The following is a 57,671-nucleotide window of genomic DNA, read 5'->3' as shown; positions in this document are numbered from 1 at the left end:
GATCTTCATGGTATCGCTTTTATGCATACTGAAAAGGATTTTCAGGAAATGCTTGGTGTTGTAGGCTCTCATAAATACGATTAGTCTTACAAAGATAATTTTTTCATTTTATCTCTGCTTTATGAGTAGCCTTAAAATAATATAAACCCAAACAATGCTCCTGATGTCCCAATACTATTTTTTAATTTTCCCAGATTTCAAAAAAACACTATTTTTATTTCGCATTAAATAAAAAACAAGATGATCCTCGAAAACGTAGATGTAGTTAGCGATATCAGTAAAGAAGATTTTCAGAAGAATTATTTCAAAAAACATAAGCCGCTTTTGATCAAAAATTTTGCGAGCAGGTGGGAGGCTTTTGACAAATGGAATCTTGCCTATATTCGTGAGAAAGCAGGTGATCAGATCGTGCCGTTGTATGATAATAAACCGGCTGATGCTTCCAAAAGTTCAGATGCCCCTGTCACCAATATGAAGATGAAGGATTATATTGACCGGATCAAAAGTGGACCTTCGGACCTTCGTATCTTTTTCTATATCATCACGGACAGGCTTCCGGAATTACTGAAAAACTTTACGTATCCCGATCTTGGAATTAAGTTTTTTAAACGGCTTCCGACTCTTTTCTTTGGGGGAAGTGAGGCCCACGTGCTGATGCATTATGATGTAGATCTTGGAGATTTTCTTCACATTCATTTTGAGGGGAAGAAAAGAATCCTGTTATTTGACCAAAAACAGTCTGCTTTCTTATATAAAGTACCGCTTTCCGTGCACACCGTTTATGATATAGATTACGAAAATCCTGATTATGAGAAATTTCCTGCCTTACAGTATGCCAAAGGATATGAAATTTTCATGGAACATGGTGATGCGCTTTTTATTCCCGGTGCATTCTGGCATTTCAACAGGTACCTGAAACCGGGATTTTCTATGTCCCTCAGGGCTCTTCCCAATAAGCCGAATGTTTTCGCCAATATGATGTACCATGTTTTTATCATGAGATATACGGATAAGCTTCTTCGCAAGCTGTTTAAGGCTAAGTGGGTGAATTACAAGCAGAATTGGGCTTGTAAAAAGGGAACTGAGGTATTTGAAAAATACAGTCGTTCAGGAAGATAGTTGTATTATTCATTGATAAGTCCGAAAATTCTAGCGTCCACAAACCTTCCTTTTTCAAAAAAATAATCGCGGAGGGTTCCTTCATCTTTAAAATTTAAAGAAAGCAAAAGCTTCTCTGAAGAAATATTGGAAGGATCTATAAATGCATCTACCCTGTGAAGCATCATACTTTCAAAGCCAAAAGTGAGAATAGGAAGAATGGCTTCTTTCATATAGGAATTTCTCCAGAATTTCGGATTGAGCTCATAGCCAATCTCGGCTCTGGAATGCTCGCGATGCCAGTTGTGGTAACCGCAGGTTCCTATAACCTTCCTTTCGGATTTTAATTCCAGTGCCCATCGGAAGCCTTTTCCTTTTTCAAATTCATGATTAAAATGTCTGATGATCTTTTGAGCATCTTCCAGTGTTTTAAAGGTTTCCAGATCATAATATTCCATGACTTCATCCAGGGAAAAATATTCGAAAAGGTCTTCTGCATCATCAGGAGCCAGCTGTCTTAAAAGAAGTCTTTCGGTTTCTAAAACAGGGTAGATCATAGAATTTTATTTGACTGAAAAATACAATAAATATTTTACTCTGAAACACATAAATGCCATTTTTGATCCCCATAGCGAGATTAATTTCATCACAATTTCCAACCCTGAATTTATTTTATTTAAATTTGGGGCTCATTTTTTATTATGGCAAAAGCGAAGAAGGAAACCCCGTTAATGACACAGTATAATACCATTAAGGCTAAATACCCTGATGCACTGCTGTTGTTCAGGGTAGGAGACTTTTATGAAACGTTCGGGCAGGATGCTGTGAGAACATCCCAGATTCTGGGTATTGTTCTTACTAAAAGAGCCAATGGAGAAGGGCATATAGAACTGGCAGGATTTCCACACCATTCAGTAGATTCCTATCTTCCCAAGCTGGTAAGAGCCGGAATGAGAGTTGCCATCTGCGATCAGCTGGAAGATCCGAAAACGGTCAAAGGGATTGTAAAAAGAGGTGTCACAGAGCTTGTAACACCAGGGGTTACCTTTAACGATCAGGTATTAAATTCAAAAAAGAACAACTTTCTTCTTTCTCTGCATAAAGAAAAAGAGAAGTACGGAATTGCGATGGTGGATGTTTCTACCGGTGAGTTTTTGGCGAGTGAAGGAAACCTGGAAAAGATTCTGCATATCATTAACACTTTTGATCCCAGCGAAATTGTTTTTCAGAGAAGTGTTCAGCTGCCGGAACAGCTTAAAAACAAAAGTGCCTTTAAGCTTGAGGACTGGGCTTTCCAGTATAATTTTGCCTACGAAAAACTGACTTCCCATTTCAAAACAAATTCTTTAAAAGGTTTTGGGGTTGAAAATCTTCCGCTTGCCATTACAGCTGCCGGAGCTATTTTCGCCTATCTTGTGGAAGATACCCATCATAATCTGCTGGCACATATCACAAAGCTTCAGATCATTCCACAGGAAGACTACCTGATGATGGATAACTTTACCCTGAGAAATCTTGAAATTGTTTATCCAAGTAATCCACAGGGGAAATCATTGCTGGATATTATCGATAAAACCTCTACCCCAATGGGCGGAAGGTTATTGAGAAGAAGGATTATCCTCCCTTTGAAATCCGTGGACGAGATCATGAGAAGGCTTTCACTGATTGATTTCCTGAATGAACATGATCATCTGAAATATGAGATCTGCCAATTGCTGAAATCCATCTCGGATCTGGACCGCCTGATGGGAAAACTGGCTGCGGAAAAGATATCCCCGAAAGAACTGGGCTATCTGCGTCAGAGCCTGATTAATATTCATCAGATCAAAGCATTGCTTCATCCGCATGCAGAGGTTCTGGCCTGGCTGGATCCGTTGTTTGATATGGGTGAACTGATCAGGTTTTTACAGAACCATCTCAATGAAGAACTCCCGGTGAATATTTCCAAAGGAAATATAATCAAAGAAAACATTTCAGAAGAACTTGACAGGTTGAGGAATCTCCAGAGCAAAGGCCGCGGTTTCCTGGATGAAATGTGTCAGAGAGAAATAGAAAGAACGGGAATTTCGAGTCTTAAAATTGATTTTAATAATGTTTTCGGATATTATATAGAAGTAAGGAATGCCCATAAAGATAAAGTTCCGGCTGATTGGTTAAGAAAGCAAACGCTTGTCAATGCAGAACGTTACATTACCGAAGAGCTGAAAGAATATGAAAGCCAAATTCTGGGTGCAGAAGAAAAAATAGGTGTTCTGGAAAATGAGCTATATAGGAATGTATGCTCTGAAACAATGGTCTATATGGATCAGATCCAGGGTAATTCCAATATTATTGCACAGCTTGATGTAGCGGCGGGGCTTTCTGAATTAGCTGTTTCTGAAAGCTATACAAAGCCTGTTCTTAATCAGGGTTATGCTATTGATCTTAAAGAAGCAAGGCACCCGATCATTGAAAATGCACTTCCTTTAGGGGAAAAATATATTCCGAACGATATCTTTTTAGACAAAGATTCTCAACAGATCATTATGGTGACAGGGCCCAACATGGCCGGTAAGTCTGCCATTCTGCGTCAGACGGCTATTGTGTGTCTTTTGGCTCAAATCGGAAGCTTTGTTCCTGCAAAACATGCTGAAATCGGGATTTTGGATAAAATTTTTACAAGGGTAGGAGCGACCGACAATATTTCGGCGGGTGAATCCACTTTTATGGTAGAAATGAATGAAGCCGCCAATATACTGAACAATATTTCAGAACGCAGCCTTATCCTGCTGGACGAAATAGGCCGTGGCACATCTACCTATGACGGGGTTTCTATTGCATGGGCTATTGCAGAATATCTTCACCAGCATCCTACGCAGGCAAAAACTCTCTTTGCAACCCATTACCACGAATTGAATGAAATGACGGTGAATTTTGAAAGGGTAAAGAACTTCCATGTTTCTATACAGGAAAATAAAGGAAATATCATTTTCTTAAGAAAACTGATTCCGGGCGGCAGTGAACACAGCTTTGGTATCCATGTGGCTAAATTGGCGGGAATGCCAGCAAAAGTGGTCAACAGAGCCAATGAGATTCTTAAAACCCTTGAAGCAAGCCGTACACAGAGTACCAGCACCTCAGAAAGTATTAAACGAGTAACTGAAGAAAATATGCAGCTTTCTTTTTTCCAGCTGGATGACCCGGTTTTAGAGAATATCCGTGAAGAACTCACGAAAATAGACATCAATACATTAACACCGATTGAAGCATTAATGAAGCTGAATTCAATAAAAAAAATGATTGGGGGTTAGCTTAAGCAGCTTTTTTGATCAATCTGCATCAATGCTGAATATAAAGAAATGACCGGATAAATTCCGGTCATTCATATTTTTATTATAGCGGTTAACAGCAATATCCGTCACTTCCTCTCGGTCCAATGATCATGAAATGGCTGGGCACCCCTCTGAGTTTACACAGGCCTTCAGCGCATGAAGCTCCTCCGTTGATCTCTTTCAACTCTTTTTTTGTAAGTTTTCTGCTTTGAAAGTTTGATTTTTTCATACCAACTATTTTGTAGTTAATTTAAGTTCTTAACAGCAGTATCCATCCTGAATACCATAAACGCCATACAGTTCTACTCCGGTAACCGGATCAATGCAGCTTACGACTCTTGGACATACAGGTCTGAAGCCTCCACTGATTTCTTTCAATTCTTTTTTTGAAAGCTTTCTTGGTTGAAGATTTGATTTTTTCATAATAATTTTAATTTGGTCATAGCTAATTTACATTTTATTTTATATAATTCTATAGATGGTGATAAAAACTTAAAAATTATTAACAAAGTTTAACAGATTGATACTTAAAGAAAAGGAAAGCATTTACTAATTTTAAGCATGAAGAAACTATTAAGCATATTCATCCTTTTTGTATCTTTTGCTGTTTTGGGTGCACAGCAGACAGAAGTTTCCATTATGAAATACGAGGATCTTGAAAAGCGTATGCAAAAGGATAATGATAAGTTGCTGGTTGTCAATTTCTGGGCGACTACCTGCGCCCCTTGTGTAAAGGAACTACCGCATTTTATGGAGATCAATAATAAATTGAAAGATCAGCCAAACTTTAAAATGATTTTGGTTTCACTGGACAGGCTTGTGGATAAAGAAAGAGTCTTGAAATTCATAAAAAATAAAAATCTTACAGCTGAAGTGATTCTGCTGGATGATATTAAAAGAATGAATACATGGATTCCAAGGTTTGAAAAAGACTGGGACGGAAATATTCCGGTGACGATCTTCTATAAAAATGGAGAAAAAGTGCATTTCAATGATGGCGAAATGAGCAAAGAAGACCTGGAAAAGACCATCGACAATAATTTAAAATAAAAAATATCATATGAAAAATCTGAAAATTTTAATGGCTGTATTTATTACCGGGCTCGGGCTTTTGAGTTTTACAACAACAGGTGATAAAGCAAACGCTTCTCAAAATACATCTGCAAATGCTTTTGTAAAAGGATATGAAGTTGGAGATGAGGCCGCTGATTTTAAGCTGAAGAATATTGACGGTAAAATGGTTTCTTTAAGCGATTTTCAAAGTGCAAAAGGATTTATAGTAATCTTTACCTGCAACCATTGTCCGTACGCAAAAAAATACGAAGAAAGGATCGTGGAGCTGGATAAAAAATTCAAAGATCAGGGCTATCCGGTTATTGCCATTAATCCGAATGACCCTAATGTACAGCCGGAAGACGGTTACAAACAGATGATCGAAAGAGCAAAACAGAAAGGATTTACTTTTCCGTATTTGGTAGACGAAGGACAAAAGATATACCCACTTTACGGAGCTACAAAAACACCCCATGTTTTTATTCTTCAGAAAGAAAACGGAAAAAATATCGTGAAATATATCGGAGCCATCGACAACAATTACGAAAATCCAAATGATGTATCTGAATATTACGTTCAGGATGCTGTAAATGCCTTGATCAAAGGGGAGCCGGTGAAAATGACGAAAACTGTAGCTATAGGATGCACAATCAAAGTAAAGAAATAATATATTTGCCTTAGAATTATATAGATCGGTGCTCATTGAACGCCGATTTTTTATGACCGAGATTTGAATGAGATTTTATTCATTCAATAGGGATGGGCTTTAGCCCGCGCAGACAGAAACCAGCCATTAAAGGCTTTAGCCAAAACTTAACACAACATGGAATTTAAATTCAGTCTTAAATATCTTCTTCTTACTATTGCTATCTTTCTTATAGAAGTCCTTATTGCTACAAAACTGGCACATATTTTCTTTATCAGAGCCTACCTCGGTGACGTTATAGTCGTTATGCTCCTATACACATTTGTTAAAACCTTTGTGAAGATGAATGATGAAAAGCTTATCCTTTGGATCTTAGGGTTTTCCTGTATCGTAGAATTTGCGCAATACTTTACTGTCGCAGAAAAATTAGGCTTCCGTCCTGGAAGCCTGATGTATATTGTCATCGGAAATTCTTTCTCCTGGATAGATATTCTGTGCTATGCTGCAGGATGTTTATTGCTCTTCCTTGGGCTGAAGATTACCCAATCAAAAAAAAAGAAGCAGACTATTGCAGGCTGAATACCAAAGGCTGCCTCATGATGCTCCGGACTTTTTTGCCATTCTGTTCCGCGGGAATCCATTGTGTTTTGATCATTTTCAGGGCTCTTAAAAATTCATCTCTTACCATTTTATATTCATAGGATTCTATTTGAATATCTACCATATTTCCTTCTGCATCTACAATAAAAGTAGCAACGGCTTTAGCTTTCATAATCTCTGCTTTTACCAATGGAGAGGTCCGGAAATTCTTTAAAATTTCCTTTACAAATGCCTGGTGCCCGCCAGGAAACGCCGCAATCTGAGATGGCCCGGGTTCTGCATCTACCGATGGCTTTAGATCTGGAATTACAGTTGAATCTCTCTGGGCAGCAATAGAAACAGTCCAGAATAACAGAATAAAAAGCAAATATTTTTTCATAGAGTAAATCTTATCTTCCAAAGCTGTCATATTTATCTTCCGCATATTTTATAAAGCGGTTAAGCAAAGCTACATTCTCCTTTTCCATTGGAGAAAGTTCTTTATCAACATTATTTGAAACAGGAATATACCAGTCCGTCTGCTCAAAGAAATACCTGTAGGTTTCCTTTTTGAAAGAATAGCCATGCCTTGCAAAAACAGAATTTTTGATGATCTCAAGATCTATTTTCCGTAAATTTTTAAGGTCTTTTTCAGATAGCTTTTGCTTCGATGCATTCAAATTAAAAATAGCTTCAGAAGCTACCCTGTTTTTAGAAGTCGTATAGCTTTCCGTCTTTCCGGTTTCTTCATCCGTATATTTTTCTACAAAATCCTTTGGATTGGACCAGTCGACGAGATCAGAGTCCTTATCCAGCATAAAGTTCGGATTATATACAAAATCTTTTTTTGAAAGCTTAATGGTTTTTAAAGGGGACTTTACTGCAGTTTTATTGAAGGCATTCCATTTTCCGGTGATGCTGTCGCCGCTTAATTTCACTTCAAACCTGCCGTCTGTTTTATCATTTCCAGGCTCATCCAGAACAAAGGATTTTGTACTTTCATTAAAAATACCCCTGAACGGTCGTTGATTCCCATTTACAATACTTTGTCCATAGACACTGTCTTTGGTAATCCTGTTGATTTTTAGAGAAATTCTTTTATTGATGCTGCTTTCATATTCAGAACCGTCGGTTTCATCCACTATTTTTTCCATTCCAGCAAAATCCCCGGTATAAATTCCGTAATATTCTTTATAAATCTCAGGAATTACTGCAGAATCTTTTTTAGCGATCACAGAATCTTTTCCCGTTTCGTTCATCTTTCCATCCTTCTTACAGCTCAGAAGAGAAACTGCGAGTATGGAAGCAAGGGTGTAATTTAGAGTTTTCATATATGTTTTTTTGTAATTAAATATTCAATCAAAAGGATATTGGGAATCCAGCCCAGCCATGCGATGATTTGGTAGACATCCATAGGGCTTGGGTGGAATAAATATACGATAATAACTTTCCAGATTCGCAAGGTAAGGGCAGATAAAGTAAGCGCAAAGCTTCGCCACATCCACTGCTTGTGTTCTTTAAACCGTTTTTGTCTTGCTGATTGGTAGGCTTTATAAGTAGTAAACCACCAAAGGGTTCCTAAAATAATGAACGAGATTTTAGATAAAAAGCCTCCGTTAGCAAAAAATCCCATATAGATTCCCGACGGCGCGGCCAGGATCAGAATTAGAAAAATATAGATCTTACCCATATTTTTATGAAAGTTCTTTATGCTGAAATCCTTTCGCAGGATGGCCAGAAATCCAGAAAGCAACACAAAAATACTTGTGTAGACGTGCGTATAGAAAAAAGGAAGATATTCCGGTCTGTCCTGAACTTCTGTCTGTTTGATCATCAGAAAGCTCACATTGGGATTAAAAGGAACATATTCCAGCGTAATTTTAAGCATTAACCAAAAGAAATATCCAAACCCAAGCATCAAAAGGGTTTTTAATAAAAGAGGAATATTTTTTTTAATGGCAAGCATTTTATTAAAATTTGCTGATCTTTAAATACTTATACTCATAGGAATTTCATACCAGGTTTTAATAGGTTGGCCGTTACGCATGGCCGGCTTCCATTTTGTTTTAATCCTCTTAATCACACGGGTCATTTCTTTATTCATGGAAGGGTCATCGCCTATTGTTGAAATGGAATTCATACTGCCATCAGCATGAATCAGGAATTTTGTAACAGATTTCAGTTTTCCTGAGCCATTAAGCCTGGAATGGTCAAATTCAGATGAGATATGTCCTCTTAATGCTGTCATTCCACCAGGAAACTCAGCAGGAATGTCTGTTTCAAGAAGTGGAGAGACAACAGAATCAAGTGCACTCGGCTGCTCTGGTGTCTTTTCTTTTGTTGAGGCCTGTGAAAAGGCCAGCTGAGCTCCTAAAAGCAAAAATAGTATTGATATTTTTTTCATCACGATAAATTATTTAAATTTTGTGCAATAAGCCATCCTTCACTCCAGCATGCCTGAAAATTAAACCCTCCCGTCACCGCATCAATGTTCAGGACTTCTCCTGCAATGTAAAAATTCGGGAGAAGCTTGGAGGACATGTTTTTGAAGTTAATTTCCTTTAAATCAACACCTCCGGCGGTTACAAACTCGTCTTTAAAAGTAGATTTTCCACTTACTTTCAGCTTTTTGCTGCACAGGTTTTCAAGAACCTTCTGCATTTCTTTCCCTGAAATATTAGAGATCTGCTTATTAAGATCAACCTGTGAAACGGTTAATATTTTCTGCCAGAACCGGTTGGTAATATCAAAGATCTTCGCCTGCCCGATCGTTTTCTTAGGATTTGACTGTTTAAAACTCTGGAAAATTTCTTCAGCATCATCCATAGATTTTGAAATAAAATTCACTTCAATTTCAAATTGATACTTTATTTTCGCGAGGCTTATCGCTTCCCATGCAGAAATTTTCAAAACTGCGGGTCCCGAAAGCCCCCAGTGTGTGATCAGTAGAGGCCCGCTCTCTTCAGTTTTTAAGGCAGGAATTGAGATTTCAGCATTTTCAAAGCTTGTTCCCGGAATGTCCTGTAGCAGCTCATCTTTAATATTGAAAGTAAAAAGCGACGGAACAAGATCCACGATCTTATGACCCAGATTTTCAACGATCTTCAGAGATTTTGGTGAACTTCCCGTTGTATAGACAATATAATCTGCTAGAAAATCGCCTAAACTTGTTTTGACAAGGTATTTTTCATCCTGCTTTTCTATTTCTTTAACGGAACATTTTGTTTTGACCTCTACCTTTTTATTCTGAATTTCATTCAGGAAAGTATTGATAATGGTCTGCGAAGAATTGCTTTCCGGAAAAACGCGGTTATCGTTTTCAATTTTCAAAGGTACGCTGTGCTGGTCAAACCAATCCATGGTATCTCCTGGCTGAAATTTAGTAAAAACGCTCAGCAGTTCCTTATTTCCCCTTGGATAAAACTGAACCAGTTCCCTTGGATCAAAACAGGCGTGGGTCACATTGCAACGTCCACCTCCGGAGATTTTTACCTTCTGAAGCACCTCCGAGTTCTGTTCAAGGATGGTGATTTTATATTTTTTTTCGTCAAGGTTCGATGCGCAGAAAAAGCCTGCCGCACCGCCTCCGATAATGATGATCTGTTTCATGTAATGGTAATCCTATGCTGAAGATTATTTTTTCAAAAGTACAATTTTTATAAACCATCTTATTTGAGTAATTTTGAAGAATATAATTTAATCATACTAAAAACAACTTTTACATGATTTTTTACCATAAATTCGAAGTACGCTGGAGTGATCTTGATGCCAACAAGCACTTAGCCAATTCATCATATGTACAGTATTGTGCCCAGTCGAGAATGGCCTTTATGACCAAAGAGAAAATGGGCGTTACCCAGTTAAGCAGATGGGGAATAGGACCTGTAATCCTGCATGAAAGATATTCCTTTTTTAAGGAAATCTATGCCGACCAGACGGTTATCGTAAGTCTTGAAATCGACGGATGCTCGGAAGACTCTTCCATCTACAGATTTCTCCATAAATTCTATACGCCGGACGGAGTGCACTGTGCCACTGCAGAGGCTACAGGGGTGTGGATCGACATGATGCTGAGAAAAATGACAACCCCACCGGATGATGTGGTAGAGGCAATGAATAAGTACAAAAGCCCCGAAACCATAGTGATGAGCAGGGAAGACTTCAAAAAGCTGCCTTTCCAGCCTGATAATGTAGATCCGGCAGAATTCAATTAATTCAAAGTTCACGGTTGAATGTCATCATTACATTTTACACTGGACATTAATACAAAAAAATTATGTTTGAAGATAAATCACAGGAACTGACGCCGATCTCCAAATTAGGAGAATTTGGTCTTATAAAACATTTGACTGAACATTTTCCACTATCCAACGAGTCTTCGGAACTTGGAGTCGGAGATGATGGGGCGGTTATCAATCCTGGAAACAAAAGAGTTGTTCTTACAACGGACGTCCTTGCAGAAGGAGTTCACTTTAATTTAGGCTATGTCCCTTTAAAGCATTTAGGCTATAAGGCTGTTGTAGTAAACCTCAGCGATATTGCAGCAATGAATGCTGTGCCGACACAGATCTTGGTTTCTATGGCTGTATCAAGCCGTTTTCCGGTAGAAGCTTTGGAAGAGATTTATTCAGGGATTCAGGCTGCATGTACAAGATATAAGGTCGATCTGATAGGCGGGGATACCACAAGTTCTAATTCCGGACTTGTAATGAGTATTACTGCCGTAGGTATTGAGAATGAGGAGAATATCATAAAAAGAAGTGGGGCAAAACCGAATGACCTCCTGGTGGTAAGCGGAGACCTGGGCGGGGCTTATATGGGACTTCAGATCCTTGAAAGAGAACATGCTGTTTTCCTCGCTAACCCAGATATGCAGCCTGAAATGGAAGGCTATGATTATATCCTTGAAAGACAGCTTAAGCCTGAGGCTAGAACAGACGTTAAAGCCATCCTGGAGGAATTGGATATCAAACCGACTTCAATGATCGATATTTCTGACGGTCTGGCTTCTGAGATTCTGCACCTTTCTGACCAGTCGAAAACCGGATTCAGACTTTATGAAGAGAAAATCCCGATGGACAGTCTCACGATTTCCACGGCGGACGAAATGAACCTTAACCCTGTTATGACTGCATTAAGCGGTGGTGAAGATTATGAATTATTGTTCACCATTTCTCCAAATGATTTTGATAAGATTAAGAATCATCCTGATTTTACGATCATTGGTCATGCGGTAGACAATGAAGAAGGGAACTATATGGTAGCAAGAGGCTCCAATCAGCTAGTTCCGCTTACGGCACAAGGCTGGGATGCTTTTTTAAACAGCCAGCAAAAATAGATAGAACTATATTTAATTTGAATATTGTAGAAAACCGCAGCTCTTTTTTGCTGTGGTTTTTGTTTAGCTGAATAATATTAAAAAAGCTGACCAATGCCGGACCACACAGAGAGGGAAAAAGATTAAACACCACCTGAAAACAATTATCTCTAATAAAGAATTTATCAGTAATACTATGATACGAAGTATCACCTTCGCTTCTTTGATCATCTTCTGTGTTCAGGCATCGCATTCGTTGCAGCTTGGTTTATTTGCCGTTCATTTAAGAAAAAAACCTTAGTATAATGAAATTCTAGCAGGTTTCATCTTACATACGATAAAGTACGATTTGTCTATTATCATGATATTTTTCCGTTTGGTCATATCATTTGAGCACTTAATCAAGTAATTTTTGTGTCCGTTCCTTAAAAGTCTCTCTTTGCATAAAATTTAAATTATGAAGAGAAATCTTTTAGCAGTATCCTTCTGCCTGCTCGGATATTGGGTCAGTGGACAATCCGGAATATCAGGAGAGCTTAAGACTGAATATATCCCTTTTTCCAGGTACATCCGCCCCGAAGACAGTGTGAAAACCAATTCTAAAAGTAACTTTAAAAGAGCTGATCTTAACCTCAGCATTCCATTGTCCGTAAAAAAAGACAGCAGTGGTAAAGTGAAGGCCTGGTCACTTTTACTTAGCGGATCATACGCGAAAATGGCTCATAAGGACTATGAAAAGCAGCTGTTTCCTGATCAAATGCTAAATGCGCAAGCCGGAATCCAGCATATAAGACCATTAGGAAAAAAATGGAGCATGATGATGACAGCCACAGTAGGGGTTTATACAGATCTGGAGCAGATAAGTTCCGACGATATTCTCGGACAGGGAGGCATATTATTTATTAGGCATTTCAATCCTAATCTGGCTTTGGGGGGAGGGCCTGTGTTGACAACTGCGTTTGGAGTTCCTATGATATTGCCGTGGATCTATTTCGACTGGAAAACAAATGGCAAAATTAAATTCAACATCAACTTCCCGGAAGGAATGGAAGCAGGCTACCTATTTTCAAACAGATTCGCTTTAAAGGCTGTTGTAAACCTTAGTGGGATGACGGTAGAAAGAAACAAAGACGGAAAATCAATGTTGCTGGGCTACCAACAGATCACAGCCGGAATCAGGCCGGAACTGAAGCTGAATGATAAGCTGAGTCTCCGCCTTACAGGAGGAACAGTCCTGCTGAGGAGCTTCAATGAGAACGACAGGAAGATCAAAAGTATTTTCAAAGAAAAAAAGATGGATGATCCCAAGTTTGCCAGCACATTTTATGCAGCCGTATCACTGAGATGGAACTTACCTTAAGGAATTAAGGTAGGATGGAAACGGAAGAAGGAAATCCGCCTCCCTCTTCATTTCCTGGTTACTTGCTGATAAGCTTCTTATAAACCACCTGATTGAGCAATTCCTCTTTTCGGGTGCGGGAAATAGGGAGCTCTGTTTTATTGATGTAAAGTCGTCCCCCTGAAATCATATCGATATGGGTGATATTGACCAGGAAAGATTTGTGAATCCTGAAAAAATGTTCTGACGGCAGGGATTCTTCAATGGCTTTCATGGTCTGATGAATGACTAAAAACTTGTCTTTAAAATGCAGTTTCGTATAGTTCTGCATACTTTCAATATAAAGAATATCTACCCAGGAGACTTTTATGAAGGTATCAGACTGTCTTACATACAGAAAAGGATCATCAAAAGGAGAGTTCTTCTTCATCTTTTCAGAAACAATAAACTGCTGTTGCGCCTTGTTCACGGCCTGGTAAAAACGGTTAAAGGCAATGGGTTTCAGAAGATAATCCACAACCTGCAGCCGGTAACCTTCCAGGGCATATTCGGAATAGGCGGTTGTGAGAATGCATAAAGGCGGATTTTCAAGCTGTTCGAGGAATTCAAGACCGCTTAAATAGGGCATATTAATATCCAGAAAAAGAAGATCAATTTCCTTTTCCTTTACTATTGCATCGGCTTCCAGTGCTGTGGCACACGTACCCTCAACGGATAAAAAATCGATCTGGTCAGCCAGCTCTTTGAGGTGAAACCTGGCCAGAGGCTCGTCATCGATGATCAGGCATTTCATTTTAGGGATATTACTGCTCATTATTGTCAGATAATTGTAGGGTTAAAGTTACTTTATATACATTATCGGCTGCCACAATGGTAAGTTCGTGAGCATTCGGGTACTGTAATTTCAAACGCTTTTGTACATTTTGAAGACCAATTCCGCCGGAACCGTCTTTCTTTTTATAAGTTGCCGGTTCTGAATAAGAGTTTTCGGCATAAAACAAAAGAAAACTGTCTTTCTCTATACAGGAAATCTTTACATAGCCCTTGTGGCCAGGCAGTCTGCAAACATACTTAAATGCGTTCTCGATAAATGGAACCAGAAGGAGAGGGGCAATAAATGATCTGTTATTTCCGGTATTCCAGTCCGCATTTACTTCCAGCTCATTTCCCCATCTTAATTTTTCAACTTCTACCAGATTCTGCAGATGTTCAATATCCTTATCCAGCGGAACCAGGCTCTGGCTGCAGTGATAGAGCTGGTAACGAAGAATATCTGAAAATTTGAGGAGCAGATAATCAGCAAGTTTCGTATCTGTTTTCATTAAAATATGGATATGATTTAAAATGTTGAAAACCACATGAGGGTTGATCTGATCCTGCAGCAGCTTGAGCTGATTTTCTAAATGAGCCTGCTGAAGAAGAATATGATCCCGTTCTATTTTTCCATGCTCCTGGTAAAATTTGATGCCGCAGGTAGATCCGTTGATGAGAAATGAGGCGGGAAGAGCAAGATAGAATCCCTGCCATAAAAAAGGAAGATGATCAATAAAATGATCAGGAAGTTGGTTTTTTGAATTGATCTCAATATATGTAAAGATCAGGGAATAAATAAAGCTTAATAAAAGAACGGATCCTGTGACATGGATTAGAAATAGCTTCATTTTTTTTGACCGTAAGGCTTTCGGAAGAAGTTTTGTCGTAAGAAAATGAGTCAGAAAAAATGAGGTAACTACCAGGGCAATAGTCTGATAGATGGATGAAACCTTATCAGAAGTAGCCTGTAAATTAATATATACTGCGGCGGCAAATACAAGCCAGAAAATGATAATAAAAATATATTCTCTTAAAATAAATGGTTTAGTCATGGAGAAATAAAGTAGAGTTATAAAAAATTAGAAACTGCAGGGGCACAGTTTCTAATAAGTAAAGATAATTTAAGTTTTTAGAATAAGAAATAGCCTATCCCGAGACTAAAGCCGTTGGGCTTAGATTTAAACTCCTTACTGATGCTTGTAAGTCCTGTTTCGTACCTGAGGTCCGCTGTAAAGTTTTTATAATCTATCCCAATACCTCCAGTAATTCCGATGTTTGATTTATCAAAGCTTTTAAAACCTTCCTTCAATGATTTGGATGTTGAAAGATTGTTTTTGAAAGCATAGCTATAGACGCCTCCGGCAAATGCTCTTACATTAAAATCCTTAGTATTTACAAATTTATAACCAATTACTATCGGGAGATCAATAGAGTTCCAGGTCAGTTTTGGAGAGCTTCCGTCTTTGGAATTGTAAGAAGTCTTTCTTTTGTTGAATAAAGCTTCCCCCTGCACATAGAGGCTTCCAATATCCATTCTTGTCATAATTCCTCCCTGATATCCAAAGCCATATTTTCCCTCCAATGCAGAAGACTCCGTTGATGTTTTTGTGTAGGTTGCTCCACCTTTTATTCCAATATGGAAAGCTGGAGTTTGCTGTGCTTTGGTTTCAACCGAACAGGTGATGCATAATAAAAGTGAGCTGAATGCTAAAATTTGTTGTTTCATAAATTGCTGTAATAATTTGATGCAAAACAACAACTATGTAGGAGGCAATGAAATTTTATTTGATGAACGGCAGAGATGCTTGGATAAGACTCTGTTTTTATTTGAAAAAGAATAAAAAAAAATCGGAAGATCTACCTTCCGATGAATGTCCGTTAAAATGGCTCTTCTTCACAAATAGTTGGGGGTATACATCCGCCTGTACCGCCTCCGCCTGGATTTCCTCCACCTACGGCAATACATCTTCCCGGGTTTCCGTCATCATCCATCTCACAGGCTTTTCCGAAGGTACATTCACAGTCTGTCCAGCAATACGCAGAATCACCATTCATGTGGCATCCGCTTATTCCGGAACCGAGAATCGTCGACAGATCCTTTCTCATAAGTTTTTTCATTTTTCTCATAATAATTGATTTTTAAGGTTAAAAGTTTGATGTGTAGGTAAATATAGTCAAAAAAAATATTTATTTTTCATCAATAAGAGAAATAATAGAGGTTAAACTTATTTTAAATGGTATGAAATAACAAACCCGCTGTCTATACAACGGGTCTGAGTATTATTTACTGAAATTTAATTGTAAAGGAAGACTGACTACAGAAAGTACCGGCCGCCCGTTCGATTCTGCGGGCTTCCATTTGCCCTTATCCTTAATACGGTGAACACCTGCTTCTATAAATGCATTTACATCTTCATTATTGCCCTTCACTTTCACATGATATACATTCCCTTTAGAGTCCAGGGTGAACTTTAAAGTTATTTTATAAGGATTAACTGCAAAATTCAGGAAGCTGAGGTCTACAGCTTCGTTTAAAAGCTTTTGAAACGAAGCCTTTCCCGTTGCATATTCAGCTTCTTTAGTAATCTTGGGAGCTATAGGGGGCGGAACATCCTTTATCGTTTTCTTTTCTTCCTCAGAGATTTTCTCTAAAGCATTTTTGTATGCCGTTATTTTCTCCTCAGTAAGAAGCCACTCTTGCTTAGTTTTTAAATCATTAGGCTTAGGGTATTTTTTGTACAGAGCCTTTTTCTTTCTTTCATAGCGGGAATCGGCTTTATCAAATTCAGAGATCTGTGCCTGGCTGAAGACAAAAGATATGATGAATACTAATGCTAAGAGTCTTTTCATTATCTATTAAGCTTTTACAATATTAATGATCACCTCAACTGCTTTCTCCATACTCTCCAGGGCAACGTATTCGTAAGGCCCGTGGAAGTTCATTCCTCCTGCGAAAATATTTGGACATGGAAGCCCCATATAAGATAGCTGAGCTCCGTCTGTTCCTCCTCGGATTGCCTTTATTTTAGGCTCAATATTCGCTTCTTTCATAGCTTTTGCAGCAAGGTCTATGATGTGCATTTTTCCTTCAAACTGCTGCTTCATGTTTCTGTATTGCTCTTTTATTTCCACTTCAGCAGTTCCTTCACCATATTTCTGATTGAATTCAGCTACTTTTTCCTCCATGAATTTTTTTCTGGCTTCATATTTTTCCTCATCATGATCACGGATGATATATTGAAGCTTAGCTTCAGAAATATCAGCTGTAATATCCATTAAATGATAAAATCCTTCAAAACCTCTGGTTGTAGCCGGAGTTTCATTCGCAGGAAGCATCTGGACAAATTCAGCGGCTAAAAGACCCGCATTCACCATTTTTCCGTAAGCATACCCCGGGTGAACGCTCAATCCGTGGATTTTTACCACAGCCCCTGCAGCATTGAAGTTTTCATATTCCAATTCTCCCACTTCGCTCCCATCCATGGTATAGGCCCATTCTGCACCGAATTTAGCCACGTCAAATTTATGGGCACCTCTTCCGATCTCTTCATCAGGAGTGAAACCTACAGCAATTCTTCCGTGCTTGATTTCTGGGTGTGCAATAAGATATTCAGCGGCCGTTACAATTTCTGCACAGCCCGCTTTATCATCAGCACCTAAAAGCGTATTTCCGTCCGTAGTAATAAGCGTCTGCCCGATATATTTTTTTAAGCTTTCGAATTTTGAAGAAGACAGAGTGAATCCGGTAGTTTCATTTAAAAGGAGATCACCACCGTCATAGTTTTCCCAAATCTGAGGCTTTACATTTTCCCCGCTGAAATCCGGAGAAGTGTCATAATGTGAGATAAACCCGATTGTCGGCCTGTCGTTATTCTCTAAATTAGAAGGAACATAGCCCATAATATAACCGTTGTCATCAATGGAAACATCTGCCAGACCGATCGTTTTCAGTTCTTCAGCAATATAGTTTGCAATGTCCCACTGGCGTGGAGTAGAAGGGGTTGCTTCGCTTTCCGCATCACTGGTTGAATATATCTTTACATAAGCGAGAAAACGGTTCAGCAATTTCTCTTTCCACAATGGGTTGAATTCTATTATACTCATCGATCATAAATTTCCAACAAATATACAATGTAAATTTTTCAAATCTAAAATTTAGACCATCTTTCTGGCATATTTCAACCCGTAAAAGAGCTTCCGTTTTTCAATTCCAGATCGTGATTTCGATAATCAAATAAATTGTTATAACTTGCATCAATTATGATGTCCAAACGTTGCAAATATGCTTTGAAAGCAATGGTCAGATTGGCAAGAAACTACAATCAGGGGTTTTTGTCGACTGCTATTATTGCACAGGATGAGAATATTTCCAAAAAATTTTTAGAACAGATTCTTCTTGAGCTGAAAAGGGCTAAACTGGTCAACAGTAAGCAGGGAACAACAGGCGGTTATTATCTCCTGAAGTCGCCTGATGACATCTCACTGGCAGATATCTACCGTATTTTTGAAGGTCCGATTGCGTTAACTCCCTGTATTTCATTGAATTTCTATGAGCCTTGTGACGATTGTGTTGATGAGGCGACATGCTATCTTAGAAATGAACTGATCATTGTCAGAGAAAAAACCAGGAAAAGCATGATGGAAGCTACCCTTACTTCCTTTATAAAAAACAGCTGAAATTTTTTTTAATTTTTATATCCTACTAATTTGGTAGGATAAATAGGATTTATATATATTTGCAGAAGTTAATTTCAATTCAACATGGAAAATACTCTGAAAATAGAATTTAATAACCTACTTGAAAATGCCTCTACAGGTGTTTTAAATGCCGATTTTTTGCAGATTCTGGCAGAAAAATTTCCAGGAGAAGTTATATTTTCTACCAGCTTCAGTTATGAAGATCAGGTTGTGAACCACCTGATAAAAAACCTTGATATTGATATTTTCACGCTCGATACGGGAAGACTTTTTGAACAGACCTATGAAACCTGGACCTCATCCAGGGCTTTTTTCAAAAAGAACATCAAAGCATATTATCCGGATCCGGAAGCGTTGCAGAAATTCGTCTCGGAAAACGGGCCGGATTCCTTTTATCAGTCTGTGGAAAAAAGAAAAGAATGCTGTAATATCAGAAAGGTGCAGCCTCTGAAAAAAGCTCTTCAGGGATACAAAGTCTGGATAACGGGATTGCGTTCAGAACACTCCGCAGGCAGAGGGCAGATGCCGCAGCTGGAATGGGATCCGGATCATCAGATCATTAAATTTCATCCCATTCTTCACTGGACTACACAGCAGGTGGCAGAATATGTTCAGACCCATCAGCTGCCTTATAATTACCTCCATAAAAAAGGATTTGTAAGCATCGGATGCGAGCCCTGCACCAGAGCCATTAAAGAAGGAGAAGATTTCAGAGCCGGCCGTTGGTGGTGGGAGGATGCAGATAAGAAAGAATGCGGCTTACATGTTCATCAATAAAAAATATACTATGTCATTATATCAATTAAATTATTTAGATCAGTTAGAGTCCGAGTCCATTTACATCCTGAGGGAGGTGGCAGGACAGTTTGAACGTCCGGCTTTACTGTTCAGTGGTGGAAAAGACAGTATTGTTCTGGCCCATCTGGCAGCAAAAGCATTTCCTCACGGAAAGATCCCTTTTACATTTGTACATGTCGACACCGGACACAATTTTCCGGAAGTGTTAAGCTTCAGAGATCAGCTGGCCGAAGAACTGAATGTGGATCTGGTTGTACGGAAAGTGGAAGATACCATTCAGAAAAGAAAACTGACAGAACCAAAAGGGAAGTTTCCGAGCCGTAACTGGCTTCAGACTTTTACACTGCTTGACGTAATTGAAGAATTTGAATTTGATGCATGCATCGGCGGAGCAAGGAGAGATGAAGAAAAGGCCCGGGCTAAAGAAAGAATATTTTCTGTAAGAGACGAATTCGGACAGTGGGACCCGAAACTTCAAAGACCAGAGCTGTGGAATATTTTCAATGGTAAAATCCATAAAGGTGAAAATGTAAGGGTTTTCCCGATAAGCAACTGGACAGAACTTGACGTCTGGAACTATATCCGCAGAGAGCATATAGATCTGCCATCCATTTACTTTTCTCACGAAAGAGAAGTCGTAGACCTTAATGGGCAGTGGATTGCTAATTCTGAGTTTGCCGTACTGGAGGAAAGTGACATCGTAACAACAAAAAGGATCCGTTACCGCACCGTAGGCGATATGACTTGCACCGCAGCCGTAGAATCTGAAGCGGCTACCGTTGACAGGGTGATTGAAGAAATTGTGGCCACCAGAATTTCGGAAAGAGGAGAGACCAGGATTGACGATCGCGTTACCGAAGCAGCCATGGAAGATAGAAAAAAAGGAGGCTATTTCTAATAGGTAATGAGCAATGAGTAATAAGCAATAAATCAAAAGCTTACTATTACTTATTACCAATGACTCATTACTCATCATTTATCAATCATCATTTATCACTTATAAATAAAAAAACGTGGATATATTAAGATTAATAACAGCAGGAAGCGTAGATGACGGTAAAAGTACCCTCATTGGTAGACTGCTTTACGATAGCAAGAGTATTTTACAGGATCAGCTGGAAGTACTTGAAAAACACTCTAAAAACAAAAACGATGATGGGGTAGACCTTGCTCTTTTAACGGATGGGCTCCGTGCAGAAAGAGAACAGGGAATTACCATTGATGTCGCTTACCGATATTTTTCGACATCAAAAAGAAAATTTATTATTGCAGATGCTCCGGGTCATGTTCAGTACACCCGAAACATGATTACCGGGGCTTCTAATTCAGATCTTATGGTCATCCTTATCGATGCCCGTAAAGGAGTTATTGAGCAGACGAGGAGACATTCCATTATTGCCTCATTACTTAAGCTGAAAAAAGTAGCTGTTGCCATTAATAAAATGGATATGGTCGATTATTCAGAAGATGTTTTTGAAACCATAAAAGCTGAATATTCTAAGATTGCAGAAGGATTAGGTTTGAATGATGTTACCTATTTCCCCATTTCTGCGCTAAAAGGGGATAACATTGTTTCTTTATCTCCTGTTACAGACTGGTATAAAGGAAGCTCTCTTCTTGAATATCTGGAAGAAGTACAGCTTGATCAGGAGCAGAACAGCGGCAGCCGTTTTCAGGTGCAGTATGTCATCCGCCCGCAGACCGAAGAATTACATGATTACCGCGGTTATGCCGGGCAGATCGTAAGCGGCAGTTTTCAGAAAGGCCATAAAATAGCCATACTTCCGGCAGGGATTATCACAGAAATTTCTGCAATAGAAGTTAATGGAGCTGAGGTGCAGGAAGCATTTGAAGGACAGTCTGTTGTCATCCAGATCAAAGATGATATAGATGTGAGTAGAGGAGATTTCTTTACTTCGGCAGAAGACCTTCCCAATGTTGAAAAAGAAATAGAAGTACTACTGTGCTGGCTTGATCATAAGACCATGCAGCCGGGCAATAAATATTTATTGCAGCATCACAGCAGACAGTTAAAAGCCGTAGTAAAACAGGTCGATTATAAGATCAATGTCAATACACTGGAAAAAGAAACGGCTGAAGAGGATATAAAGCTCAATGAAATTGCCAAAGTAACGATACGGACAGCACAGCCTTTAGTATTTGATGATTTTATAAGCAATAAAAAAACGGGATCCGCTATTCTCGTAGATGAGACATCCAATGCCACTGTTGCGGCCTGTATAATTCAGTAAAAAATGAAGATACCAGATCATTTTATTAAGAAGATTCTTGAAAAAAAGCAGATCAGTTCCACCCGGTTCTTTGATCAGAACAAAATGGAAAATTTTGTTACAGAGCTGTATAATGTCCTGTTTCTTCCAAAACAGATCAACACAGGCGGTCAGCTCCAGTATGAATTTCAGGAACTGAGTAAGCTTCTTTTGGACTTAATGGGAAGTACAGCGGCCGATGAGGTTTCCGCCGAACAGCAGACCCATACTTTTTTTCTGGCCGTGCCTGTTATTTATGACAAGTTGATTCTTGATGCTGAATCTATCCTGGAATTTGATCCTGCAACAGAGTCTTTGGAAGAGATACTTCTTTCTTATCCCGGGTTTTTTGCGACCTATGTCTATAGAATTTCGCATCAGCTTTGGATTCAAAAAGTAAAAACGCTGCCGCGTGTAATCTCAGAATATGCGCACAGCAGGACGGGAATAGACATTCATCCCGGTGCGGTCATTGGTGACCATTTCTTTATTGACCACGGAACCGGGATCGTGATCGGGGAAACCACAGTAATAGGGAATCATGTGAAACTGTATCAGGGAGTAACGCTCGGAGCGTTAAATGTTTCAAAAGATAAAGCCAATGAGAAAAGGCATCCCAATATTGAAGACCATGTGATCATTTACTCAGGAGCGACCATTTTAGGAGGAGATACAACCATCGGAAGAGACAGCGTCATCGGAGGAAATGTGTGGGTCACCCAAAATGTACCTTCCAATTCCTTAGTCTATAATAAAAGTGAAATAAAAATAAAAGATAACGGACCTCTTCCTGAATCTTTAACATTTGTGATATAAACAGCAAAAATAACATAAAATTGAATAGGTATGAAGTTCCAAAACACACTAGAAACCATCGGAAATACCCCGGTCGTAAAAATTAATAAACTTTTTGATGCCGGGCATGAAGTCTGGATCAAGATGGAAAAAGCTAATCCTGGCGGAAGCATCAAAGACAGAATAGCTCTATCCATGATTGAAGATGCCGAATCTAAAGGACTTTTGAATAAAGACAGTGTTATCATAGAACCTACAAGCGGGAATACAGGAATTGGGCTTGCCCTGGTAGCCGCTGTAAAAAATTATAAGCTGATTCTCGTGATGCCGGAAAGCATGAGTTTGGAACGCCGTAAAATTATGGAATCATACGGAGCAGAATTTGTTCTGACCCCCAGAGAAAAAGGAATGAAAGGAGCCATTGAAAAAGCGGAGGAATTAGCAAAAGAAACCCCGAATTCATGGATCCCGAGACAGTTCGACAATCCGGCTAATGTTAAAGTACACGTTGAAACCACCGCCCAGGAAATCCTCAAAGACTTTCCGGAGGGATTAGACTACCTTATCACCGGAGTCGGAACCGGAGGACATATCACCGGAATTGCACAGGTACTTAAGCAGAAGTTTCCCAATATCAAAGTAATTGCTGTTGAGCCCGAACTGTCCCCCGTACTCAGTGGAGGTGCTCCCGCTCCGCATCCGCTGCAGGGTTTGGGTGCCGGATTTATTCCTTCCATACTTGATACCGCTATCTTAGATGAAATTGTTCAGATCACTAAAGATGAAGCTTTTGAATACACAAAAAATGCCGCTAAAAAAGAAGGCCTTTTCGTTGGGATTTCCACAGGAGCAGCTTTAGCAGCAGTAGCAAAAAAGCTGCCTGAAATTCCTGAAGGATCTACCATTCTAACGGTAAACTATGATACGGGCGAAAGATATCTGTCCATCGAAGGACTGTTCTAAGAGCCTCTAATAAAAAGATTAAAAATGAAACAAAATAATAATTCACCACAAGTTTTCCTTGTAGGTGCAGGACCCGGCGACCCTGATCTCATCACGGTAAAAGCTGTAAAAGCCATTGCTGTAGCTGACGTTATCCTATGTGACCGTCTTGTAAGCCCGGAAATATTAGCCCGTTACGCCAATAAAAAAACCGAAATTATTTATGTCGGAAAAGAATGCAGTAAAAATGCCTCTACACCGCAGTCCCGGATCAATACATTAATCGTTGACTATGCCTCTCAAGGAAAGATCGTGGTAAGGCTTAAAGGAGGAGATATATCTTTCTTTTCCAATGTTCTGGACGAACTGAAGGCGCTCAAAGAACATCATATTTCATTTGAAATTATACCGGGTATTACAGCGGCTTCAGGTGCAGCAGCTTATGCTGGGATACCTTTAACTGCTAGAGGTTATGCCACATCAGTCCGTTTTCTAACCTATTATAAAACAGAAATTCTCAGTGATGAATACTGGGAAGAACTTGGAACATCAGAAGATACCCTTGTTTTTTATATGTCTAAAGGAAACCTGAATGGGTTGGTAGATAAATTTTTAGCATTGGGAAAAACAGGTGATAAAAAGATTGCGGTCATTGAACAGGCTACCACACCTTATCAGAAAGTATACACCTCATCCCTAGAAGATTTTCATACAAACTTTGCAAATAAAGACTTTGTATCCCCATCACTGGTTATTATCGGTAAAGTGGTGAACCTGCACCTGGATTTTTCCTGGCTGAAAACACCTATACAGGAAGGGATTTACTTTAAATCTGTAACTAACGGAACTTTGGTGTCAAACAATCAAAACCTATTCGAATATGCTGTCTGAAACTAAATTAAAAGCCCTTAAAGAAATATCCGGAGGTTTTTCAAGAGATGAAGCTATCTGGGCCAGCGGCTTTCTGGCGGGTCTTGCAGGCTCTTCTGCTGCAATACAGGAGATACTTCCTCTTGCTGCTCATCCCGAAACGGTTTCTGCAAAGAAAATTACCCTGGCCTATGGTACTGAAACAGGTAACAGCAAAAAGCTGGCTGTAGAACTTGCGGGAATCATCAAGAAAAAAGGTATTCAGGTAAAGCTGGCGGACCTTTCCCAGTATAAGCCGAAAGACCTTGCCAAAGAAGACCTTTTCTTTATCATCATCAGCACCCAGGGAGAAGGGGAGCCGCCTATTCTTGCGAAGAAGTTTTACGATTACCTTCATGAAAACGATTTGGATATCAGTAATTTAAAGTTTGGAGTTCTGGCTTTGGGCGACAGCAGTTACCCTCTGTTCTGCAAAACTGGTGAGGACATCGATTCCCGTTTTGAAATACTGGGAGCACAGCGTATTCTTCCTTTAAAAAAATGTGATATTGATTACGAAGAAGAAGCTCATGCCTGGGCCGAACATATTCTGGATATTGCTGATAAAACGAAAGAAAGCAGCCAGAAAAGTACGGTTGGTCCCAAAATATCAACCGGAAGAAAAAAATACCATGGAAAAATTTCGACAATCATCAATTTAAATGATGTAGGGTCTGATAAAGAAACCTATCACATTGAAATAGAAACAGAAGAACCTTTAATCTACAGCCCGGGTGATGCATTGGGAGTTATCGCCTTCAACCCGAAACATGAAGTGGATGAGATCATTAGCCTTACCGGGATCGACCCTCAGAAACAGATCAAAACAGCAAAAATTACGGACAGTGCAGAAGAACTTCTCTACAAACACCTTAATATCAGCTATCTGCTTAAAAATACAGTCGCTCAATATGCACAGATCACCGGACATCATATTCCTGAAGTAAGATTAAGTCTTCTTGACTTGCTGCGAATTTATCCGGTGAAAAATGCCGATGAATTTGAACAGCTTATTCCTGTTTTAACAGGCCAGTCACCACGTTTATATTCCATTTCTTCATCCCTTGAAGCTCATGGAGATACCGAAATTCACATCACCGTGGCGAAGTCTGAATTTTTTATTAATGATAAAAAGCAGAACGGGCTCTGCAGCAGTTTCCTTGCTGAATTTAAGGAAGGAGAAAACCTTGAATTTTATATTCAGGAAGCCAAACATTTCAGACTTCCCAAGCCAGATAAAGATATCATTATGATTGGTCCCGGAACTGGAATTGCCCCTTTCAGGTCTTTTCTGTACGAGCGCGATGCCATTGGAGCAGAAGGAAGAAACTGGCTCTTTTTCGGAGACCGGACTTTTGTTTCAGATTTTCTTTATCAGTCCGAAATCCAAGACTTTCTGAAAACAGGGACTCTAAATCATCTCGATCTGGCCTTTTCCAGAGACACTTCCGAAAAAATATACGTTCAGCACAGGCTGAAGCAAAAAGCACAGGAAGTATATCACTGGCTGGAAAGCGGAGCGTCCCTCTATATCTGCGGAACCAGGGATCCCATGAGTAAAGATGTTGAAAAAACCATTCTGGACATTCTGCAGGATAAAGGAAAGCACAGCCTGGAAGAAGCTTATGCCTACCTTGAAGACTTAGAACTCAGCGGCAGATATGTAAAAGATGTGTACTAAATTGTAAATGGATAAAATATGACAGATAAAAATAACCTTTCCCCTGTGGAAAGGATCAAAACCAGCAGTAACGGACTTAGGGGAACCTTAAAGGAAAGCCTTTTGGATGATTTCACAGGAGCCATCAGAGAAGATGATCAAACCCTCATCAAATTTCACGGAATGTATCAGCAGGATGACAGGGACAGACGCGAAGAAAGAATAAAGAAAAAACTGGAATGGCTGTACTCCTATATGATACGACTCAGGCTTCCGGGAGGTTTTCTAACCCCTGAACAATGGAGTGGGCTTAATGAAATTGCAGGAGAACATTCCACTGGGGTCATTAAAATAACCACACGCCAGACCATTCAGCTGCACGGGATTTTAAAATCTCATGTAAAACCTACCATTCAGAGCTTCAATCTCCGGCATCTGGATTCTATCGCGGCCTGCGGGGATGTGAACAGAAACGTAACCTGTACCTCAAATCCTTCCGAATCGCCTTTGCATCAGGAAGCCTATGAATTGGCAGCAAAAATAAGCGAAATGTGCCTGCCCAAAACAAAATCCTATTACGATCTGTGGATCGATGACGAATTGGTTGTTGACAGAAAAGCTGAGGAAGACCCTTTATACCAGGACAGATATCTGCCCAGAAAGCTGAAAATTGGAATTGCCGTTCCTCCCAATAACGATGTAGATGTTTTTATTAATGATATCGCACTGATTGCCATTATTGAAAATGATAAAATTGCAGGCTATAATATTGCTGCTGGTGGAGGATTGGGTGCCACACATGGAAATGAAGCGACCTATGCCCGCCTGGCATCTCTTCTTGGCTTTGTAGATACAGAAGAGAAAGTATTAAAGGCGGTGTATGAAATTATCACGGTACAGCGTGACTTCGGGAACAGAAGTGACAGGAAATTATCCAGATTAAAATATACAATAGACAAGCTTGGCATTGATGGATATAGAACTGAAGTAGAAAAAAGGTGCGGTTTCAATTTTGAACCAGTCCGGGAATTTAAGTTTGAGCAGAGAAAAGACCGCTATGGCTGGGTAAAGAACCATGAAGGAAAATGGTTTTATACTTTATTCGTAGAACACGGACGCGTGCTTGATACAGAGGAATATCCTTTAAAATCAGGGTTATTGAAAATTGCTGAAACAGGAAAGGCTAATTTCCGTTTTACCTGCAATCAAAACCTCATCCTTTCTGATATTCTCGAAGAAGATAAAGCTGAAATTGAATCCCTGCTTAAAGAATCAGGAATATCCACTTATACTGATGAATCCAGTGCCCTGCGTAAAAACTCGGTAGCGTGTGTAGCATTGAATACCTGTTCATTGGCTTTGGCAGAAGCTCAGCGCTATTTGCCTTCTTTAGTCACTAAGATAGAACCTGTTCTTGAAAAATACGGGCTTCAGAATGAAGATATTACCATCAGAATGACCGGCTGTCCTAATGGCTGCGGAAGATCGCCCAATGCTGAAATTGGATTTGTAGGGACAGCGTATGGCAAATATAACCTTCATATCGGTGGTGACAGGCTCGGAATGCGCCTGAATACAAAATTCAGGGAAAACATTGGCGAAGAAGAGATCATAGAAACCCTTGACCAGCTTTTCGGAATCTATTCAGAACAGAGAAATGAAGAAGAGACTTTCGGTGATTTCTCCCACCGCTATTTACAAACCATAAAATAAAAAAATATGACAAACCTCCTTTACCGGCATAAAGAACCCGGGAAATATTATCAACATCTTTTAGGGCTTCGAATGTGTTTTTGCTGTTCATTAATTGACCATGCATAAATCATTTTTCAACCCTAAAATTAAAAACAAGTGAAATCCATACACCATCCATATTTTAAACAAAAAATCCATCTTATACTGTTTACCCTTTCCTTCACCGGCTTTGTACAGGCGCAGCAGCTTATTGAAGTAAGCGGAATAATTAGACATACAGACACCCAAAAAGGAATTGCCGGAGCAAACATCCTGGTAGAACATACTCAGGATACAGCAATAACCGATCAGGATGGAAACTTTCAGCTGAGAACGAGGGTGAAAATACCCTTCAGAATTGTTATTGCCAAAGAAGGATTTGCCAGCCAGACGACTGAAATATTGTCATTGTCCAGTAAAATTGCAGTAGAATTGAACCCTCAGAACACCATCATCAATGAAGTGGTGATTTCCGCTTCACGTGTTCCTGAAAAAATACTGAGATCGCCGATTGCCATTGAAAAAATTGATATAAAAACCATCCGGGAGAGCCCGGCGGCCTCATTCTACGAGACATTGGAAAATGTGAAGGGGTTGCAGCTTTTAACCTCAAGCCTTACTTTAAAAGTTCCCAATTCCAGAGGGTTCAATTCTCCCAATAATTTCAGATTCATGCAGCTGGTAGACGGGGTGGATGTGCAGTCTGCCACACTCGGAGTTCCGTTGGGAAATGCAATAGGACCTACAGAACTGGATATCCAGTCCATGGAAATTACTCCCGGAGCTGCTTCTGCTTTGTATGGCATGAATGCTGTGAACGGATTGGCGAGCCTCCAGACAAAAGATCCATTTACCTCAGAAGGGGTCAGCCTTTATTTCAGGGGTGGTGTGAACCATGTGGATAATGTGAATCATAGAACAGCTACCTTGGGAGAAAGTGCAGTCAGAATTGCAAAAGTTATTAACAAGAGTTTTGCCGTAAAGATCAATGCTTCCTATTTCAGCGGCGTTGACTGGATTTCAGACAACCGTACAGACCAGAACCCCAATTCAATGATTACTGCCAATCCAAACTTTTCCCTGGCCAACAACCCGGCTGAAGATCTTTGGAACAAATATGGAGACGAAAGAAACAACCGAACATCAGTAAATGTAAATTACAATGGAAAACCAACCACTTTTAGCATATCAAGGACAGGATATGATGAAAAAGATCTGGTAAGCCCCGAAGTGAAAAATGTAAAATTTGATGCCGGATTATACTACCGTTTTGGAGATCAGTGGAGAACCTCTTACGTTTACCGGTACGGATTGCTCGATGGTACTTTTCAGAGAGGAAATAAGATCCGCCTGCAGAATGCAACCGTTCAGAATCATAAAGTAGAATTGACAGGTAAAGAATTGACATTCAGGGCCTATATGTCTATAGAGAATACCGGAGACTCTTATAATCTTAAACCTTTGGCTGATAATCTGGACCTTACCAATCTTTCCAACACCAAATGGAAAAACATCTTTCAGGCCGCTTTGCAGGACAGGCTTAATTCAGGAATCAATCTGAATGATGCTTTTATTTTGGCAAGACAGGAAGCTGATAAAAACAGAGCGATTCCAGGGACTGCAGCTTTTGAACAGTTGAAAAATACAATTATCGGGATTAATAACTGGGATTCAGCCAATTCCGGAATTGCAGGAGCACCTGCTACAGGAGGGGCAAAGCTTGAACAGAAATCCCGTTTTTATCAGGGCGAAATTACCTATGATTTCACTCGATTTGTAAAGATTTTCAGCCTTCTTGCAGGAGCAGATTACCGCCTTTACAGCATTACACCTGACGGAAATAACTTTGTCGATTTCGACAGGCCGGTCAGCGAACGGAATATTCCTTTACCTGACGGAACTTTCGGGAACAATGTCATTTACCAGAAATATGGAGCATTTGCCCAGCTTACCAAGCTTTTTTTCGACGATAAGCTAAAAGTGAATCTGGCTCTTCGCGCAGACCGAAATCCTGAGTTTGAAACCAAATTAAATCCAAGGGTAAGCGTGGTGTATTCTCCTGTTAATCAACATAATTTCCGGGTCTCTGCACAAAATGGATACCGTTTTCCATCTCTGTTTGAAGCTCTTTCATTCGTTAACAACGGAAATGTAAGAAGAGTGGGTGGGCTTTCGAAAGCCAATGAGGGGTTAGGCTATCTTGAAAATTCATATACGCTGGCTTCTATTGACCAATTTATTTCCGCTGTCAATAAAGATGTGGATGGAGGACTCAGTCAGAACCAGGCTGCATTGAAAAACAGAAACCTGCTGTCCGCGGCCAACCTTCCTAAATTACAGCCTGAAAAGGTAACGTCTTTTGAAATAGGCTATAAATCAGCCTTATTCAACAGCAGGCTGATCATCGACTGGGACTTTTATTATAATATCTATGAGGGTTTTCTGGGACAGGTAGAAGTGGCGGTGCCTAAAAATGAAAATATAGGCAGTAATAATGCGGTTTTAGCGATGCTTGACCGAAGTAAGCAGGACCGGTACAGAGTGTACACCAATAGCAACAGTCAATACAAAAGCCTTGGAACGTCTTTGGGAATCCGTTATAATCTGGTGAAAAATTATAATGTGAACGTCAACGTTTCGTATAATGACCTGGTTTCAACCAATACTTCAGACCTTTTTATTACGGCTTTCAATACCCCTAAATGGGCGGTCAATTTAAGTGTCGGAAATAGAGAGATCATCAAAAATATAGGATTTACAATTGCCGCAAGATGGCAGGACGGGTTTTTATGGGAGAGCCCTTTAGCTTCAGGAAACATTCCTGCCTATTATACCCTTGATGCACAGGCAACCTGGAGAATTCCTGAAATAAAAGCTAGCGTTAAAATAGGTGCGACGAATCTACTTAACCGCCGCTATTTTCAGTATGCCGCAGGACCTGAGATTGGAGGTCTATATTATGTTGCATTTACCTATGACCTAAAACTTTAAATAAGATGAGTAACTTTTTATATCCAATATTCTTAAAACTGGAGGAATTATCACTGCTTATCATTGGCGGTGGCAATGTTGCTTTGGAAAAACTGGAATCTATTCTTATCAATTCTCCGGGAGCGCGCATTAAGCTGGTAGCCCTTGAAATAAGTGATCAGGTTAAAGAATTAAAAAAAAACTATCCCAACCTCACCCTGCACGAGAGGTCTTTTACGGATAATGATTTTAACAGTGCCGATCTTGCGATTGTGGCGGTTAATGATATTTTTGTCGCCGAGCAGATCCGTGACAGGGCTCATCAAAATAATACACTGGTGAACATTGCCGATAAGCCGGATCTGTGTGATTTCTATCTGGGTTCCATTGTAAGAAAAGGAAATCTTAAAATTGCAGTTTCTACCAACGGAAAATCTCCAACGGTAGCCAAACGGTTGCGCGAGATTTTAACGGAAACAATTCCCGATGAAGAAATGGATGATCTTTTAAACAATATGCAAAGCATCCGTAACCAGTTAAAAGGAGATTTTTCATACAAGGTAAAAGAGCTGAATAGGCTTACAACGCAATATCTGGGTGAAAAAAAAGATCAGCCTGAAAGAAAACTGGAGATGGAAAAACTAATCAACATCACCAAAACAGTACAGAGAAGAGCCAATATTTATCTGGGAATCATAGGTGTTCTGACACTTATTGGTGTATTGGCACTGATTATTTACCAGTTTAACCTGTCTGGGGATATCCAGAGTTTTCTTAGTAAAGACGGGCATATTTTTTACTGGATGCTGCTCACTGGATTTCTGGCAGAAATTGTTGCCGGATCTATGGGCATGGGATATGGAGTGATCTGTACAACGATCCTTTTGCTTCTGAATGTTCCGCCTCCGGTAGTGAGTGCAAGTATTCATTCGGCAGAATCATTTACATCGGCAGCAGGAAGCATCAGTCACTATAAATTAAGGAATGTCAATAAAAAAATGGTCTTGGTTTTATTTCCTGTAGCAGCAGTAGGTGCCTTTATCGGAGCTTTTGCGTTGTCTCATTTCGGGGAACACTATGCTCATATTGTGAAGCCGGTCATTGCCTGCTACACACTGTATTTGGGAATCAATATCCTTAGAAATGCTTTTAAAAGGAAAAATAAAAAATCAGGGAATAACAGGCAGAAAAAGAGGACGAATCTCAGAATATTGGGATTGGCAGGAGGTTTTATTGATTCTTTTGCCGGGGGAGGCTGGGGGCCGCTTGTAACCGGAACCCTGATTAAAGAGGGGAGAACGCCACGGTATGTAGTGGGGAGTTCAACTATGGCTAAATTCTTACTGACTGTAGTCAGTGCTTTAACTTTTATTTTTACCATCGGGATCCATCATTGGAATATTGTGCTTGGTCTTCTTCTGGGAGGTGTTTTTACAGCTCCTTTTTCAGCAATGTTTGCCTCACGTCTTCCTGCCAAAAAAATGTTTGCAGTAGTAGGTGTGGTAGTGATTGTAATGAGCCTGATTACGATTGTAAAATCATTAACCTAGCTCAGAATATTGGAGATACACAAAGGTTTTCACGTCTGGTCTGGATTATCCGGTGTTACATATCAGTTATCGAAATTTTAAATTGAATATAAATCTTTGAAAATCAAAATAATGTTAGATTTGTATGTCTCATATACAAACTTGTTTAGTTTTATTATATTTGAGAAAATCAAAAAGTAAAAATGTTTCTTACTGAATGTCCTAGAGATGCCATGCAGGGTTGGGGAGAATTTATCCCTACCAGCAAAAAAATAGATTATATCAACTCTCTGATGGAGGTTGGCTTTGATGTGTTGGACTGTCTGAGCTTTGTTTCCCCGAAAGCAATTCCACAGATGGCTGATTCCGATGAGGTGGCTGAAAATATTGATAAATCCTTATCCAATACAAAAGTTTCTGCGATCATCGGGAATTATAGAGGCGCTGAAAAAGCATTAAAACATCAGAATGTAGATATTTTAGGCTTTCCGTTCTCTATTTCGGAAACATTTCAGCACAGGAATACCAACAAAAACCAAGAAGAGGCTTTTAGTGAGATCATCAGGATGCTTGAGCTTGTTAAAAGCGAAAGCAAGCAGCTGAATATCTATTTCTCTATGGCCTTTGGAAACCCTTACGGAGAAATGTGGAAATGGGAAGATGTAGATTTCTGGGCCAAAAGATTTTCAGAAATTGGGATTAAAGATGTTTTGCTTTCGGACACGACAGGAGTTGCCACTCCTGAAACCATTGCTCTTTTATTTGAAAAAATTCCGTCTAAATATCCTGAGATCAATTTCGGAGGACATTTTCATAACCGTTATGAAGATTCATATACAAAGCTGAAAGCGGCTTATGATAAAGGCTGCAGAAGATTCGACAGTGCGATCAAAGGAATCGGCGGCTGCCCTATGGCTAAAGATGATCTGGTAGGAAATATGCCTACCGAACAGGTGATTAATTTTATGAGCGTTGAAAAAGTAGAGCATAAACTGAATCTGCTGAATTTTGAAAGCTCATATAATAAAGCGAAGGATATTTTTCATTTTTAAATTAACGCCAAAATCACAGGAAATGTCTCCAATAATATCATCATTAAGCCTAAAAAATATTCCATCAGAAAACCTCATCATTCTTGATGCCAGAGTAGGAAAAGAAGCATATCAAACTTATCTTGAGAAACATATCAAAGGAGCCCGTTTTATAGATCTGGATAAAGATCTCGCTGAGATTGGTCAAGATGCTGCCTTTGGAGGCAGACATCCGCTTCCCGGTATTAAGAAGTTTGCTGAGGTCCTTTCAAATCTCGGAATATCAGAAGATTCTCACATTGTTATTTACGATGATAAAAACGGAGCCAATGCAGCGGCAAGAGCCTGGTGGATGCTGAGATCTTTTGGATTACAAAATGTACAGGTTCTGGATGGAGGAATACAGTCTGCCGAAAAAGAAGAATTAGAGTTTTCATCCGGTGAAGAAGCTTTTGAAAAAACTTCTGTGATTCAAAAAGAAGGTTGGCTTCTTCCGGTTATAGATTTGGAAGACGTTGAAAATGAGCTGATAAACCATTCTTCAACAGTTGTAGATGTACGGGATGCTTACCGTTATAAAGGAGAATCGGAACCTATTGACCTGGTGGCCGGACATATTCCCGGAGCAGTCAATATTCCTTTTTCTGAAAACCTCGATGAGAATGGATACTTCCTGAAACCTGAAGTTTTAAAAGAAAAATATACAGAACTTTTAAAAGATAAACCCCAGTCTCTGATCATCCATTGTGGATCCGGAGTTACGGCCTGTCATACTATCTTAGCTTTGAGCTATGCCGGTTTCCCGATCCCTGATCTCTATGTAGGCTCATGGAGCGAATGGAGCAGGAGAGAAGGAAAAGAGATTGCAAAAGAAATTTGATAGCTTATTAATCTTAAAAGTTTAATTAAAAAATAAAAGGCTGCCAATACTGACAGCCTAATTTATTTCATGGGCAGTTCTAAAGCATTCCCAATTCAAACTTCGCCTCTTCACTCATCATATCCTTATTCCAGCTTGGTTCAAAAGTAAGCTCTAAATCTACGCTTTTCACACCTTCCACTTCTCCTACCTTGTCTTTTACTTCCTGAGGCAGGCTTTCTGCAACTGGACAGTTCGGGGTAGTAAGGGTCATTATAATTTTTACATCGCCATCCTCGGAGATCTGTACATCATATATCAGTCCTAATTCGTAAATATCTACCGGAATTTCCGGGTCGTATACGGATTTTAAGACGCTGATGATTTCCTCACCAATGTCAGCAATTTGATCGTCTGTAAATTTCATTTTTTAATCTAGATTGATATTCCTTTTCAACAAATCTTCCTGACGCATCCGCCGGAAAACATTTGCCAAAGTTAAGACATCTTTTTCACAATAGTCAACAATTCGCTGCAAGTCTTTTTCTATGTAATAGATTGATGAAACCATTGAACCGTCTATATCATCTTTGGGAGTAGGGATTCCGAACACATGAGCCAGCAGTTCTAAGGAAACAAAACTCTTATAATCTCCGAATTTCCAAAGCTCCAGCGTGTCAATATGTGGAATTTCCCAGGGCTTTTTTCCAAACATCTGGAAAGGAATTGGAGGCTGGATTCCATTAATCAGATACCTTCTTGCAATCCAGGGAAAATCAAATTCTTTTCCGTTGTGGGCACAGAGGATCACATTATTCAGTCTCGGGCTGTTAAAGATTTCTCCGAATTCCTGAAGCAGCTTTTTCTCATCGTGACCCGAAAAGCTTTTAATTTTTAAGGTTTCATTTTTTTCGACCATTCCGATTGTAATGCAGATGATCTTTCCGAACTCCGCCATAATGCCGGCACGGTCATAGAACTCCGCTGCACTAACGTCTTCTTTTCTCTGAAATTTTGTTTTCTTTTCCCAAAGCATCTGCTCTGTTTCAGATAACCCGTCCCAGGATGGTGCTCCGGGAACCGTTTCAATATCGAGGAATAAAATTTTTTCCAGGGGGATGTGCTGTATCATTCTCTTGTTTTTAGGACTGAAATATATGACATAATAAAATAATTATCAAAAACGTTTTTACAGAACAGACAAAATACTATTTTATGAAAAAATTATTAATGATAGGAAGCGGTATATGTATACTTTTTCTAGCTTCGTGTAATGATTCCGAAGGAAGTGATACTGCTACAGTGAATGTGAGGCTTACAGATGGCCCCGCTGCGTATGATGCTGTTAATATAGATATTCAGAGAATTGAAATCAACAGCAATGGCCAGTGGACTCCACTCAATTTTCCAAATCCGGGAGTTTATAATCTTCTTAATTTTAAAAATGGGACGGATGTTGTTTTAGGACAGGCAGTGCTGCCGGCAGGAAATATTTCTCAGATGAGAATGGTGTTAGGCTCTAATAATACTTTGGTTGTTAATGGGGTAACACATCCATTGCAAACCCCTTCTGCTGAACAGAGCGGTCTTAAATTTAACTGGCATCAGACGTTAGAAGCCAACGGGGCGTATACGGTATGGATCGATTTTGATGCCGGAAGATCTATCGTGACCTCCGGAAACGGATCATATATTCTGAAGCCGGTGATAAGAACTTTTTCTGAATTAACAAATGGCCAGATAAAAGGTTATGTACAGCCACAGGCAGCAGATGCGGTAGTGCATGCAATTGTTGCCTCAGATACCATTGCAACGGCAATACCAAACAATGATGGATTTTTTATGTTTTCCGGCCTGTCTCAGGGCACTTATACAGTCTCTTATGACGCAAGCAACAGTAGCGGATATATAGATGAAAGCACAAGTAATGTTTCTGTCACCTTTGGACAGATTACCAATCTGGGAATAAAAACATTACATCAATAAATTTAACCTACTTGAAAACCATTTTTAGTGGGAAGTGAGGTTGTCAGCAATGTCACTTCCTTTTTGTCTTCCCCGTAAACCCCCAACACTAAGCATTCGCTGAAAAAATTTGCAATCTGTTTTTTGGGGAAGTTTACGACAGCTAAGATCTGCTTTCCGATTAAATCTTCCTTCCGGTAAAAAGCAGTAATTTGTGCTGCTGATCTTCTGATTCCCAAATCACCAAAATCAATTTCCAATTGGTAAGAAGGATTTCTTGCCTTCTCAAAATCGGAAACAGAAATTATCGTTCCGCATCGTATGTCTATTTTTTCAAAGTCTGTCCAGGATATTTCCGGCTTTATGTTCATGATAATGAATTGATTAAGTGTTCTACTTCTGCTTTTTCTGCTTCATATTTCTGCTGCAGTTCCGATCCTTCGCCCATTCTTCTATAATATTCAAGTGCCTGGCCTCCAAAGAATTTTTTATAATGATCCGAGACTTCCGGGATCTGTGGAAAGACTTTATGGAAAAGCATTTCATAATAGGCCTGAAATTCCCGTTCATTTTTATCTTCGATGACCTGTCCGGGAGCTTTCTGCCGTACATGGAGCATCTCATGGGCGACCATATTCAGCACGAGGTTCAGTTCAAAATCAAATAAATTTTTTGGGATCATTACGGTCTGGGGCCCTCCCAGTATTCCTTCTGCGGTCAAAAGCATAGAAGTGGGAGAGAGCTCTTCCCGGAACCCAAAGCCTGCAAAATTTTCATGCTCCAGGTCGAAGGAATGGATTAAAAACTTGGCGGCATCCAGGATCTGGTCGTGCTCTTTATAAGCCTCAAGATGCAAATTGATCTGCTCGAAATTCATTCAGAATATGTTTTAAACAAATGTATTAAAATATTTATTTATAATTGAAGTAAGCCTTTCATATTGGACCTTGGCTTTGTGTATATTTCCAAAATTGGTTTTGTCTTTACAGCCCAGACAGTAAATTCTTTGAGATAAAAAAGAATTTGTGAAATATTTTTTCCTCTCAATTTTTTGTCAAGTCTTTTAAACTTCAAAAATCAAACAAAACAGAAAAGAGCCTGACTTTGGGCAGGCTCTTCACTTAGGATAATAAATTGGTTATGGATGCTCATTTCGGGCTCTTATCACGAGATTTACAAGGTCAGAGCCACCACTTGCAAAGTTTTCACTTGAATTATGGGCACTTTGTGTCGCTACAGCATAAGGAGCTCCATCCCAGTATCCCCAGAACGGGCCGCCGCTCTGTCCCGGCCAGATATCTGCTTTGTGCCCCATGCTTTCATTATCATCGGCACTCCAGAAGTCTCCGTCCAATGCAATACCGGTCTGATAGGTTGGTCTCTGAGTCCCTGTTAAATCGCCGGGATAACCTGCGTGAGTCCAGTAGGCACCACCATCCCATGAATCGGAGTATGATTTAGCACCCAGCCATCCTATATTGTCTCCAATACGTCTGTCGAGAACAATCACAACATAATCATATTGAATCTCTGTGGAATCGATTGTAGGTCCGGCTACTTTGTACTTATAATACGTTAATGCACCCCAGGCGCTTCCGTAAGGAGCACTTCCGTTATAATACATAGGAGTGAATTTTAACCAGCCTGTGGTGTTATTAGGCTGCCAGTCCACAATGTGGGCACAGGTCAGAAGATGTCTCGGACCGATCATTACTCCGCTTCCTGAACCTAATGCGCTTTCTACTCTCCCCACACATCGCCACGGATAAGCTGTAGAATTATATACTTTTCTCTGATCGGGACCGAATATAGTTTTTACCCCTTCTGCGGATAAGAAAGATTCTCTGTCAATGAATTTTGGTTTACGGTCCTTTTTGGCTTCCAGTTTAGGCTGGTATTCAAAATCTGAATGGGTAGGGTAAAAGTGATCGGTTTCCAGCACTGTTCCTTCTGCTGCTTTTTCTCCGGCAGGCATTCCTATCGATTTCATTCCTTTTGGAAAAGACCTTCCGTCAATGATTTCCATGGCGGGTCCCTGGGTGGTTAGTTTTTCGGCATTCGCCAGTTTTTCAGCTGATTTTGCTTTAACGGTTTTAAGTCTTGATACTTCTTCCGCTGTCATTGGTTTGTTATTGTCAGTTTTAGACATGATTATTAGTTTTTAATCAGTTTTTTCCTACTCTTTGGATGGCTTTTCGGATTCCGCCAGTGATTTGATTTATGAAAATATTTTTTGAGAAAATTCTGCTGTCATGCTTTCTGTCTGATTGATCTGGGCTGCTCCCATCGCAGCTAAAGCAATAGCGATCTGTTTATCAAGTGTTTTTCTGACAATATTGCCATTGGTTGCACGTAATATTTTACAGAAATGATAGGTGAAATATCCCCTTATCTGTCCGCTCATATTTCCTTCCATGGATACCTGGTTGTCTTTGGATGCAGCCCATAAAGTATGATTCATTCCTGCAACGGGAACCAATGCTTTGGTCATGGAGGTTGCTTTTTTAGAACTTTTAGAGGACGGCATTTCACTGGCGTAGGTCATATAAAATTCATCTTCCAGCATAGGTGGAATGAAGCGGGGTGCTTCATAGGAAAGCTCTAAATCCAGTCCGAGCTCCATTTTTCTGGTTCCCGTTCCAGAATGACAGCAGTCGAAAATCACTTCCAGGCTAACACCTGCTTTCAGTTTACTGAGAACAGCTTTGAAATCATCATCCCGGATGACGCCTGCGCTTGCATAATCGTGTGGGCAAATCGCTTCATCCAATCCGTCTATTTCCAGATCTGTCCCGATATTGGCCACTCTGGTTCCGTGTCCAGAATAATAAAAGACAAGTGAATCTCCTTTTACACTGCTGTTGACCAATGCTTTCAGATAATTCAGTATATTAGCTCTTATGGCGTTCTGGTTGGTGAGGATTTTAATCTTTGCCGGATTAAATCCGCAAATCACCAACGTGTTTGCCATGTCTCGGGCATCGTTCACACAGCCGTTCAAATCCGGTCCGCCTGATCCTATGGGTGCATAGTCATTGATTCCTATTACTAGTGCTTTTTTCATTTTATTAGTTTTTAAAATTTTCCCTACTATGTTCCGGCTTTTCGGGTTCTGCCTTCATGGATTAGTTTTACAGGACAAAATTCCGTCATTCAACACAACGAGAACAGAGGGAAATACCTAATTCTGTAGGAGGAAAAACACCTTTTCTGAAATTAAGGAGATCAGAGGACTAAAAATAAGAAACCCGGTAAATTTCGAATCTACCGGGGCAATATTTGGAATTAAAAGTATTGATTTATAAATATTTATGTGAAAAGCCACATTAACACAAGTCATGTTTTAAGGCAAATAGAACAAGACCAACCCTGTTTTTTATTTCTAATTTTGTGAAAACAGAATCCCTGTAGCCATCAATAGTTTTTGGACTGAGAAACATTTTGTCGGCTATTTCTTTATAGGTAAGTTCACTGCAGGCCCATTTTATAAATTCTTTTTCCCTGCCTTTTAATTCGGAAAGGAGAGACGCGTTTTTAATGTCTTCTGTTTTTACCTTTAACAATTTCTGGGCGACGAAATCAGTATAAAAACTGCCTTTGTCAAATACAGTATCTATCGCCTGAAAAAGGATGGCCGGCTGCATATCTTTCAGCAGGTATCCTTTTGCTCCTGCCTTCAGCATTTTGATAAGTACTTTTTCATCATCTTCCATGGTCAAGGCTATCACTTTTATGTCAGGATGATGTTCGGTTAACCATTCTGTAGTTTCTATACCATTTTTATAAGGCATATTAATATCCATCAGTACTACAGCAGGTAGTTCTGAAGCTTTTTCTATGGCGGTAATAAAATCCTCGCCATTGGGATGGTTCATGATCACGCTGTATTGTGGGTTTTCCATGATCATATTTTCCAATGCCTTGGACATTAATGTATGGTCATCAACGATAGCGATGGGGATAGTTTTCATATGAAGTGTTTGTAATAAATTATTGAAGTCTGTGTTCCTTTATCAATTTCCGACAGTATGGAAAATTCTGCATGGATCAGCTTGGCTCTCAGCTCCATATTCTTCAGTCCCGAACCGTCCTGTATCTTAGAGGTATTAAAGCCTTTTCCGTTATCGGAAATGTGGATTTGTAAGGCTTTATGATCGTCTTTCAGCCGGATAGATACATTTTTAGCCCTGGAATGCTTTAAAATATTATTGATACTTTCCTGAATGATCCGGAAAAGGATCAGGCCATGTTTGGGCGAAATATCAATATCCTGTTTCTGGGTGATGAATTCTATCTTTAATAATTTTAATTTCTGTATTCTTTTTACTTCTCTTTCTATGGATTCTGTCAATCCGAAGTGAATAATCTGCTCAGTAATCAAGGTTTTAGACAGGTTTCTGATATCCTGTATACATTCACCCAGTAATTCACTCAGCTCGCTCAGTTCTTCTTTTTCTGCATTTTTCAGTTTGGAAATGAGCTGATTTTGTCTCAAACGGACCACAGAGAGCTTTTGGCCCACATCATCATGCAACTCCTGCCCGATGTAATTCAGCGTCTGTTCCTTTATTTCGACCTGTGAGGTTGCCAGTTCTTTTTCAAAACGCATATCTTTTTCTTTCTGCTCAATCAGAAGGGTCGTTTTCTTTTTGATAAAGACCACATAGATGAAGATCATCATCAAAACGACAATAAGTAAGGTAATGGTAAAGGTAATGACCAAATTATTTTCTTCCATACTTTAAGGTCTTATCTAGTGTGTCTTGTCTGTTCCAAATCAATCCCAGCATGAGTATTCCGTTACTGATAAGGTTCAGCATAAATAAAATAAAAAAATAGATATGCTCTGAAACGGTAGTCCTGAAATACAGGATCGGAATACTCCCGATAAAAAGAATCAGTAAAGAGACTGAAATCCAAAAAGGTAAATAATTATTGATTTCCAGTATTTTATCAGAATTAAAGGTCTGGTATAAAAATAAAATAATAGAAAATAATAATAAAAGGATATCGGTATACAGCATATTAAAAGAAAAATGATGCAGCAGATCGTCCTCTGTATAAAACATCAGAACAATATTGGCCACAAAAAGGATCAAAAGGATTAACTGCAATTTTTTTAAAATGGGCCAATACAGTAATTGAAAATAATACAGCAGATACAGGAAAAACACAATCATTAAAAAGCCTATCACAAAAAAAATTTCAGTAGACCGGTTAGTAGATTTAAAATAGAAATAGCAAAAAATATCAATCAGTGAAAACAATATATATCCTGCCATAAAAAACAAATTCTCTTTTCTGATTCTCCTGTATTTGAAAATCATCAGAGCTATTACTATGAGAGACAGTATCATAGATATTTGCTTTCCTATTTCTATATTCCAGTTCATGGCTTTATTTTTTACGGCATATCTGCGGTGGACACTTTAGGCGGAGGAGCCAGATTGGTCATATTCAGAACTTCCATCTCCCTTACATTTATATTTTCATCTGTGGATCTCATGGCTCTGGACATTGTTCCTGTGGTGTCTCTTTTCAGATTCTGAGCAGTAGGAACTAAGAAGATGGTCTGGTAGCCGGCGTATTCCGGTTTTGCCATTTTGCTTTTAGGATGATTCTGGGGGTATTTTCCCATATAAATTCTGATTCCCGGATTTTTCAGATGTTGTTTTTTAGCGGTTTCTTTTACATATTTAAGATAACCTTCCATATCTTCTACAGAAAACCAGTACCAGCGTGAATCCGGTTCTCCGTTCCTGTATTTTGTAAGGATTGCATTGTTGGTCCTGGAATATTCATCATAAAGTATCCGGCCTTCACGATAGCTGATCAGTTTTTTTTTATAGCTGTCACTCACGGGTTCTTTGGGAGGTTCGGAGCAGCGTGTGCAGCTTAGCATACAAAAACTTAAAATAAGCACAGCAAGAAGCGCGCTTAGATTTTTGAATAAAAAAGGAGTTTTCATTTTTATGGTTTTTAATTTTATAAAACAAAATTAGGTAACTGCTCAACTCTATAAAAGGGGGAAAACACTGTTTTTATGAATAATAAATTTACGACATTTTGTTTTGAATTTCAGGGAGATATAGGTTTTTATTTGATCATAGCTTCTAAATGTTTTCTTTTTAGACTTTCATATCTGATATTTTAAAACTTCTAAAAGCAAGGATTAAAAAATATCTTGTTTTTTAATATTTTGAAACGAATTCAAGATTGCTTTTCGTTGAGTATAAATATTTTTGGTATTCTAAAGGGCTCATACTTATCTTTTCTGCTTTCAATCCTAATAACTAAATACTTAGTTTCTAAATTCCAATGGAAGGACAGTTTGAACTGCTATAAAATGAGACAATCCTGCGGGTATCAGAATAGATGTTCTTGTGTTTCAATATGTTCAGTGAGATGTGAAATTTAATTGCAGAAATTTCAAAACTTATTTTTCAACACGTCAAGTTCTGTCGCTTCCGGCTCTGATATTTGCTTCAAGAAAAAACACACAAATGAAAATCGATATTAAAAATTAAGGTGGATATCTTCGCTGGAAACCACCTTAAAAAATAAGGCTAAAATGGGAAGTCATAAAAATGACTTGCAATCTATCATTAATATACAATCATCAAAATCACAAAATGAACAACATTGAAAATATTCCTGCCGAACTGCCGGCAGAAAACACACCAACGCAGACCCTTTTTAGGTTTGTAAGCTTAAGAAGCCCACAGCTGTCAGATGAAAATGAACAGGATAAAAGATTTATTCTAGTTCCCCAGCAATTAAAAGATGACGACACATTTTACAGGCCGGTAGTGGCGGCTTCAGGTTCAAAACATAGAAAGCTTCTTGAGTGCGCGGCTGCTTTTGCAAATGATCCGAAATGTATTTCGTCCGATCCTAATAGTATAAATAGTCTTGAAAGATTTAAAAGTGCTTATCCTTTGGATCACCAATTTTCTGTTTGGCTGGCCAGGAATAAAGGAACGTGTACGTATGAGGAATTTACAGCAAAAAGAGCTGAAATATATGACGGGCAGATTTATGCTGTTCCCGAGCTGGTAGATCTTTGGAATAATCTAATCTATCAGGTAGCCTTACAAAAAGATTTTTATATAAAAGAACTTGCTATGCAGTTTCTTCTGTTAAAACATGTTTTCTCTGTTTCCAATGAAGAAGAATTTAAGCTTTTATTGAATGCTAAAGTTGTTCTTCCTAAAGAACTAATGCTGGATGAAGCTGTTTCAGGACCTCAAGCTCTTTCAAAGTTGGCGGTGGGTGAATTTACAGAAACCCTTCCTGCCGAGGAAATGAAAAAACAGCAGCTTGTTTCCAAAGAAAAAGTAAAACTTGGAAGATACGAAAGCCTTGCAAAGAATTTTTCTTTTTTGGAGAAGCAGTACAGGGATGAGTACCAAAAAGAATACGAAATCCGGTATGAAGAGCATCAGTTAAGAATTGCGCCTATTATTGAAAAATATAATGATGATGTAGCAGCAAACAGAGAGAAATACTGTCCTGTAAGAGCACCGGGAGAAATTTATGATCCGAAAGATCCCTGCCAGCAGATTCCCAAAGTTCCTGAGCCGGTATTGCCTAAAATAGACTTTCAATTCCGTCCTGAAATTGAGGCTGAATATCTGGCAACCGCATTAAAACCTGAAAATTTGGATACTTTATTGGATATTTTAGGCTATGAATTTCAAAATACACCTGATAAAGAAGGATTGGCAGCAGAAGAAATCTCCGATCTTCATAAATTGTTAGAAGGGAGAAATACATTCTCAGAGATCAATTCTTTGATCACGGAAGTAACAGAAAAGACCAACAGAGTTATTGCAGAAAATACGGAGACCAATACCGAAGTCTATACAAGTATCGGAGGAATTATTGTTCCAATGGCAAGAGCAGCGGCTGTACCTTTTACCTATCAGTTGTGCCCAAAAGACTTATATAGATTCTACGGCCTTGATCTGGCCTTAAATGTTCCGGATGCTTCCTGGGATGTTTCTGGAGTGTATCATGAGCTAGTATCCAATGTTGGAACCAAAACGGGAAATGATTTTGTAAAATCCAGAAATGGAAATACAATCTTCTTAAATAATCTTTTAGGACAGGGAGCCGATTTCTCAGAATTTGAAGGTGCATCTTTTTATATCGAGCTGTATTTTACAAATGGGCAGATCGCTAAATTTAAAACACCGGGAATTACTATAAAAAACTGTATTTCTTCTAAGTTTGAACTTGAGATTGAAGGAACTGAAAATCCTCCTGTTATTATTGATGAGGAACAGAACTTTATTCCTTCGGGTTTCGGCTTTAAGCAGATCGGCATTGCTGACTATTTAAAAGTTGAGCAGAGCACCCATGCTTATGTAGAGGGAGAAGTTGCTCATATTGAGAATGTTATGGCAAGAGAATACCGTGAAAAATCTACCAGGAAGCTAAGAAGGAGCGAAAATACTGCAACCTCATCTTCTGATACAGAAAGAGAACAGCTTTCTGATACCACGACAGCCAACCGTTTTGAAATGCAGTCTGAAGTTTCCAAGATCTTACAGGAATCTAATGATTTTGCAGGTTTTGCGAATGCAAGTTATGGAGGCAAAATGTTCTCAATGAATGTAGGTGCAAATTATGCCAATCACCGCTCAAAAGACGAAAGTACAAGACAGGCTGTTACCCAGGCTCAGGATATTACAGCAAGAGCCATGGACAGAATCGTAACAAAAGTTCATGAAGAAAGAATCGAAAAGATCATTGATGAATTCGAAGAAAACAACTCTCATGGATTTGACAACAGAAAAGGGGACAAAAATGTAGTGGGGGTTTACCGATGGGTAGATAAACTGATGAAAAATCAGATCTACAACTATGGTAAACGTATGATGTTCGAGTTTATGGTTCCTGAACCTGCCAAACTGCACTTATTAGGAATGGTTTCTCAGAAAGCCCCTGATCAGATCGATCTGATCAAGCCGGAAGATCCAAGAACATCAGCCGTAATGCCGATGAAAAATTACGGAGATCTTATTGTGGACTCTGTTTTAAAATACTGGGTATCAAAATATAACGTAGAAGTGCCTGAAAAACCTATCGAGAATTACAGCATAGGAAAATCCTTAAGCGGGCAGTTTGCTAATGAAAACAGTGCGATCCAGAATGTTGCTGTTAAAGATGAAATTCAGATTCCGGACAATTATGTGGCGGTAAGCTGTGTAGCGGGGTATAGTGCGGCTGGTGACAGTAGTGAGTCTGCGATGTGTATCATGGTAGGAGATCAGGACTTCTATCATCATGGATTCTGGTCTCAGCTAAAATTTTATCCAAGAAAAACTTTCGCTAAACCTTATTCAAAGACGGTTCCTGTCTCCGCTACTTTTTATGAGATTTTCTCCGGAACAGCAAATTGTGTTGTAGATCTTCAGTTAACACAGGAAGCTAAAGATGCATGGTATCAGAAAGTATTTAAGGCAATTATGGATGCTTATGAAGATGCGTCGGTGGAGTACAATAATAAGCTTGCTGAAGAAAAGAGTAAAGCTGTAGAGATTAAAGGAGCCAATCCGATGTTCTACCGCCAGATTGAAAATACAATTTTACGTAAAAACTGTATTTCTTACATGGCAGACAGAGCCTCAGGGTCTACGCATGGATATGGTCTGGAAGGATTGACCAGTGGTTCTTCTTTCAGCAATTATGAAACAGTTTTAAACAGCAGTCTGGATAAGTATACGGCTTTTGTGAAATTTATGGAACAGGCTTTTGAGTGGGAAAATCTTTCTTACAATCTATATCCTTATTACTGGGGAAACAGGCAAAACTGGCTGAATCTCTACCAGTCTGAGGATACCGACCCATTGTTCAGGTCCTTTATGCAGAGCGGGATGGCAAGAGTGGTGGTAACAGTCCGTCCGGGATTTGAAGAAGTTGTACAGTTCTATCTGGCAACCGGAAAAATCTGGAATGGAGGGGAAGTCCCTGTTATTGGAGATGAACTTTACTTATCAATTGCCGATGAAATGAAAGAACCTAAAGGTTTAAAACAAGGGAAAGCATGGATCACGAGACTTCCTACTTCTCTGAATATCCTTCAGGCAGAAAGTATAGGACTGAAAGTAAAACATGCATTGCCGTTCAGTACGGAGAATCCGGATGATTTTGAAGTTCCTTCAGAAGTGATTACGGAGGATAAGTTCAATTTTGAAACCAATACAAATCTTCTGGGTGTTCAGGAATCAGGGACATCTTCTGAGCCAGTGATTTCTGGAGATTGGGCCGCGCAAATTAATTAATCACAATTAACCAAAAAACAACAATATGTCTAATATAGGAAAAATTATTAGGGTAAATGTATTGCCTCCGCAGGGAGAAAGAGAAACAAATGTCATTTACCAAGTAGCTGCACCCGGTGCAGCTACTTATACAGACTATGCCATCGATGAAAACGGAGACATGAAAACTCCGGCAGCTGATTCTGCTGCACAAAACCTTAGTGATGACATTGTCAAAATTTCTAATCCTGATCTGGTCTCAGAAGGATTTTTAACCCAAGCGCAGTTCAATCAAAATATAAATGAAGAGCTGGATCATAAACTCAATATTCCATTGATTGACGGAAGCACACAGGACTTTACACAAATTGTAGGCCTGGATGCTAATGGAAATACGGCAAAATTACCTGCCGGGGATTTAGGAAGAAACGTTGCCAATTCCCCTCTGACAACGGTACCCGGTGCCGGATTGACACTCGGTGCCAACTGGACATTGAATACATCAGGGCTTTATTATTCAGTAACCGGATTAGCCGATGTTTCGAGTGATACGACTTTTAATATGTTATTAGCTCAAAATGCATCTGGCAGGCTGGGAAAATCAAACGGGAAAGGGGCATTTATAAGCCTGCCTAATCAGTTAACAGAAAGCGAGAAAACAACCTGGAAAACAGTCATGAATGGTGGATGGACCACTGCTACGATGAGTGTTTTTCTAATTAACCCTATTGTTGTAGATAATGCAAACAACAATAAGTATGTCTCTCTTATCGGTGCTAATCTGAATTTTAATCCGGCTTCATTTTCTGTGACGATATGTGATATAAACGGTGCTCATATCGCTACGGTTCCTAATTCACAGGTTAATATAAACAATACTACAGGTCAGAATCTTACGTTTTATTTTAATTTTTCTAACATTCCGGCTGGAACATATAAAATAAAATTATGGAATGGTGTTGCAACATATATTTCGGGAGTTACTTTTAAAGTTGCAAGTTCTTTAGACAATATCGACCTAAGTGGTGTTACCTGGAATGTATTGAATTATGGTGGAAACATCAATGATAATATTATTTCTAATAATACTTTGTTTTCTACGGACGCAACGTTGAAAGATTCAGGGGGAAATTCAATAAACTTCCCGAATACCGGTACAGTGGTAACCACCGGACTGAGCTCACAAATCTGTACTATGATGGATAACTTCGTTATTGAAGTGGCTGTATTTTTTGACAATGATCCCGCAGTGTTTGATAGTTTCGGAGGATTATGTACAGATACATTAAACTCTTTGGCCAATACACTCATTTCCGGAGCCGCTGTTCAGAGAAATTCTTTTAAAAATCTTTTAGGACAAACAATTCCTGGGGCAAGTTATTCAAATGCACAGAGAATGATCTTTCAGAAGTCAGAAAATATATTGACAACGGTACTTTATACCAACAGTGGTTCAATAAGTTCAATAAGCAATGTGAATATCGATAACAGTCCGATAAAGCTGAAAGCGATCAGAACATGTTATGATACGATAGGAAGTTCTCTATACAATGCCCGATTTTTAAACTTACAAATTATTTCAGCATACAAATTTTAAAATTATGAACGAACAATTAAAAATAACGACCCAAATACAGACTTTAATCAATGACATCGAAAACGTTGAATTAAATCTTGCAGAATTACCATTACCTGAACATCCGAAACTTCCGCAATTCAATAGGAGTATTCGTGTTCTGGATATTGATGCCAAATCCAAACAGCAGTTTATCTGTTTCAACTATGAACAGGTTCTGAAAGACAAGGAAACCGGTGAGGAGATCAATATATCTCTTCCTGCCCCGGAGTGGGTGGTCTATCAGGAAACATGGAGCTATCTCCGTGATAATTACGGCGAACCAATTGAGCAGCCTTTGGCTGAACCTACAGATGACATGGTTACCGACAAGGTTAAAATTCCCAGTTATCAGTATATGCTCTGGCTGCTGAAGAACAGTAAGGTTGGCTTTACTGAGCTTCTGGCTTCTTACCTGGATGAATTTGTGAAAACCCACAAAGAACTGCTGGATAAGCTTTCCTAAGAAGTAGTAATAATGGCAGGGCGTAATGCTCTGCCTTTTTAAACACTTAAAAAAACACAAAATGAGTTTAGAAATATTAAACAATCCTTTATTAGGGAGTCCTAAGAATTCCTTCTTTAAAAACGAGGACCCAAAATTTCCCAGCTCTTCTTCAGGTCTTATTTCGCCTCCCGAGCTTAAACAGCTTACAGCAAAGCAGATTGCCAATACGTATTATAATGGTAAACCCTCATTGGAAGGCAATGACTTTCAAATTTATTCAGATGAGCCGGTATTTGGCGGAAATATAGAGGAAGTAGTGGTGTACAAAAGCAGGTTTAGTCAAATGATCGGAGGGATTGATGTTGTTCTTTTTGCAAGTAAAAACGGGGCATTCCTTCTTCAGCGTTATATGGAAGCGCTGCCAAGCAGTAAACAGCTGATCCTTTTTCTGGAAATTGATGACGAATATAATTACAGTACGGTAATGCGTGTTGTGGCAGGAGCAGATCTTACGAAGAACAAAGAAGAATTATTTGATGATATACTTACTTTTACAAGAAAACATGAAGTCAGCGTTCCTCCAAAGGCACTTGAAGATCTTATAAAAAATGGGATATATAGAAACAAAGTTAGTTTTATCAGCTGGTTTCTGAGCCTGAAAGATGCCAGTGTAGGACAAATATTTACCTTTTTTAAGCAGGAAATATTAGAAGGGGCTGCAAGCTTTTTTATTGAAGGTATCGCAGATAACATTACTAAGCTGAGAATTTCAGAAAGTGGCTGGAATCCATATGTGAAAGAAGGAGACTACGATCCTGCTTTTATCCCTGCTACACTTTATGAAGAGCTTAAAAAGTTTTATGAACATGAGGGCTCCGGCAATCCATACGAAAATTTGGAAGGCCAAAAGAAGATCAATTCTAAAATTGTTAAAACCCTATTTGAAAGGATAAATGGAGTTAAGACAGATTTTAATCATCTTTTGAGCAATGCAGAGCATTTTTTTCCGGCTTTTATCTTTAAAAAAATAAAACAGTCTTTAAACTTGTTTTTCAGCCAGATAGATAAAATTGAGCAATTTCTTATTGATCCTATTACGGGAATGCAGCATATCATTTATAAAAGTCACCAGATAGCCAATGCTTTTCTCTGTGGGATTTACAACAGTCTGATTGATATTGTTGCCGGGATTTTTTCCATCGTCGGTTTTATTTTCAAAGCTGTGGCTGCAATGGATAAAGTAAATGACCGTAAAGTGGAATATGGTGAGATGTTTCTGGAACTGATGGAAGACCTGATGGAGGGAATCATCAAGTTTGATTATGCAGACTTTTTTAAGCAGTGTCTCACACTTCAGATAAGAACTGTTATCCGTCTTGTGAAATGGGTTGATACAAAAGTGTCTCAGCTTACCTTAGAAAAAGCTGCCTATTATTATGGTTATATCATTGGAATTATCATAGATCTTATTGTTGAAACCCTCCTCACTGGTGGTGCAGCAGCCGTGGCAAAGTTAGCCAGAACAGTAGAAAGCTTTATCCTGAATCCTTTGGAAAAGATCTCGAAAGCAATTACGCAGGCAGGAAATTTTATGACAAGGATTATGGAGTTTATCAGTATGATTCTTCGTGAATTTAAAAAAGGTTCAAAAGAAATTTTTGCTAAATTGAAGAAAATTTTAGATGAGGTTTTTGGCTTTGGAGATGAAGTTGCGGATCATGCTTTGACTCCTGCGGAGAGAAGGGTGAAGGATAAGAATAGGAGAAGACAGGAAAGGCTTGATAGAAAAAAAACATCTCTCCAGAGAAAAAAACAACGTAAAGAATTATTCTCAACAATTAAGGGAGACCCTATTGATCGAAAACTTCTTTCAAAACTTCAAAAAGAGTTTACTGAATTAGGTGGGGAAATGAGATTTGATGAAGAATCCTTTGAATACATTGCAGGAAGAGAAAGAACTTTAGGTGTTGAAATAGAGGCTATAACTTTAGGTGATGATTTAATTATGCTAGGTCCAAAAGCAACTACTTCAGCAGTGTATGAAGAACTGATTCATGCTCAACAATTTAAAAGCGGCTTATATGATGAATGGGCAAATAAATATGGAAATAAAGTTGCTGAAAATCTTATGGAGAAAGAGGCTGCCGAAGAATTGCTTGAAAATACAAAAAAATGGAATTTACCGGAAGAAGAAATAAAATTAATCGAAGAAAGATTAGAATTTTTTAATAACGAATTAAAATTATTAGGTTATGAAAATTAAAGTTTTAAATTATTTTATTATTAATAAGTTTAAGCCAAATCAAAAAAATATTTTAGATGTTCAAATAATTGATGAAGAAGAGAGCACTCTTATCAATAAAAAGTTCACCAATAATGAAAGAAAAATATCTTTCATTGTTAAATCTGTAGGACATATAAACCCGTCGGTTGAAAATTATTATCCGCTAGTCGTGGAAATAGATGAAGGTAGAGAGTTAGAAGATTATAAAGGGTTGGTTTTTAGTGATCTTGCTTGATGTTCTAAATAGAAAATAATAACAATATCTTAGGCTGAAGCTTTTATTAACAAATTTAAAGTGATTTTTTAATTGAACCTGTAACCGAATTGATAGTAAGAAGCTAGTAGAGATGCTCTACATATTAGGAAAAGTCATAATAACAACTCTCGACATACCCAAACCAGCGTGAAACCCACGCTGGTTTTTTATTTCCAAAAAATAAATTTCTAAATTTTATTCACAGTAAACCAGTACTTTACAATATAATTTCATTCTTTTTTCAAAATCCCATGCAAGATTTCCCAAAAAACAGATTTTATAGATGAGTACTCAATACAATTAATGTTTAATGTAAAAAAATAATGAAATGAAGAATTCAATAGTACTTAAGATTATTACCACCGTTTTAATTTTATCAATCATCTTCTCCCTGTTCTCGTGCATGAACGAGGACAGGATAGAAGTACCACCCGTAAAGCTGGAAGATATTAACGGGAATTATAAAGGAAGACTCATCACCATGCAGGGAGAGTTTAGATCGGAAAAAGTTGTTGACTTTAAAATAAAAAAAGATACACTCACATTTCCGGAATTTCCTTTAAAAGAAATCGTAATGGCGGTAGTAAAAGATCCGGTAAAAACACAGAGTGCCATAGCAGCGATGGGAAAAGTGAAATATAACCTGAATTATACAACGGTATTAAATGCTGATAAGAACTGGGTAGAGCTTACTTTTGCACCTAAAGAGCTTGAACTTCAGATCCCGGTAGACGGAGTGACCAAAAAAACGGTCGTAACAATCGCGGCAAAGCAGAAAGGATACTTTGTAGGACTGGATCATACAATGAGATTTGCTTTGGCAGCAGAAAAAATAACGGTAAATGGAACGGAATTGAATCCTTTCGAGGCGATTAACTACAATTTCCCGTACTGTATAAAAACTAATTGATAGATAATATAAACAATAGATTGTGGTTTGCCGGATGCGGTCTATTTTTGCTTTAAAATTTTAATCGGTGCTAAAACCGGACCTTAGTCGTACATGGAAGAAAACAAGGAGCAGATTTTGATAAGACGCCTTCTCACGAAGGAAGAAGCTGCCTGGAAAGAACTTTTCGGAAACTATTCCGGAAACCTTGCCGGGGTCTGTTCCCGTTATCTTTCAGGAAAGGACGATGTTCATGACGTTCTTCAGAACAGCTTTATCCAAATGTTCCGCTCCATAGCAACATTTGAATACAGAGGAAGCGGTTCATTGAAAGCATGGATGATCCGGATCACCGTAAACGAAGCTTTAAAGCATATAAAACAGCATTCCGGCATAACAACAAATGATGATTTTACAGAATTTCCGGACATTCCCAATGATGAGGAACCTGACCTCGAGGAAATTCCCCAGGCAGCCATTATGAAAATGATACGTTCACTTCCGGATGGATACAGGACTGTTTTTAATCTGTTTGTATTTGAGAAAAAAAGCCATAAAGAAATTGCCGGGCTTTTGGGAATCGCAGAAAATTCTTCCGCCTCACAGTTTCACAGGGCAAAAGGACTGCTGATCCAGAAAATTAAAGAATTTAAAATGTCAAAAAAAGCACAATATGAATAATCGGTGGCTCAATGATCTGCACAGGAAAATGGAAGACCACGAAGAGGATGTTCCGGATAGGCTGTGGGAAGATATTAAAGATGAACTTTTTTCCGGAGAAGAAAAAAATACAATTGCCGGAGGGATGATGCTTGAAGCTGATGATAAAAAAGAAAGTAAAACTATTTCTGTAACCAAAAGAAACACTCTGTTCTACCGTATTGCTGGAATGGCTGCCGCTATTGCCATGCTGTTCTTTACCGGAAAGATTTTACTGGAAATGAATGCAGAAACAGAACCTAAGATAGCAGCAAACTCTGAAAATGCTCATAAAATTAAAAAAGAAGGTAAAAAAATCATAGAATCAGTAAAGACGAGTGCGAATGAGCAGGGCAACACCAAAGTAGGTGAAAAATATAGTGGCGAGGGAAATATATTGCCCGGCAAAATTCATATGAGTACTACTTTAGAAAATATGTTTACTGGAACCATTGATAAGGAAATACCCTTGCTTGTGGAAAAGCAAAATAATTTAATGCCATTGGCAAAAAAAGAATGGCCTCTTTACAATATATCTCCTTCATTTAGTGAGAATCCGGAATTGAAAAACAAACAGGATGACAGAGAAATTTTTGACAATGACGAAAATAAACTTCCGGAAAAGTATGCCGGAACCGATAAACCTAAAATTCTAGGTCGTCAGCCAAAAAAATGGATGCTGAGCATGCTTACAGGAAATGTTTCCTCAAACTCTTCTGAACAGAAGTTCCCGGGATACACCTCCATGAGCGGAAGCCCGATGGCTTTTAGTGATTTCTGGATCTCCGGTACAGAGCCCGATCCGCTTACAGATGTTCTGCTGGCTAACCAAAGCAAAGAAGTTGAAGCAAGAATAAGGCATAAGATCCCTGTTACATTTGGTGTTTCCGTGTACTATAACCTGGGGAAAAAATGGGGAATAGGAACGGGTATCAATTACACAAAACTTACCTCTGAACTGCACTCCGGAAGCAATTCGAATTATATAAAAGGGGATCAGAGCATTCATTATATAGGTATTCCGGTGCAGGTAAATTATAATGTCATTCAAAAAGGACGTTTTACAGGGTATATTACCGGTGGAGTGCTTGCCGAAAAAGCTGTAGCAGGAAAACTTAAGACAAAATATATAGTAAATGATGAGGTACAGGACGAGCAGGACGAACGGCTTGATGTGAAACCTGTACAGTTTTCAGTGAATTCGGCAGTAGGGCTGCAGGTGAAAATTATTGATAAGATCGGGATATATGCAGAGCCAGGAATAGGATATCACTTTAAAAACGACAGCCAGCTTAATACCATTTACAAAGAAAAACCATTAAACTTTAATATGAAGTTCGGGATCAGGCTGTTACTGGACTGATACCATTGAATAAGACTAATAAATCAAACCATTAAATATTTAAATATGAAACCAAAACTGATTTTTTTGGCTTTTCTGTTCATGACCATTCTGAATATAAAAGCACAGTGTAACCCAACCATCACAAGCCCAAGACTGGGCGTAAAGTTCCCGGATAAAATTCTGTTCTGCAATACTGAAACAGAGACACTTTCTACTCAAACATTCGGAAGCTACCAGTGGTATAAACAGCAATGGACCTGGCAAACGCCTAATACCAATCCTTGGACACCAATCCCCGGGGCAGTTTCACAAACATTGACGATCAATGGTAATGATGACCAGCTTTATTATTTTAAAGTAGCAGTTACACAAGGAGACTGTGTGGCAGAAAGCCCAGCTATTATGGCAGACGGATTTGTCTATGGGCTCCCTTCGATGCTCAGCACGTTTACACCCGGAACTTTTTCCCAGGTAGGACTCGGAGAATATAATATCTGTGCCGGGGGATCCGTAAAATTTGATGATGTCTTTCCAGATCTCTATGGCAGCCATGTATGGTATAAATGCATCCCAAGCAGCGCGCCGCCTTCCAATGGAGATCCCTGTGTCATAAATGGTGCAACTGGAGATACCTATATCGCAACAGAATCCGGAGAATATGGTTTTTATGCCTGTACAGAGTATTGCCCGGATCAGTGTGAATTTTTAGGGACAGGAAATTTTGTAAAGTTGAATTTTGGCAACTGGGAATTCTGCAGTCTGGGAACAGATGAAACAAAACGTAAGGAAAGCAACCTGGAAATATACCCAAATCCTACAGCCCAATTTCTTTATATTGGAAAAGAGTCTGACAAGATCTATAAAGAAATTTCCATTATTGATATGTCAGGAAAAATAGTTCTTCAGAAAAATGACCACCGTTTTAATGAGGCTATTGATGTGAGCAGGCTCGTACCCGGAAACTATATTATTCTTTCCAAAGACTCGCAGGGAAGTACCTATAAGAATAAATTCATAAAGAAATAACAGCATACGATCAATCCTTAGTTAGTTTTTTTTAATCATGATAAGCCGGTACGGAGATGGTCTGTATCGGCTTGTCTTTTTTAATTTATCTGCGAAGCAGATTTACAGATATAATCAATTTATAAAACGCCATGTTTTGTCGTTGTTGCCATGTATTTTTGGAAAGTAATAAAATACAAGAGATCAGTTAAAACAGTTAATTTAAAAAAAAGAATTATGGCAATAGTAAAAAACTCAATGGATGAGCTTCGTAATCTAAGTATTGCAGAAATATCATCATTAATGGCCTCATTAGCGACAGGGAAGCCAGAATATATAGAGCTTATGGGATACTATCCGGGAACTCCCTATGATAGGCCGGTGATCTATTATTTATCGGAAACTATCGCACAGGATGATGGCTTTAGTATTATTAACCTCGTAAATAACAGCCAATATCAACTGAAACTTAGTTTTGGAGATAGTATCAGCCTTACTTACTGTGGAATAAAGGGGGATGGCACAAACGATGAAACTGTTGAAATAAATAAAGTTCTGGTTAGACTTTACAACATGAATGTAAAGAATGTCACCATTACTGGAATCAATAGAATAAACGTTGATAGTGCGGCAAAAATTCAGCTTCAAAGTAATACAAATTATTTTCTGGATGGAACAGTGGAAGCAATGCCGGGAAGTACGAATGGCTATGAACTGATATCCTTTGCACAGACGGTAAATACAAAACTGACCGGAGGAAAAGTTAAGGGAAATAAATACAGCTTTAAAGCACCAGATGGGAGCTATTATAAAATGTGGCGCGCTTACCAATCCTATCAGGTGGGAGAATATGTATACGTAAACAACTGTCCTCTGAAAGTAATCAGTGCGGGAACAAGCGGTGGAGAAAAACCAGCGGCTCCACTGTATATAAAATGTGAATCTACCACTCCTAAATTGGTGCCGTCTAACTGCAATCCTAGTTATAATGAGAATACTCAGGTCACCGTACTTGACGGCTCAGTAACCTATGAAGTCGTTCATAATACAGATCTCGGTGAATGGGGATTTGGAATCAGTGTATTGAATGCAGAAAATTTCCATATCCAGGATGTTGAAATATCAGAATGCTGGGGAGACGGAATCTATGTAAATGATGCTTACAACGGAAATATAGTTGATGTTAAATGTGTTGACAATCGCCGTCAGGGAGCATCAATTATCCGTGGTGATGGGATCAATATATTGAACAGCCAGTTTAATAATACCGTTGGAACAACTCCGGAGTCAGGAATAGATATTGAACCTAACTCTGAAAACCATGTTAGAAATGTGAATATTGTTAACTGCACCTGCGATCGAAATGAAGGCTATGGAGTTTTAATTACCACTCCGGATTCTTTGTCGTCAATCAGAGATGTAAACATATTAAATTTGACAACCAGAAATAACATCAGAGACGGTCTTGCTTGTAAAACAGAAGGAGATTCCTATTCGCATACGATCCTTAATATTAATATCCATAATTTGGCGTCTTCGGGAAACCATGCTTCACAGATCTTGATAGAAGGGACAAACGGTGTTAAAATAAGAAACGGAAGGATAGAAAATGCATTTGATTACCCGCTTGTAGATTTATACAAAGTACACAATGTGAAAATTAGCGATTTGGAAATGGTAGGAAGTGGAGATGGAGTCAGAATTAGAAAAGCAGGCGATAATATAACGCTGGAAGGAAATTATATTGAAACCCTTAAAACGTGTATTTTAGATGATCATACGGATAGTAAGAAAGAAAATGTTATCATTAAAGCCAATACACTGAAGTCAGTTCTGCAAAGTAGCGTAGATCTGTTGGGACATTCTTTCCTTACCATAGAAGGCAACAGTATTTTAAGAAGTGGAACTAATGGAATAAAAATTAGAGATATTAAGAGAGCAACAGTCACTACAAATAAAACCAATAATATAGGACTGGCAGATAACAATACTCAATATGGACATATTGTTATAGAGGGTGAAGCCAGCGAAATTATTTGTGAGAACAATATATTAACGAACAATCAGGGCCTTGTGATGCTACCAGTCGGAATTATTGCAGAATCACCACAAATGAATTACTGTACATTCAGAACATTACATTCTCATAACGACAGTAATTTCGGACCGGATCAGATTATATCAAACCCTACGGTTACCATACAGGATATCCGATGATAAATTCATTTTTTTATAATTTAATAACATAAACCCAAAAGCCGGTAAGAACTGAATGTAATTCAGGGATCACCGGCTTTTTTATGCTAACATTTATTGATATCTGTTAGGTGGTTTAAAATTTTATTTTTGCCAAAACTAAAAAAATGGGTTCTTTTGATTTTTGTAAACTTCAATTAAAATTTGGATTAAAAAATAACCTATTTTTACAAAAAACACCAATCATGTTAGTTAAAATTTATGGAAGTGCAATCTTCGGAGTAGCTGCGCAAACCATTACTATTGAAGTAAATGTAGACACAGGAGGAGTAGGGTATCATCTCGTTGGG

The 57,671-nt window shown here is 38.8% G+C and carries 58 protein-coding genes (2 of these 58 running past the window's edge); 33 read left to right on the top strand and 25 right to left on the bottom strand.

Going from position 1 to position 57,671, the window contains the following annotated elements; all coding sequences use genetic code 11:
* A protein-coding gene (locus J2T03_RS13030; protein WP_307211636.1) for a bestrophin family protein crosses the window boundary here: on the bottom strand, positions 1 to 72 show its 5' portion. It extends 810 nt beyond the left edge of the window; the window shows 72 of its 882 coding nt (coding positions 1-72); it begins with the start codon at positions 70 to 72; the stop codon falls past the left edge of the window.
* A gap of 168 nt (positions 73 to 240) precedes the next feature.
* On the opposite strand from J2T03_RS13030, the gene J2T03_RS13025 reads away from it, so the two are divergent.
* Positions 241 to 1,119 (top strand): cupin-like domain-containing protein, encoded by an 879-nt coding sequence (locus J2T03_RS13025; RefSeq protein WP_307211634.1) that lies wholly within the window; start codon positions 241 to 243, stop codon positions 1,117 to 1,119.
* 5 nt (positions 1,120 to 1,124) lie between these two features.
* Here the strand turns inward: J2T03_RS13025 and J2T03_RS13020 are convergent, their stop codons facing one another.
* Positions 1,125 to 1,655 carry a GNAT family N-acetyltransferase gene (locus tag J2T03_RS13020; protein WP_307211632.1) on the bottom strand — a complete coding sequence of 177 codons (531 nt, stop codon included), beginning with the start codon at positions 1,653 to 1,655 and terminating at the stop codon, positions 1,125 to 1,127.
* A 144-nt stretch (positions 1,656 to 1,799) separates the two neighbouring features.
* Between J2T03_RS13020 and mutS the strand changes: the two genes are divergently transcribed.
* Positions 1,800 to 4,388 carry a DNA mismatch repair protein MutS gene (mutS, locus tag J2T03_RS13015; RefSeq protein WP_306840949.1) on the top strand — a complete coding sequence of 863 codons (2,589 nt, stop codon included), beginning with the start codon at positions 1,800 to 1,802 and terminating at the stop codon, positions 4,386 to 4,388.
* Between the two features lie 91 nt (positions 4,389 to 4,479).
* On the opposite strand, the gene J2T03_RS13010 is transcribed toward mutS, so the two are convergent.
* Both J2T03_RS13010 and J2T03_RS13005 read right to left on the bottom strand, forming a co-directional pair.
* Positions 4,480 to 4,638, bottom strand: a complete 159-nt coding sequence (locus tag J2T03_RS13010; RefSeq protein WP_223557943.1) for a bacteriocin — start codon at positions 4,636 to 4,638, stop codon at positions 4,480 to 4,482.
* Between the two features lie 29 nt (positions 4,639 to 4,667).
* Entirely contained in the window at positions 4,668 to 4,832 is a 165-nt protein-coding gene (locus J2T03_RS13005) for a bacteriocin (protein WP_111954095.1), read from the bottom strand.
* A 138-nt stretch (positions 4,833 to 4,970) separates the two neighbouring features.
* On the opposite strand from J2T03_RS13005, the gene J2T03_RS13000 reads away from it, so the two are divergent.
* The 3 genes from J2T03_RS13000 (at position 4,971) to J2T03_RS12990 (ending at position 6,687) form a co-directional block, all read left to right on the top strand.
* Positions 4,971 to 5,459, top strand: coding sequence for a TlpA family protein disulfide reductase (locus tag J2T03_RS13000; RefSeq protein WP_307211629.1), 489 nt, complete (start codon positions 4,971 to 4,973; stop codon positions 5,457 to 5,459).
* Positions 5,460 to 5,469: 10 nt separating this feature from the next.
* Positions 5,470 to 6,129 (top strand): thioredoxin family protein, encoded by a 660-nt coding sequence (locus J2T03_RS12995; protein ID WP_306840942.1) that lies wholly within the window; start codon positions 5,470 to 5,472, stop codon positions 6,127 to 6,129.
* 156 nt (positions 6,130 to 6,285) lie between these two features.
* Positions 6,286 to 6,687, top strand: coding sequence for a ribosomal maturation YjgA family protein (locus J2T03_RS12990; protein ID WP_306840940.1), 402 nt, complete (start codon positions 6,286 to 6,288; stop codon positions 6,685 to 6,687).
* On the opposite strand, the gene J2T03_RS12985 is transcribed toward J2T03_RS12990, so the two are convergent.
* Genes J2T03_RS12985 through J2T03_RS12965 form a run of 5 tightly spaced genes read right to left on the bottom strand, consistent with a single transcriptional unit; the run spans position 6,674 to position 10,296 of the window.
* On the bottom strand, positions 6,674 to 7,087 hold the full coding sequence (locus tag J2T03_RS12985) for a hypothetical protein (protein WP_306840938.1): 414 nt from the start codon (positions 7,085 to 7,087) through the stop codon (positions 6,674 to 6,676). The two genes, J2T03_RS12990 and J2T03_RS12985, sit on opposite strands and share 14 nt — an antisense overlap.
* Before the next feature lie 10 nt (positions 7,088 to 7,097).
* Positions 7,098 to 8,018: a YARHG domain-containing protein gene (locus tag J2T03_RS12980; protein WP_307211628.1), complete on the bottom strand. Its 921-nt coding sequence runs from the start codon at positions 8,016 to 8,018 to the stop codon at positions 7,098 to 7,100.
* Positions 8,015 to 8,653 carry a DUF2306 domain-containing protein gene (locus J2T03_RS12975; RefSeq protein WP_307211626.1) on the bottom strand — a complete coding sequence of 213 codons (639 nt, stop codon included), beginning with the start codon at positions 8,651 to 8,653 and terminating at the stop codon, positions 8,015 to 8,017. The genes J2T03_RS12980 and J2T03_RS12975 overlap by 4 nt, the downstream gene beginning before the upstream one ends.
* Positions 8,654 to 8,674: 21 nt before the next feature.
* Complete coding sequence (locus J2T03_RS12970; RefSeq protein WP_307211624.1) at positions 8,675 to 9,091, bottom strand: energy transducer TonB; 417 nt, start codon at positions 9,089 to 9,091, stop codon at positions 8,675 to 8,677.
* Complete coding sequence (locus tag J2T03_RS12965; RefSeq protein WP_307211621.1) at positions 9,091 to 10,296, bottom strand: NAD(P)/FAD-dependent oxidoreductase; 1,206 nt, start codon at positions 10,294 to 10,296, stop codon at positions 9,091 to 9,093. The genes J2T03_RS12970 and J2T03_RS12965 overlap by 1 nt, the downstream gene beginning before the upstream one ends.
* A gap of 113 nt (positions 10,297 to 10,409) precedes the next feature.
* Here J2T03_RS12965 and J2T03_RS12960 point away from each other — a divergent pair, with 113 nt between their 5' ends.
* The 3 genes from J2T03_RS12960 (at position 10,410) to J2T03_RS12950 (ending at position 13,364) form a co-directional block, all read left to right on the top strand.
* Entirely contained in the window at positions 10,410 to 10,901 is a 492-nt protein-coding gene (locus J2T03_RS12960) for an acyl-CoA thioesterase (RefSeq protein ID WP_306840928.1), read from the top strand.
* Between the two features lie 62 nt (positions 10,902 to 10,963).
* A complete protein-coding gene (thiL, locus tag J2T03_RS12955; RefSeq protein WP_307211618.1) occupies positions 10,964 to 12,025 on the top strand; it encodes a thiamine-phosphate kinase in 1,062 nt (353 codons plus the stop codon).
* Positions 12,026 to 12,461: 436 nt separating this feature from the next.
* The gene (locus J2T03_RS12950; RefSeq protein ID WP_307211616.1) at positions 12,462 to 13,364 is read left to right on the top strand and encodes a DUF6268 family outer membrane beta-barrel protein; all 903 of its coding nucleotides are present in this window, start codon (positions 12,462 to 12,464) and stop codon (positions 13,362 to 13,364) included.
* A 58-nt stretch (positions 13,365 to 13,422) separates the two neighbouring features.
* Here J2T03_RS12950 and J2T03_RS12945 read toward each other — a convergent pair whose 3' ends face one another.
* The 6 genes from J2T03_RS12945 to pepT form a co-directional block, all read right to left on the bottom strand.
* Positions 13,423 to 14,157, bottom strand: coding sequence for a LytR/AlgR family response regulator transcription factor (locus tag J2T03_RS12945; protein ID WP_306840925.1), 735 nt, complete (start codon positions 14,155 to 14,157; stop codon positions 13,423 to 13,425).
* Positions 14,147 to 15,208: a sensor histidine kinase gene (locus J2T03_RS12940; protein WP_307211614.1), complete on the bottom strand. Its 1,062-nt coding sequence runs from the start codon at positions 15,206 to 15,208 to the stop codon at positions 14,147 to 14,149. Before J2T03_RS12940 ends, J2T03_RS12945 begins: the two co-directional genes overlap by 11 nt.
* A 77-nt stretch (positions 15,209 to 15,285) precedes the next feature.
* Positions 15,286 to 15,882: a porin family protein gene (locus J2T03_RS12935; RefSeq protein ID WP_307211612.1), complete on the bottom strand. Its 597-nt coding sequence runs from the start codon at positions 15,880 to 15,882 to the stop codon at positions 15,286 to 15,288.
* 152 nt (positions 15,883 to 16,034) lie between these two features.
* A complete protein-coding gene (locus J2T03_RS12930) occupies positions 16,035 to 16,283 on the bottom strand; it encodes a hypothetical protein (protein ID WP_307211609.1) in 249 nt (82 codons plus the stop codon).
* A gap of 153 nt (positions 16,284 to 16,436) precedes the next feature.
* The gene (locus J2T03_RS12925; RefSeq protein WP_307211607.1) at positions 16,437 to 17,006 is read right to left on the bottom strand and encodes an energy transducer TonB; all 570 of its coding nucleotides are present in this window, start codon (positions 17,004 to 17,006) and stop codon (positions 16,437 to 16,439) included.
* 6 nt (positions 17,007 to 17,012) lie between these two features.
* Positions 17,013 to 18,260 carry a peptidase T gene (pepT, locus tag J2T03_RS12920; protein WP_306840916.1) on the bottom strand — a complete coding sequence of 416 codons (1,248 nt, stop codon included), beginning with the start codon at positions 18,258 to 18,260 and terminating at the stop codon, positions 17,013 to 17,015.
* Between the two features lie 156 nt (positions 18,261 to 18,416).
* Between pepT and J2T03_RS12915 the strand changes: the two genes are divergently transcribed.
* From J2T03_RS12915 to J2T03_RS12855, 13 genes are all read left to right on the top strand, one after another.
* Complete coding sequence (locus J2T03_RS12915; protein ID WP_306840914.1) at positions 18,417 to 18,833, top strand: RrF2 family transcriptional regulator; 417 nt, start codon at positions 18,417 to 18,419, stop codon at positions 18,831 to 18,833.
* Between the two features lie 84 nt (positions 18,834 to 18,917).
* Positions 18,918 to 19,631: a phosphoadenylyl-sulfate reductase gene (locus tag J2T03_RS12910; protein ID WP_306840913.1), complete on the top strand. Its 714-nt coding sequence runs from the start codon at positions 18,918 to 18,920 to the stop codon at positions 19,629 to 19,631.
* 10 nt (positions 19,632 to 19,641) lie between these two features.
* Positions 19,642 to 20,550 carry a sulfate adenylyltransferase subunit CysD gene (gene cysD, locus J2T03_RS12905; RefSeq protein WP_307211605.1) on the top strand — a complete coding sequence of 303 codons (909 nt, stop codon included), beginning with the start codon at positions 19,642 to 19,644 and terminating at the stop codon, positions 20,548 to 20,550.
* Positions 20,551 to 20,665: 115 nt separating this feature from the next.
* Entirely contained in the window at positions 20,666 to 21,904 is a 1,239-nt protein-coding gene (locus J2T03_RS12900) for a sulfate adenylyltransferase subunit 1 (protein WP_307211602.1), read from the top strand.
* Positions 21,905 to 21,907: 3 nt separating this feature from the next.
* Positions 21,908 to 22,738 (top strand): serine O-acetyltransferase EpsC, encoded by an 831-nt coding sequence (gene epsC, locus J2T03_RS12895; RefSeq protein ID WP_307211600.1) that lies wholly within the window; start codon positions 21,908 to 21,910, stop codon positions 22,736 to 22,738.
* A 30-nt stretch (positions 22,739 to 22,768) separates the two neighbouring features.
* Complete coding sequence (gene cysK, locus J2T03_RS12890) at positions 22,769 to 23,680, top strand: cysteine synthase A (RefSeq protein ID WP_306840908.1); 912 nt, start codon at positions 22,769 to 22,771, stop codon at positions 23,678 to 23,680.
* Positions 23,681 to 23,704: 24 nt separating this feature from the next.
* On the top strand, positions 23,705 to 24,550 hold the full coding sequence (gene cobA, locus J2T03_RS12885; RefSeq protein ID WP_307211598.1) for a uroporphyrinogen-III C-methyltransferase: 846 nt from the start codon (positions 23,705 to 23,707) through the stop codon (positions 24,548 to 24,550).
* On the top strand, positions 24,540 to 26,249 hold the full coding sequence (locus J2T03_RS12880) for a diflavin oxidoreductase (protein ID WP_307211596.1): 1,710 nt from the start codon (positions 24,540 to 24,542) through the stop codon (positions 26,247 to 26,249). The genes cobA and J2T03_RS12880 overlap by 11 nt, the downstream gene beginning before the upstream one ends.
* 18 nt (positions 26,250 to 26,267) lie before the next feature.
* Entirely contained in the window at positions 26,268 to 27,941 is a 1,674-nt protein-coding gene (gene cysI / locus J2T03_RS12875) for an assimilatory sulfite reductase (NADPH) hemoprotein subunit (protein WP_307211593.1), read from the top strand.
* Positions 27,942 to 28,079: 138 nt separating this feature from the next.
* Positions 28,080 to 30,953 carry a TonB-dependent receptor gene (locus J2T03_RS12870; protein ID WP_307211590.1) on the top strand — a complete coding sequence of 958 codons (2,874 nt, stop codon included), beginning with the start codon at positions 28,080 to 28,082 and terminating at the stop codon, positions 30,951 to 30,953.
* A 5-nt stretch (positions 30,954 to 30,958) separates the two neighbouring features.
* Positions 30,959 to 32,482, top strand: a complete 1,524-nt coding sequence (locus J2T03_RS12865; RefSeq protein WP_307211588.1) for a TSUP family transporter — start codon at positions 30,959 to 30,961, stop codon at positions 32,480 to 32,482.
* 182 nt (positions 32,483 to 32,664) lie between these two features.
* On the top strand, positions 32,665 to 33,513 hold the full coding sequence (locus J2T03_RS12860) for a hydroxymethylglutaryl-CoA lyase (RefSeq protein ID WP_306840897.1): 849 nt from the start codon (positions 32,665 to 32,667) through the stop codon (positions 33,511 to 33,513).
* A gap of 22 nt (positions 33,514 to 33,535) precedes the next feature.
* Positions 33,536 to 34,372 carry a sulfurtransferase gene (locus tag J2T03_RS12855; RefSeq protein ID WP_307211585.1) on the top strand — a complete coding sequence of 279 codons (837 nt, stop codon included), beginning with the start codon at positions 33,536 to 33,538 and terminating at the stop codon, positions 34,370 to 34,372.
* Positions 34,373 to 34,451: 79 nt separating this feature from the next.
* Here the strand turns inward: J2T03_RS12855 and J2T03_RS12850 are convergent, their stop codons facing one another.
* Positions 34,452 to 34,778 (bottom strand): SUF system Fe-S cluster assembly protein, encoded by a 327-nt coding sequence (locus J2T03_RS12850; RefSeq protein ID WP_111954157.1) that lies wholly within the window; start codon positions 34,776 to 34,778, stop codon positions 34,452 to 34,454.
* Positions 34,779 to 34,781: 3 nt separating this feature from the next.
* Positions 34,782 to 35,483, bottom strand: a complete 702-nt coding sequence (locus J2T03_RS12845; RefSeq protein ID WP_307211582.1) for a 3'-5' exonuclease — start codon at positions 35,481 to 35,483, stop codon at positions 34,782 to 34,784.
* An 83-nt stretch (positions 35,484 to 35,566) separates the two neighbouring features.
* Between J2T03_RS12845 and J2T03_RS12840 the strand changes: the two genes are divergently transcribed.
* Positions 35,567 to 36,337: a DUF4382 domain-containing protein gene (locus J2T03_RS12840; protein ID WP_307211580.1), complete on the top strand. Its 771-nt coding sequence runs from the start codon at positions 35,567 to 35,569 to the stop codon at positions 36,335 to 36,337.
* A gap of 2 nt (positions 36,338 to 36,339) precedes the next feature.
* Here J2T03_RS12840 and J2T03_RS12835 read toward each other — a convergent pair whose 3' ends face one another.
* The 8 genes from J2T03_RS12835 to J2T03_RS12800 all read right to left on the bottom strand — a co-directional run bounded on the left by J2T03_RS12835 (position 36,340) and on the right by J2T03_RS12800 (position 42,284).
* The gene (locus J2T03_RS12835; RefSeq protein ID WP_306840888.1) at positions 36,340 to 36,687 is read right to left on the bottom strand and encodes a tRNA-binding protein; all 348 of its coding nucleotides are present in this window, start codon (positions 36,685 to 36,687) and stop codon (positions 36,340 to 36,342) included.
* Complete coding sequence (locus tag J2T03_RS12830; protein ID WP_307211578.1) at positions 36,684 to 37,193, bottom strand: hypothetical protein; 510 nt, start codon at positions 37,191 to 37,193, stop codon at positions 36,684 to 36,686. Before J2T03_RS12830 ends, J2T03_RS12835 begins: the two co-directional genes overlap by 4 nt.
* Positions 37,194 to 37,454: 261 nt before the next feature.
* Positions 37,455 to 38,465: a trypsin-like serine peptidase gene (locus J2T03_RS12825; protein WP_307211575.1), complete on the bottom strand. Its 1,011-nt coding sequence runs from the start codon at positions 38,463 to 38,465 to the stop codon at positions 37,455 to 37,457.
* 69 nt (positions 38,466 to 38,534) lie between these two features.
* Positions 38,535 to 39,380, bottom strand: a complete 846-nt coding sequence (locus J2T03_RS12820; RefSeq protein ID WP_307211573.1) for a caspase family protein — start codon at positions 39,378 to 39,380, stop codon at positions 38,535 to 38,537.
* Between the two features lie 262 nt (positions 39,381 to 39,642).
* Positions 39,643 to 40,287 (bottom strand): response regulator transcription factor, encoded by a 645-nt coding sequence (locus J2T03_RS12815; protein ID WP_306840881.1) that lies wholly within the window; start codon positions 40,285 to 40,287, stop codon positions 39,643 to 39,645.
* Positions 40,284 to 41,054 carry a sensor histidine kinase gene (locus J2T03_RS12810; RefSeq protein WP_306840879.1) on the bottom strand — a complete coding sequence of 257 codons (771 nt, stop codon included), beginning with the start codon at positions 41,052 to 41,054 and terminating at the stop codon, positions 40,284 to 40,286. The genes J2T03_RS12815 and J2T03_RS12810 overlap by 4 nt, the downstream gene beginning before the upstream one ends.
* Positions 41,041 to 41,430 (bottom strand): hypothetical protein, encoded by a 390-nt coding sequence (locus J2T03_RS12805; protein WP_307211572.1) that lies wholly within the window; start codon positions 41,428 to 41,430, stop codon positions 41,041 to 41,043. Before J2T03_RS12805 ends, J2T03_RS12810 begins: the two co-directional genes overlap by 14 nt.
* Positions 41,431 to 41,720: 290 nt before the next feature.
* A complete protein-coding gene (locus J2T03_RS12800; RefSeq protein WP_306840875.1) occupies positions 41,721 to 42,284 on the bottom strand; it encodes a hypothetical protein in 564 nt (187 codons plus the stop codon).
* A gap of 664 nt (positions 42,285 to 42,948) precedes the next feature.
* Here J2T03_RS12800 and J2T03_RS12795 point away from each other — a divergent pair.
* The 11 genes from J2T03_RS12795 to J2T03_RS12745 form a co-directional block, all read left to right on the top strand.
* Positions 42,949 to 46,605 (top strand): hypothetical protein, encoded by a 3,657-nt coding sequence (locus J2T03_RS12795; protein WP_307211571.1) that lies wholly within the window; start codon positions 42,949 to 42,951, stop codon positions 46,603 to 46,605.
* A 25-nt stretch (positions 46,606 to 46,630) separates the two neighbouring features.
* Positions 46,631 to 48,181: a hypothetical protein gene (locus J2T03_RS12790; protein WP_307211570.1), complete on the top strand. Its 1,551-nt coding sequence runs from the start codon at positions 46,631 to 46,633 to the stop codon at positions 48,179 to 48,181.
* A gap of 4 nt (positions 48,182 to 48,185) precedes the next feature.
* Entirely contained in the window at positions 48,186 to 48,665 is a 480-nt protein-coding gene (locus J2T03_RS12785) for a hypothetical protein (RefSeq protein WP_306840872.1), read from the top strand.
* Positions 48,666 to 48,726: 61 nt separating this feature from the next.
* Positions 48,727 to 50,910 (top strand): hypothetical protein, encoded by a 2,184-nt coding sequence (locus tag J2T03_RS12780; RefSeq protein ID WP_307211568.1) that lies wholly within the window; start codon positions 48,727 to 48,729, stop codon positions 50,908 to 50,910.
* Positions 50,900 to 51,166, top strand: a complete 267-nt coding sequence (locus tag J2T03_RS12775) for a hypothetical protein (protein ID WP_307211567.1) — start codon at positions 50,900 to 50,902, stop codon at positions 51,164 to 51,166. The genes J2T03_RS12780 and J2T03_RS12775 overlap by 11 nt, the downstream gene beginning before the upstream one ends.
* Before the next feature lie 349 nt (positions 51,167 to 51,515).
* On the top strand, positions 51,516 to 52,097 hold the full coding sequence (locus tag J2T03_RS12770; protein WP_306840859.1) for a DUF4840 domain-containing protein: 582 nt from the start codon (positions 51,516 to 51,518) through the stop codon (positions 52,095 to 52,097).
* A 93-nt stretch (positions 52,098 to 52,190) separates the two neighbouring features.
* A complete protein-coding gene (locus tag J2T03_RS12765; RefSeq protein WP_307211565.1) occupies positions 52,191 to 52,757 on the top strand; it encodes an RNA polymerase sigma factor in 567 nt (188 codons plus the stop codon).
* The gene (locus J2T03_RS12760; protein WP_307211563.1) at positions 52,750 to 54,138 is read left to right on the top strand and encodes a porin family protein; all 1,389 of its coding nucleotides are present in this window, start codon (positions 52,750 to 52,752) and stop codon (positions 54,136 to 54,138) included. Before J2T03_RS12765 ends, J2T03_RS12760 begins: the two co-directional genes overlap by 8 nt.
* A 45-nt stretch (positions 54,139 to 54,183) precedes the next feature.
* A complete protein-coding gene (locus J2T03_RS12755) occupies positions 54,184 to 55,146 on the top strand; it encodes a T9SS type A sorting domain-containing protein (protein ID WP_307211562.1) in 963 nt (320 codons plus the stop codon).
* A gap of 216 nt (positions 55,147 to 55,362) precedes the next feature.
* Positions 55,363 to 57,342, top strand: coding sequence for a right-handed parallel beta-helix repeat-containing protein (locus tag J2T03_RS12750; protein WP_307211560.1), 1,980 nt, complete (start codon positions 55,363 to 55,365; stop codon positions 57,340 to 57,342).
* A gap of 224 nt (positions 57,343 to 57,566) precedes the next feature.
* Positions 57,567 to 57,671, top strand: partial view of a YifB family Mg chelatase-like AAA ATPase gene (locus J2T03_RS12745; protein ID WP_306840855.1) — the 5' end (the start) only. The gene runs 1,431 nt beyond the window's last position; 105 of the gene's 1,536 nt are visible here — the first part of the coding sequence; its start codon is at positions 57,567 to 57,569; its stop codon lies off the right edge, out of view.

The sequence above is a fragment of the Chryseobacterium lathyri genome (genome assembly GCF_030812195.1).
Lineage (GTDB): Bacteria > Bacteroidota > Bacteroidia > Flavobacteriales > Weeksellaceae > Chryseobacterium > Chryseobacterium lathyri_A.
This window is presented reverse-complemented; position numbering and strand designations above follow the sequence as displayed.

Excerpts from the sequence above, each read along its gene's own strand:
- J2T03_RS12790 (WP_307211570.1), top strand. The coding sequence starts at position 46,631 with ATGTCTAATATAGGAAAAATTATTAGGGTAAATGTATTGCCTCCGCAG.
- J2T03_RS12865 (WP_307211588.1), top strand. The coding sequence starts at position 30,959 with ATGAGTAACTTTTTATATCCAATATTCTTAAAACTGGAGGAATTATCA.
- J2T03_RS12795 (WP_307211571.1), top strand. The coding sequence starts at position 42,949 with ATGAACAACATTGAAAATATTCCTGCCGAACTGCCGGCAGAAAACACA.
- J2T03_RS12755 (WP_307211562.1), top strand. The coding sequence starts at position 54,184 with ATGAAACCAAAACTGATTTTTTTGGCTTTTCTGTTCATGACCATTCTG.
- J2T03_RS12765 (WP_307211565.1), top strand. The coding sequence starts at position 52,191 with ATGGAAGAAAACAAGGAGCAGATTTTGATAAGACGCCTTCTCACGAAG.
- J2T03_RS12940 (WP_307211614.1), bottom strand. The coding sequence starts at position 15,208 with ATGACTAAACCATTTATTTTAAGAGAATATATTTTTATTATCATTTTC.
- J2T03_RS12995 (WP_306840942.1), top strand. The coding sequence starts at position 5,470 with ATGAAAAATCTGAAAATTTTAATGGCTGTATTTATTACCGGGCTCGGG.
- J2T03_RS13010 (WP_223557943.1), bottom strand. The coding sequence starts at position 4,638 with ATGAAAAAATCAAACTTTCAAAGCAGAAAACTTACAAAAAAAGAGTTG.
- J2T03_RS12925 (WP_307211607.1), bottom strand. The coding sequence starts at position 17,006 with ATGAAAAGACTCTTAGCATTAGTATTCATCATATCTTTTGTCTTCAGC.
- J2T03_RS12840 (WP_307211580.1), top strand. The coding sequence starts at position 35,567 with ATGAAAAAATTATTAATGATAGGAAGCGGTATATGTATACTTTTTCTA.
- J2T03_RS13005 (WP_111954095.1), bottom strand. The coding sequence starts at position 4,832 with ATGAAAAAATCAAATCTTCAACCAAGAAAGCTTTCAAAAAAAGAATTG.
- cysI (WP_307211593.1), top strand. The coding sequence starts at position 26,268 with ATGACAGATAAAAATAACCTTTCCCCTGTGGAAAGGATCAAAACCAGC.
- J2T03_RS12780 (WP_307211568.1), top strand. The coding sequence starts at position 48,727 with ATGAGTTTAGAAATATTAAACAATCCTTTATTAGGGAGTCCTAAGAAT.
- J2T03_RS12835 (WP_306840888.1), bottom strand. The coding sequence starts at position 36,687 with ATGAACATAAAGCCGGAAATATCCTGGACAGACTTTGAAAAAATAGAC.
- J2T03_RS13020 (WP_307211632.1), bottom strand. The coding sequence starts at position 1,655 with ATGATCTACCCTGTTTTAGAAACCGAAAGACTTCTTTTAAGACAGCTG.
- J2T03_RS12980 (WP_307211628.1), bottom strand. The coding sequence starts at position 8,018 with ATGAAAACTCTAAATTACACCCTTGCTTCCATACTCGCAGTTTCTCTT.
- J2T03_RS12950 (WP_307211616.1), top strand. The coding sequence starts at position 12,462 with ATGAAGAGAAATCTTTTAGCAGTATCCTTCTGCCTGCTCGGATATTGG.
- J2T03_RS12850 (WP_111954157.1), bottom strand. The coding sequence starts at position 34,778 with ATGAAATTTACAGACGATCAAATTGCTGACATTGGTGAGGAAATCATC.
- J2T03_RS12770 (WP_306840859.1), top strand. The coding sequence starts at position 51,516 with ATGAAGAATTCAATAGTACTTAAGATTATTACCACCGTTTTAATTTTA.
- J2T03_RS12985 (WP_306840938.1), bottom strand. The coding sequence starts at position 7,087 with ATGAAAAAATATTTGCTTTTTATTCTGTTATTCTGGACTGTTTCTATT.
- J2T03_RS12910 (WP_306840913.1), top strand. The coding sequence starts at position 18,918 with ATGGAAAATACTCTGAAAATAGAATTTAATAACCTACTTGAAAATGCC.
- J2T03_RS12960 (WP_306840928.1), top strand. The coding sequence starts at position 10,410 with ATGATTTTTTACCATAAATTCGAAGTACGCTGGAGTGATCTTGATGCC.
- thiL (WP_307211618.1), top strand. The coding sequence starts at position 10,964 with ATGTTTGAAGATAAATCACAGGAACTGACGCCGATCTCCAAATTAGGA.
- J2T03_RS12845 (WP_307211582.1), bottom strand. The coding sequence starts at position 35,483 with ATGATACAGCACATCCCCCTGGAAAAAATTTTATTCCTCGATATTGAA.
- J2T03_RS12945 (WP_306840925.1), bottom strand. The coding sequence starts at position 14,157 with ATGAGCAGTAATATCCCTAAAATGAAATGCCTGATCATCGATGACGAG.
- cysD (WP_307211605.1), top strand. The coding sequence starts at position 19,642 with ATGTCATTATATCAATTAAATTATTTAGATCAGTTAGAGTCCGAGTCC.
- J2T03_RS12775 (WP_307211567.1), top strand. The coding sequence starts at position 50,900 with ATGAAAATTAAAGTTTTAAATTATTTTATTATTAATAAGTTTAAGCCA.
- J2T03_RS13025 (WP_307211634.1), top strand. The coding sequence starts at position 241 with ATGATCCTCGAAAACGTAGATGTAGTTAGCGATATCAGTAAAGAAGAT.
- J2T03_RS12860 (WP_306840897.1), top strand. The coding sequence starts at position 32,665 with ATGTTTCTTACTGAATGTCCTAGAGATGCCATGCAGGGTTGGGGAGAA.
- J2T03_RS12820 (WP_307211573.1), bottom strand. The coding sequence starts at position 39,380 with ATGAAAAAAGCACTAGTAATAGGAATCAATGACTATGCACCCATAGGA.
- J2T03_RS12935 (WP_307211612.1), bottom strand. The coding sequence starts at position 15,882 with ATGAAACAACAAATTTTAGCATTCAGCTCACTTTTATTATGCATCACC.
- J2T03_RS12800 (WP_306840875.1), bottom strand. The coding sequence starts at position 42,284 with ATGAAAACTCCTTTTTTATTCAAAAATCTAAGCGCGCTTCTTGCTGTG.
- J2T03_RS12760 (WP_307211563.1), top strand. The coding sequence starts at position 52,750 with ATGAATAATCGGTGGCTCAATGATCTGCACAGGAAAATGGAAGACCAC.
- epsC (WP_307211600.1), top strand. The coding sequence starts at position 21,908 with ATGAAGATACCAGATCATTTTATTAAGAAGATTCTTGAAAAAAAGCAG.
- J2T03_RS12965 (WP_307211621.1), bottom strand. The coding sequence starts at position 10,296 with ATGAAACAGATCATCATTATCGGAGGCGGTGCGGCAGGCTTTTTCTGC.
- J2T03_RS12915 (WP_306840914.1), top strand. The coding sequence starts at position 18,417 with ATGATGTCCAAACGTTGCAAATATGCTTTGAAAGCAATGGTCAGATTG.
- J2T03_RS12970 (WP_307211624.1), bottom strand. The coding sequence starts at position 9,091 with ATGAAAAAAATATCAATACTATTTTTGCTTTTAGGAGCTCAGCTGGCC.
- cobA (WP_307211598.1), top strand. The coding sequence starts at position 23,705 with ATGAAACAAAATAATAATTCACCACAAGTTTTCCTTGTAGGTGCAGGA.
- J2T03_RS12785 (WP_306840872.1), top strand. The coding sequence starts at position 48,186 with ATGAACGAACAATTAAAAATAACGACCCAAATACAGACTTTAATCAAT.
- J2T03_RS12975 (WP_307211626.1), bottom strand. The coding sequence starts at position 8,653 with ATGCTTGCCATTAAAAAAAATATTCCTCTTTTATTAAAAACCCTTTTG.
- J2T03_RS12830 (WP_307211578.1), bottom strand. The coding sequence starts at position 37,193 with ATGAATTTCGAGCAGATCAATTTGCATCTTGAGGCTTATAAAGAGCAC.
- cysK (WP_306840908.1), top strand. The coding sequence starts at position 22,769 with ATGAAGTTCCAAAACACACTAGAAACCATCGGAAATACCCCGGTCGTA.
- mutS (WP_306840949.1), top strand. The coding sequence starts at position 1,800 with ATGGCAAAAGCGAAGAAGGAAACCCCGTTAATGACACAGTATAATACC.
- J2T03_RS12930 (WP_307211609.1), bottom strand. The coding sequence starts at position 16,283 with ATGAGAAAAATGAAAAAACTTATGAGAAAGGATCTGTCGACGATTCTC.
- pepT (WP_306840916.1), bottom strand. The coding sequence starts at position 18,260 with ATGAGTATAATAGAATTCAACCCATTGTGGAAAGAGAAATTGCTGAAC.
- J2T03_RS12810 (WP_306840879.1), bottom strand. The coding sequence starts at position 41,054 with ATGGAAGAAAATAATTTGGTCATTACCTTTACCATTACCTTACTTATT.
- J2T03_RS12815 (WP_306840881.1), bottom strand. The coding sequence starts at position 40,287 with ATGAAAACTATCCCCATCGCTATCGTTGATGACCATACATTAATGTCC.
- J2T03_RS12880 (WP_307211596.1), top strand. The coding sequence starts at position 24,540 with ATGCTGTCTGAAACTAAATTAAAAGCCCTTAAAGAAATATCCGGAGGT.
- J2T03_RS12750 (WP_307211560.1), top strand. The coding sequence starts at position 55,363 with ATGGCAATAGTAAAAAACTCAATGGATGAGCTTCGTAATCTAAGTATT.
- J2T03_RS12855 (WP_307211585.1), top strand. The coding sequence starts at position 33,536 with ATGTCTCCAATAATATCATCATTAAGCCTAAAAAATATTCCATCAGAA.
- J2T03_RS12825 (WP_307211575.1), bottom strand. The coding sequence starts at position 38,465 with ATGTCTAAAACTGACAATAACAAACCAATGACAGCGGAAGAAGTATCA.
- J2T03_RS13000 (WP_307211629.1), top strand. The coding sequence starts at position 4,971 with ATGAAGAAACTATTAAGCATATTCATCCTTTTTGTATCTTTTGCTGTT.
- J2T03_RS12990 (WP_306840940.1), top strand. The coding sequence starts at position 6,286 with ATGGAATTTAAATTCAGTCTTAAATATCTTCTTCTTACTATTGCTATC.